The sequence below is a fragment of the Flavobacterium succinicans genome (assembly GCF_001662485.1).
GTDB classification, from domain to species: domain Bacteria; phylum Bacteroidota; class Bacteroidia; order Flavobacteriales; family Flavobacteriaceae; genus Flavobacterium; species Flavobacterium succinicans_A.
Map to the genome: position 1 here is coordinate 346,029 of NZ_JMTM01000035.1, position 45,190 is coordinate 391,218.

General features: G+C 35.5%; 43 protein-coding genes (1 of these 43 running past the window's edge). 20 read left to right on the top strand and 23 right to left on the bottom strand.

All coding sequences use genetic code 11. From position 1 onward, the window contains the following. Positions 1 to 131, bottom strand: the 5' portion of a protein-coding gene (locus tag FLB_RS07015) for a hypothetical protein (RefSeq protein WP_317039021.1). 751 nt of this gene lie to the left of the window's left edge; only the first 131 of its 882 coding nucleotides appear in the window; it begins with the start codon at positions 129 to 131; its stop codon lies off the left edge, out of view. 497 nt (positions 132 to 628) lie between these two features. On the opposite strand from FLB_RS07015, the gene FLB_RS07020 reads away from it, so the two are divergent. Beyond that, the gene (locus FLB_RS07020) at positions 629 to 916 is read left to right on the top strand and encodes a hypothetical protein (RefSeq protein WP_064715233.1); all 288 of its coding nucleotides are present in this window, start codon (positions 629 to 631) and stop codon (positions 914 to 916) included. Between the two features lie 52 nt (positions 917 to 968). Beyond that, the gene (locus tag FLB_RS07025) at positions 969 to 1,448 is read left to right on the top strand and encodes a hypothetical protein (RefSeq protein WP_064715234.1); all 480 of its coding nucleotides are present in this window, start codon (positions 969 to 971) and stop codon (positions 1,446 to 1,448) included. Positions 1,449 to 1,522: 74 nt separating this feature from the next. Here the strand turns inward: FLB_RS07025 and FLB_RS07030 are convergent, their stop codons facing one another. Beyond that, positions 1,523 to 1,948, bottom strand: a complete 426-nt coding sequence (locus FLB_RS07030; protein ID WP_064715235.1) for a DUF1573 domain-containing protein — start codon at positions 1,946 to 1,948, stop codon at positions 1,523 to 1,525. Positions 1,949 to 2,114: 166 nt separating this feature from the next. On the opposite strand from FLB_RS07030, the gene FLB_RS07035 reads away from it, so the two are divergent. Genes FLB_RS07035 through FLB_RS07050 form a run of 4 tightly spaced genes read left to right on the top strand, consistent with a single transcriptional unit; the run spans position 2,115 to position 5,911 of the window. Further along, entirely contained in the window at positions 2,115 to 3,380 is a 1,266-nt protein-coding gene (locus FLB_RS07035) for a sensor histidine kinase (RefSeq protein ID WP_064715236.1), read from the top strand. Continuing rightward, positions 3,373 to 4,059, top strand: coding sequence for a response regulator transcription factor (locus FLB_RS07040; RefSeq protein ID WP_064715237.1), 687 nt, complete (start codon positions 3,373 to 3,375; stop codon positions 4,057 to 4,059). The genes FLB_RS07035 and FLB_RS07040 overlap by 8 nt, the downstream gene beginning before the upstream one ends. Before the next feature lie 57 nt (positions 4,060 to 4,116). After that, positions 4,117 to 4,854, top strand: a complete 738-nt coding sequence (locus tag FLB_RS07045) for a hypothetical protein (protein ID WP_064715238.1) — start codon at positions 4,117 to 4,119, stop codon at positions 4,852 to 4,854. A gap of 4 nt (positions 4,855 to 4,858) precedes the next feature. Continuing rightward, positions 4,859 to 5,911 carry a PCMD domain-containing protein gene (locus FLB_RS07050; protein WP_064715239.1) on the top strand — a complete coding sequence of 351 codons (1,053 nt, stop codon included), beginning with the start codon at positions 4,859 to 4,861 and terminating at the stop codon, positions 5,909 to 5,911. A gap of 83 nt (positions 5,912 to 5,994) precedes the next feature. On the opposite strand, the gene FLB_RS07055 is transcribed toward FLB_RS07050, so the two are convergent. The 8 genes from FLB_RS07055 to FLB_RS07090 all read right to left on the bottom strand — a co-directional run bounded on the left by FLB_RS07055 (position 5,995) and on the right by FLB_RS07090 (position 15,858). Continuing rightward, entirely contained in the window at positions 5,995 to 7,536 is a 1,542-nt protein-coding gene (locus FLB_RS07055) for an acyl-CoA carboxylase subunit beta (RefSeq protein ID WP_064715240.1), read from the bottom strand. Between the two features lie 37 nt (positions 7,537 to 7,573). Further along, positions 7,574 to 9,013, bottom strand: coding sequence for an acetyl/propionyl/methylcrotonyl-CoA carboxylase subunit alpha (locus FLB_RS07060; RefSeq protein ID WP_064715241.1), 1,440 nt, complete (start codon positions 9,011 to 9,013; stop codon positions 7,574 to 7,576). A gap of 7 nt (positions 9,014 to 9,020) precedes the next feature. Next, on the bottom strand, positions 9,021 to 9,506 hold the full coding sequence (locus tag FLB_RS07065) for an acetyl-CoA carboxylase biotin carboxyl carrier protein subunit (RefSeq protein ID WP_064715298.1): 486 nt from the start codon (positions 9,504 to 9,506) through the stop codon (positions 9,021 to 9,023). Between the two features lie 158 nt (positions 9,507 to 9,664). Beyond that, complete coding sequence (locus FLB_RS07070) at positions 9,665 to 11,884, bottom strand: B12-binding domain-containing radical SAM protein (RefSeq protein WP_064715299.1); 2,220 nt, start codon at positions 11,882 to 11,884, stop codon at positions 9,665 to 9,667. Positions 11,885 to 12,000: 116 nt separating this feature from the next. Then, positions 12,001 to 13,377, bottom strand: coding sequence for an alpha/beta hydrolase family protein (locus tag FLB_RS07075; RefSeq protein ID WP_064715242.1), 1,377 nt, complete (start codon positions 13,375 to 13,377; stop codon positions 12,001 to 12,003). A gap of 213 nt (positions 13,378 to 13,590) precedes the next feature. Then, entirely contained in the window at positions 13,591 to 14,232 is a 642-nt protein-coding gene (locus tag FLB_RS07080; protein WP_064715243.1) for an SdpI family protein, read from the bottom strand. Positions 14,233 to 14,240: 8 nt separating this feature from the next. Beyond that, positions 14,241 to 14,495 carry an autorepressor SdpR family transcription factor gene (locus FLB_RS07085; protein ID WP_064715244.1) on the bottom strand — a complete coding sequence of 85 codons (255 nt, stop codon included), beginning with the start codon at positions 14,493 to 14,495 and terminating at the stop codon, positions 14,241 to 14,243. Positions 14,496 to 14,574: 79 nt separating this feature from the next. Beyond that, positions 14,575 to 15,858 (bottom strand): MFS transporter, encoded by a 1,284-nt coding sequence (locus FLB_RS07090; RefSeq protein ID WP_064715245.1) that lies wholly within the window; start codon positions 15,856 to 15,858, stop codon positions 14,575 to 14,577. A 118-nt stretch (positions 15,859 to 15,976) separates the two neighbouring features. Between FLB_RS07090 and bshC the strand changes: the two genes are divergently transcribed. The 3 genes from bshC (at position 15,977) to FLB_RS07105 (ending at position 19,381) form a co-directional block, all read left to right on the top strand. Further along, positions 15,977 to 17,566 (top strand): bacillithiol biosynthesis cysteine-adding enzyme BshC, encoded by a 1,590-nt coding sequence (gene bshC, locus FLB_RS07095; RefSeq protein WP_064715246.1) that lies wholly within the window; start codon positions 15,977 to 15,979, stop codon positions 17,564 to 17,566. A 19-nt stretch (positions 17,567 to 17,585) separates the two neighbouring features. Continuing rightward, complete coding sequence (locus FLB_RS07100) at positions 17,586 to 18,854, top strand: acyltransferase family protein (protein ID WP_064715247.1); 1,269 nt, start codon at positions 17,586 to 17,588, stop codon at positions 18,852 to 18,854. 107 nt (positions 18,855 to 18,961) lie between these two features. Further along, positions 18,962 to 19,381, top strand: a complete 420-nt coding sequence (locus FLB_RS07105) for a nucleoside-diphosphate kinase (protein WP_064715300.1) — start codon at positions 18,962 to 18,964, stop codon at positions 19,379 to 19,381. 93 nt (positions 19,382 to 19,474) lie between these two features. Here the strand turns inward: FLB_RS07105 and FLB_RS07110 are convergent, their stop codons facing one another. The 3 genes from FLB_RS07110 to FLB_RS07120 are packed head-to-tail and all read right to left on the bottom strand — an operon-like array spanning position 19,475 to position 20,698. Continuing rightward, positions 19,475 to 19,954, bottom strand: coding sequence for a hypothetical protein (locus FLB_RS07110; protein WP_157490568.1), 480 nt, complete (start codon positions 19,952 to 19,954; stop codon positions 19,475 to 19,477). Between the two features lie 26 nt (positions 19,955 to 19,980). Continuing rightward, positions 19,981 to 20,277 carry a DUF721 domain-containing protein gene (locus FLB_RS07115; RefSeq protein ID WP_064715249.1) on the bottom strand — a complete coding sequence of 99 codons (297 nt, stop codon included), beginning with the start codon at positions 20,275 to 20,277 and terminating at the stop codon, positions 19,981 to 19,983. Continuing rightward, positions 20,258 to 20,698, bottom strand: coding sequence for a lipocalin family protein (locus tag FLB_RS07120; protein WP_064715250.1), 441 nt, complete (start codon positions 20,696 to 20,698; stop codon positions 20,258 to 20,260). The genes FLB_RS07115 and FLB_RS07120 overlap by 20 nt, the downstream gene beginning before the upstream one ends. 236 nt (positions 20,699 to 20,934) lie before the next feature. Between FLB_RS07120 and FLB_RS07125 the strand changes: the two genes are divergently transcribed. Next, positions 20,935 to 22,008: a serine hydrolase domain-containing protein gene (locus FLB_RS07125; RefSeq protein ID WP_064715251.1), complete on the top strand. Its 1,074-nt coding sequence runs from the start codon at positions 20,935 to 20,937 to the stop codon at positions 22,006 to 22,008. Positions 22,009 to 22,177: 169 nt separating this feature from the next. Here FLB_RS07125 and ftsY read toward each other — a convergent pair whose 3' ends face one another. From ftsY to FLB_RS07175, 10 genes are all read right to left on the bottom strand, one after another. Further along, positions 22,178 to 23,131: a signal recognition particle-docking protein FtsY gene (ftsY, locus tag FLB_RS07130; RefSeq protein WP_064715252.1), complete on the bottom strand. Its 954-nt coding sequence runs from the start codon at positions 23,129 to 23,131 to the stop codon at positions 22,178 to 22,180. Positions 23,132 to 23,252: 121 nt separating this feature from the next. Next, positions 23,253 to 23,405, bottom strand: coding sequence for a DUF4295 domain-containing protein (locus FLB_RS14135; protein ID WP_066310049.1), 153 nt, complete (start codon positions 23,403 to 23,405; stop codon positions 23,253 to 23,255). 46 nt (positions 23,406 to 23,451) lie between these two features. Further along, a complete protein-coding gene (rpmG, locus tag FLB_RS07140) occupies positions 23,452 to 23,634 on the bottom strand; it encodes a 50S ribosomal protein L33 (RefSeq protein WP_017495179.1) in 183 nt (60 codons plus the stop codon). A gap of 28 nt (positions 23,635 to 23,662) precedes the next feature. Next, complete coding sequence (gene rpmB / locus FLB_RS07145; RefSeq protein WP_024980263.1) at positions 23,663 to 23,899, bottom strand: 50S ribosomal protein L28; 237 nt, start codon at positions 23,897 to 23,899, stop codon at positions 23,663 to 23,665. A 71-nt stretch (positions 23,900 to 23,970) separates the two neighbouring features. Then, complete coding sequence (locus FLB_RS07150) at positions 23,971 to 25,224, bottom strand: CinA family nicotinamide mononucleotide deamidase-related protein (protein ID WP_064715254.1); 1,254 nt, start codon at positions 25,222 to 25,224, stop codon at positions 23,971 to 23,973. A 43-nt stretch (positions 25,225 to 25,267) separates the two neighbouring features. Next, positions 25,268 to 25,612, bottom strand: a complete 345-nt coding sequence (locus FLB_RS07155; RefSeq protein WP_064715255.1) for an Hpt domain-containing protein — start codon at positions 25,610 to 25,612, stop codon at positions 25,268 to 25,270. After that, positions 25,612 to 26,223, bottom strand: a complete 612-nt coding sequence (locus FLB_RS07160) for a fumarylacetoacetate hydrolase family protein (RefSeq protein ID WP_064715256.1) — start codon at positions 26,221 to 26,223, stop codon at positions 25,612 to 25,614. Before FLB_RS07160 ends, FLB_RS07155 begins: the two co-directional genes overlap by 1 nt. A 76-nt stretch (positions 26,224 to 26,299) precedes the next feature. Next, positions 26,300 to 27,070 carry a 3'-5' exonuclease gene (locus FLB_RS07165; protein ID WP_064715257.1) on the bottom strand — a complete coding sequence of 257 codons (771 nt, stop codon included), beginning with the start codon at positions 27,068 to 27,070 and terminating at the stop codon, positions 26,300 to 26,302. A gap of 167 nt (positions 27,071 to 27,237) precedes the next feature. Next, positions 27,238 to 28,548, bottom strand: coding sequence for a dihydrolipoamide acetyltransferase family protein (locus FLB_RS07170; protein ID WP_064715258.1), 1,311 nt, complete (start codon positions 28,546 to 28,548; stop codon positions 27,238 to 27,240). A 65-nt stretch (positions 28,549 to 28,613) separates the two neighbouring features. Further along, a complete protein-coding gene (locus FLB_RS07175; protein WP_064715259.1) occupies positions 28,614 to 29,795 on the bottom strand; it encodes a glycosyltransferase family 2 protein in 1,182 nt (393 codons plus the stop codon). A 114-nt stretch (positions 29,796 to 29,909) separates the two neighbouring features. Here FLB_RS07175 and FLB_RS07180 point away from each other — a divergent pair, with 114 nt between their 5' ends. The 10 genes from FLB_RS07180 to FLB_RS07225 all read left to right on the top strand — a co-directional run bounded on the left by FLB_RS07180 (position 29,910) and on the right by FLB_RS07225 (position 45,049). Next, positions 29,910 to 30,836, top strand: coding sequence for a T9SS C-terminal target domain-containing protein (locus tag FLB_RS07180; protein WP_157490569.1), 927 nt, complete (start codon positions 29,910 to 29,912; stop codon positions 30,834 to 30,836). Positions 30,837 to 31,177: 341 nt separating this feature from the next. Continuing rightward, entirely contained in the window at positions 31,178 to 33,034 is a 1,857-nt protein-coding gene (locus FLB_RS07185; RefSeq protein ID WP_064715260.1) for an ABC-F family ATP-binding cassette domain-containing protein, read from the top strand. A gap of 79 nt (positions 33,035 to 33,113) precedes the next feature. Beyond that, positions 33,114 to 33,572: an FKBP-type peptidyl-prolyl cis-trans isomerase gene (locus tag FLB_RS07190; protein WP_064715261.1), complete on the top strand. Its 459-nt coding sequence runs from the start codon at positions 33,114 to 33,116 to the stop codon at positions 33,570 to 33,572. Between the two features lie 161 nt (positions 33,573 to 33,733). Then, the gene (locus FLB_RS07195) at positions 33,734 to 34,513 is read left to right on the top strand and encodes an O-methyltransferase (protein WP_064715262.1); all 780 of its coding nucleotides are present in this window, start codon (positions 33,734 to 33,736) and stop codon (positions 34,511 to 34,513) included. Positions 34,514 to 34,628: 115 nt separating this feature from the next. Next, positions 34,629 to 35,315 carry an ABC transporter ATP-binding protein gene (locus tag FLB_RS07200; protein WP_064715263.1) on the top strand — a complete coding sequence of 229 codons (687 nt, stop codon included), beginning with the start codon at positions 34,629 to 34,631 and terminating at the stop codon, positions 35,313 to 35,315. Positions 35,316 to 35,339: 24 nt separating this feature from the next. After that, positions 35,340 to 38,267 carry a M16 family metallopeptidase gene (locus tag FLB_RS07205; protein WP_064715264.1) on the top strand — a complete coding sequence of 976 codons (2,928 nt, stop codon included), beginning with the start codon at positions 35,340 to 35,342 and terminating at the stop codon, positions 38,265 to 38,267. A gap of 99 nt (positions 38,268 to 38,366) precedes the next feature. Next, positions 38,367 to 38,936, top strand: a complete 570-nt coding sequence (locus FLB_RS07210; RefSeq protein ID WP_064715265.1) for a cob(I)yrinic acid a,c-diamide adenosyltransferase — start codon at positions 38,367 to 38,369, stop codon at positions 38,934 to 38,936. Positions 38,937 to 39,042: 106 nt separating this feature from the next. After that, positions 39,043 to 39,264, top strand: coding sequence for a DUF2795 domain-containing protein (locus FLB_RS07215; protein ID WP_007138072.1), 222 nt, complete (start codon positions 39,043 to 39,045; stop codon positions 39,262 to 39,264). 85 nt (positions 39,265 to 39,349) lie between these two features. Next, positions 39,350 to 42,694 (top strand): preprotein translocase subunit SecA, encoded by a 3,345-nt coding sequence (gene secA / locus FLB_RS07220; RefSeq protein WP_064715266.1) that lies wholly within the window; start codon positions 39,350 to 39,352, stop codon positions 42,692 to 42,694. Between the two features lie 174 nt (positions 42,695 to 42,868). Beyond that, entirely contained in the window at positions 42,869 to 45,049 is a 2,181-nt protein-coding gene (locus FLB_RS07225) for an AHH domain-containing protein (RefSeq protein ID WP_064715267.1), read from the top strand. Positions 45,050 to 45,190: the final 141 nt, after the last annotated feature.

Below are 45,190 nucleotides of genomic sequence, written 5' to 3' on the forward strand. Positions count from 1 at the left end.
GGCATGTAGACCATTCCTGAAATTTCCTTTATTTTTTTAGGCAATTCGAATTGTAAAGTCAAAACACTGCTGTCTTTTTGACAAGCTAAACATACAATTCCTATTAAAACAATAATTCCCTTTTTCATCATTGAAAGTCTTTAAATAAGGGGGCAAGATAAGAAAGAATACAAAAAAGATTGGTGTTTTTTTTAAGTATTCGTTGGATCTTGATACTTTCTCATTATTAATACGTAAGCACTTATTTAAATAATTTAATTTGCTAAAAATCTAATCCAAAAGGGTATTTCACTATTATTTTGAGGAGAAATAATTCATTTTTCATTCAGGAAATACCCCTCGTTCGAAGGCACAAGATTTTTTATGTCGAAAAAAAAGTTAAAAAAAACCTAAAACAAAAGACGTAATACCAAAAAATTAAAAACTATATTTAACATTCTTGAACAGACCCCAAAGCAAAATGAGTAAAAAAGAAGTTCCCGATAAAGAATTAAGTACTACCCCCTTCGTGATCTACCTAGTCAGCAAAAAAGTAATTAAAAAACAATCAATAGCCATAAAACACACATTAACTGTTATTTAACCAAAGAAAATTGTGTGCTTTTCTCATTTTTGATAACTTTACACTGTGAAAAAATCAAAAAACATAGTATTTTTATTCTTTTTATTTTCATATTCTTTATTATGGACCTTAGACTGCTATTTAGAAGTAAATTCATCTAAAAAAATAGAATGGACCGTAAAAACTGAAAATCAAAAGGAATTAGACTCCGAATTTTATTGGGTGTGCAAAACTGAGCCTTGGTCAAAAACCAAAAAAGAATACTTCGTGAACCGAAGACCAAAAGTAATTATGGATACTTTTTATACTACAGCTATTTACTTGCAAAAATATTGTCCGCCTCCTGAATGCTAGTTTTTTTTTCGGCATACTTTTAAATTATAACAACAAGAAAAAAATTAGTCCTATGAAAACCTTTATTACTTTATTATTTTTAGCAATTTCAACCCCATTTTTCGCTCAATCGCATGTTTTAGTAAAACATAATGGTGAAAAAATGAATGTGAATTACATCAAAACCAACAACAATTTACTGTATTTCAACACAGGAAAAGATCAGGTAGAGCAATCGATAAGCACTTTTGCTGTAGCGGAATTGATCAACACTATTACCAATGATAGAGCAAAAATTTCAGATAAAATTGTAGTAAGCGGTGAGCATGATTACAACAAAGTAATTCTTATTACACCAGATGCAACAACAGGCTTATCTACTATTGCCAACAACTCCAAATTCATTAACCGAGTAAAAGGTCAAACGCCAGGAGCCGTTCAGCAACAAAATATTATGGCTTTGAAAAGAAAAGCTGCTAAAGAAGGTATTCCTTTCGTTTCTATTGCACCAATCAATAGAGCGGAGTCAACCGCTAAGATGTATACTTATTAGGTAACGTATTTTAGTAAATAAAAGAAGCCGTTTCAAGGAATGAAACGGCTTCTTCACTTTCTAAAACCAATAAATTAGCTTTTAGCAGTTGCTGCAACTACATTTCCTTTAATAGTTAAAACTTTTGGAGTAGCTTCTGCATTAGAGGTTACCGTTACTGTTTTGGTGAAAGCCCCCACTGCTGCTGCATTGTAAGTAGCTGTAACCGTTCCTGATTTTCCTGAAGCGATTGGAGTTTTAGTATAATTGGTAGCTGTACAACCACAAGAACCTTGAACATTAGTCAAAATCACTGGTGTTTTTCCTGTGTTTTTAAATTCAAAAACAATAGGTTTTGGCGTACCTTGAGGGATAGAACCCACATCAATAGTTTCTGATTTCCAAACCAAAACACTAGCATAATTTGCTACTTTGGTTACTACTGTTTTAACTGGAGTAATAGTAGAGAAAGACATTAATCCAAAAGCTACTGCCAATAAAGAGATTTTTAACATTTTCATAATTCCTATTTTTAATTGTTTATTATTTCATTTTTTTTTACAAAACAAATATAATGACTCTTTTTGGCATTGCTGTTAAACGAATTCAAATGATTGTTAACGACTTGTTAATACCTTAAAAACAACTTATTTTTACTTAATATTACATCCTAAAAAACATCATTTCTTGAAAATAAACCGCCTTAATAGCATCATTATCATAGGATTAATTGCCATTATTGGTATTTTATTGGCACAACTCCTATGGACCAAAGAAGCTTTTCGAATTGAAGAAAAAAAATTCAGTCAAAAAGCTCATATTGCGTTATATGAAGTGGCTAAAAATTTATACAAAGGCAACAATCAGGAAATTCCTGTGCAAAATCCAGTGCAAAAAATCTCTAATGATTATTACATTGTCAATGTGGAGAATGATTTTGATGCCTCAATTTTGGAATTTTACCTCAAATCGGTGTTCAAAAAATTGGGCATAACAACAGATTTCGAATATGCCATTTATAATTGTCAGAGTGACGAAATGGTGTATGGCAATTATGTTTCGATAGACGAAAAAAACACTTCTAAACATTCCATTCATTTTCCCAAACACAAAAACTTGGTCTATTATTTTGCCATTCGATTTCCCAACGAAACGAGCTTTTTATTCAGTTCCCTTAAGTTTTGGTTTGTGCTTTCATTGGCTTTGGTATTGATTCTTTTGATTTATGTGTACTCGATTTATACGCTTTTGCAACAAAAAAAATATTCCGATTTGCAACGTGATTTCATCAACAATATGACGCATGAATTCAAAACGCCACTTTCGTCCATATTAATTGCTTCGAATTATTTGAGTAAACAAAAACCAATTACTGCTGACAAAAAGTTGGAAAAATATGCTCACATCATTGTCGAGCAAAGCAACAAATTGAACCAGCACATTGAGAAAATTTTAACGGTTGCCAAATCAGATGCGACGCCGTTACAACTCCAAAAAACTACATTTGAATTCCTTCCGATCATCAAAGAAATCATTGAAAACTGTCAACTCAAACATCCTTTGGTGGTGTTTCATTTAGACAATCAAAGCACCAAAACCAAGTTATTCGGCGATGCTTTTCATTTTTCAAACCTTGTTTATAATTTAATTGACAATGCGATAAAGTATTGCGAAAAAACACCCGAAATTACCCTTTGTTTTAGCGATACCAAACAGCATTTACAAATCGAATGTATTGATAACGGAATTGGCATTGAACCTAAAAAAATTCCTTTTATTTTTGATAAATTCTACCGAATTCCATCCAAAAAAAGCAATGAAATCAATGGTTTTGGACTAGGATTATATTATGTAAAAAAGATTTGCGATTTGCATCATTGGAAAATTAATGCCCACAATAACGAGACTTTTGGAACCACCATAACTTTAGTATTGCCGATAAAAAATGAATAAGCCAAAAATTTTATATGTCGAAGATGATGCCACTTTGGCTTTTTTGACCAAAGACAATTTAGAACAAAATCAGTACGATGTTTATCATTGCGAAGATGGCGAAATAGCGCTAGAACGCTTTCATGAAATAGCCTTTGACCTCTGCATTCTCGACATTATGCTGCCCAAAAAAGATGGTTTTGAATTGGCCGAAGCCATACGAAAAGTCGACACTCATATTCCCATCATTTTCCTTTCGGCCAAAACACTCAAAGAAGATCGCATCAAAGGGTTGCGTTTGGGTGCGGATGACTATTTGGTAAAACCCTTTAGCATTGAAGAATTATTGCTCAAGATTGAAATTTTCTTAAAGCGCTCTCAAAAAAAGGAAAAACTCGAGACTGCTCAGTATCAAATTGGAAAATACACCTTCGACACCAAAAACTATTTGCTTTGGAACGCCTCAGAAAAAATAAAACTAACCCAAAGAGAATCCGAGTTATTGAAACTATTTCTCGACAATAAAAATGTAGTCCTGAAACGAGAACAAATCCTAACCGCACTTTGGGGCAATGACGATTATTTCATGGGTCGTAGTTTGGACGTATTCATTTCTCGATTGCGCAAAATTTTGGTTCATGAGCCAGGAATTTCCATTGAAAACCTTCACGGCATTGGGTTTCGTTTTTTTGAAGAATAATTTATTTTATTAACTGAATTATTCAGAAATTTGATACTCAAACATAAATAAAAACCAATGATTTCAATTTGCAAAAGATATTTCTTGTTGGTACTTACCATTGGCCTCTTGATTTTTTCAAAAACAGTCTATGCACAAACGAATAATTCTATTGAAATTTCACCATTTACCAAGCTTCAAAAAGGACTAGCATTTGTTGGTTTAACTGGCGGTGCCAATACTAGAAGCAGTCAAAACGAAAATTTTCTTATTACAAATGTCATTGATAAACAAAAAGATGGTTTCAACATTCAAGCTAATGGTGGATATTTTTTGAGTAAATCATTTGCCATTGGAACCGCTTTGCGCTATGACTGGGCCAAACTCAATCAGATTTTAGAAGATAGCGATGGAATCCAAACCTTTGTCAAAGAAGCGAAAAGCAGTCTTGGAGGGAACGTTTTTATAAAAAATTATATTCCCATTACAGCCAACGGTAGGTTTAATCTATTTAACATTGTTAGCTTAGGAATGAATAAAGAAAACAAAGTCACTGAAAAGACGAGCAATGATATTTTAACTCGTTATTATTCTGTTACCAACAATTACAACCTGGGAATCAACCCTGGCATTCAAGTATTTATCATCAAAGGTTTTGCAACTGAAGTAGGAGTAAATTTAGCCGGACTTTCTCATACATACAAAAGAACCACCATAAACGAAGTAGAACATACCGTAATCAAAAGCAATGATTTAGATTTAAAACTAAACATTTTATCGTTAAACATTAGCTTTTTCTATTTTTTCAAATCCTAGCAATATGAGAACAAAACTTTTATTCTTAACCCTTATTTCTGTCGTTTTGTCCAACTGTGTCTCAGAAGATTATTTTGGAAATTCAGATCAAAAAAAAATATTGAGTTTTATTTTGACAAACCAAGTAGGCAATACTATTATAGAAGAATCTACGGGAACTATCAGTATAAATGTTGCCGCTACTGCAAATATCAAGCAACTAAAACCTAAAGAAATTGTGCTCTCTACCTTTGCTGCAATTAGTCCATCGAGCGAGGAACTATTAGATTTTACCAATCCCGTAAAATACACTGTTACAGCTGAAGATGGGTCAACAAAAATCTATACCGTAACCGTAAAACAAGAAGGAAGTGAACCACAACTAGAAAATAGTTCTTTTGATGATTGGTATATGACTCCCAAAAACTACTACGAACCCGGAAAAGACGCCAACTCTATTTGGTCAAGTGGAAATGCTGGAGCTACTACTCTAGGGAACGCAAATGTTACTCCTTTTACCATCAACGGAACGAATATCGCAGCTAAATTGGTGACCCAAGATATGGGAAGTTTAGCAGGATTCGTCAGTCAACGAATGGCGGCAGGCTCTATGTTTACCGGTAAATTTGAATTAGATGTATCAAATCCAATTAATTCTGCAAAATTTGGAATCCCCTTTGCCGCTAGACCTAAAAATTTCTCTGTAGAATATGCCTACAGTCCAGGTACTCCCTATTTGGATAGAAAAGGACAAACTTTAACCACCAAAGATGCCTGCGATATCTATGTTTTATTAGAAAATAGAAACGGTACTGAAGTAAAAAGAGTAGCTACAGCTTGGTTTCGTTCCGAGGAAAAAGTAATTAATGCCTTTAAAACCATCACCATTCCATTGACTTACGGCGAATTAAATAGCTCTTTTCCAGCCTATCAAAAACCTAAAAACGGTTTGTATGCAAATGCAAATGAAGCGGTTACTCATATTTCGGTAGTTTTTTCTTCAAGTTTTAATGGCGATCAGCTAGAAGGAGGCACAAATAGCACCTTATTGGTCAACAATTTCAAATTGATCTATTAGTAAAAAATCCAAAGCTTGCGAAAAGTAGCTTTGGATTTTTTTTATAAATAAACGCTCACAATTGTAATCGCTCAAACAAACTATTACAACGGAATATTGCCGTGTTTTCTGTCTGGTCTATGGACAGTTTTTCCTTCAAGCATACTAAAGGCTTTCAACAACTTTCGACGGGTATCTTCTGGAAGAATAACCTCATCTATAAATCCGCGTTGTGCTGCGGTATACGGATTGGCGAATAATTCAGCATATTCAGCTTCTTTTTCTAATAGTTTTGCTTCGTGGTCTTCGGCTTCGCTAATTTCTTTTTTGAAGATAATTTCAGAGGCTCCTTTGGCTCCCATTACCGCAATTTCTGCCGTAGGCCAAGCAAAATTCATATCGGCACCAATGTGTTTGGAGTTCATTACATCATAAGCACCACCATAAGCTTTTCTAGTAATCACCGTCACTCTTGGCACGGTCGCCTCGCTAAAAGCATATAATAATTTGGCACCGTGCACAATGATTCCGTTCCATTCTTGATCGGTTCCTGGCAAGAAACCGGGAACATCTTCCAACACCAACAACGGAATATTGAAACTGTCGCAAAAACGAACAAATCTCGCAGCTTTGATGGAACTTTTTACATCCAAACACCCTGCTAAAAACATTGGATTGTTGGCTACAATTCCGATACTTCTTCCTCCCAAACGGGCAAAACCAACAATAATATTTTCGGCATACTCTTTATGAATTTCATAAAAAGAATCGGCATCAATAATTCCTCTAATCACCTCGTGCATATCATAGGGTTTGTTGGCACTGTCTGGAATAATCGTAGCCAATTCCATTCGTACTTCATCACCCAAAACATAAGGTACTTTTGGAGTCGTTTCTTTATTATTTTGTGGCAAATAGCTCAAAAGATTTTTGATACTGTTCAACAAAGCCACTCCGTTGGGAGCTGTTAAATGTGCCACTCCCGACTTAGAAGCGTGTGTTACGGCTCCACCTAAAGCTTCTGAAGTTACTTCTTCGTTGGTTACCGTTTTCACTACATTGGGTCCCGTAACAAACATATAACTGTTGTTTTCTACCATCATCGTAAAATCGGTCATCGCAGGGGAATACACCGCACCACCCGCACAAGGTCCCATAATTGCCGAAATCTGAGGTATCACCCCAGAAGATTGTACATTGCGATAAAAGATATCAGCGTAACCTCCCAAAGAACGAACACCTTCTTGAATTCGGGCGCCTCCTGAGTCGTTTAATCCAATCATTGGCGCACCCACTTTGAGTGCCATATCCATTACTTTGCAAATTTTCTCGGCGTGCGTTTCGGACAATGAACCACCAAAAACGGTAAAATCTTGGGCAAAAACATAGACCAATCTGCCATTAATAGTTCCGTAACCTGTAACTACCCCATCTCCATAAATCAGGTCCTTCTCCATACCAAAATCGGTAGTTCTGTGGGTAACCAACATCCCAATTTCTTCAAAAGAACCTTCGTCCAACAAATACATCACTCGCTCTCTTGCGGTTAGTTTCTTACTGGCGTGATGTTTATCAATTCGGGCTTGACCACCGCCCAATTGGGCTAGTGCTATTTTTTCGTTTAATACTTTTATTTTAGATTCCATACTTTTCTGTTGTTATTAAAATGTACCAAGCACCTATTTAATTAGGCAAACGAAGCACTTTTTGGTCCTGTAAATACTGTTGCAACGCCAATTTTGCTGCAATCAATGCTTCTTTTTGGGTTTGCTCTTTTAAAATTTCAGGGTTGTAATATTTTTTCACAAAATTGGTGTCAAAATCTCCCGAACGAAACGCCTCGTGCTGCATTACAAAAGCACCAAAAGGTAATGTGGTTTGCACGCCTTCCACTTTATAATCAGCAATAGCTTGTTCCATACGCTGAATAGCCTCTTCACGTGTAGCTCCGTAAGTAATTAATTTAGCCAACATCGGGTCATAATAAATAGGTACATCCATTCCTTGAGCATATCCGTTATCCACTCGGACACCTTCGCCTTCTGGCAATTGGTACACTTCTAAATTACCTACACTCGGTAAAAAACCATTCAAAGTATCTTCGGCATACACCCGTAATTCTACAGCGTGACCGTGAATTTTCAAATCTTCTTGTTGCAATGTAAGCGCTTCGCCTCTCGCCACACGAATTTGCATTTCGACCAAATCGACTCCAGCAATAATTTCAGTAACAGGATGCTCCACTTGCAAACGCGTATTCATTTCTAAGAAATAAAAGTTAAGTTGTTCATCCACCAAAAACTCCACGGTTCCTGCTCCCAAGTAATCACAAGATTTGGCTACCAATACCGCGGCTTCTCCCATTTTTTTGCGAATTTCGGGAGTGATAACCGCAGAGGGTGCTTCCTCCACTACTTTTTGATGACGACGTTGAATACTACATTCTCTTTCAAACAAGTACAATACATTGCCGTGACTATCCGCCATCACTTGAATTTCGATATGTCTTGACGACGCCACATATTTTTCAATAAAAACCGCTCCATCACCAAAAGCAGCCACTGCCTCGCTAATAGCACGGTTCATTTGTGCTTCAAAATCGGCTTCATTATCCACCACACGCATCCCTTTTCCGCCACCTCCAGCAGAAGCTTTGATTAAAATAGGAAAACCAATTGCTTTTGCAGTACGCTTAGCCTCTTCAATATCGGTAATCGCGTGGTCCACTCCAGGAACCATTGGAATATCGTATTGTAGAACGGCTTCTTTGGCGGCCAATTTACTACCCATTATATGAATGGCTTTGGATTTTGGGCCAATGAATATGATGTTGTTTTTTTCGGCTTCTTCTGCAAACTCAGCATTTTCACTCAAGAAACCATACCCTGGATGAATCGCATCTGCTTGTACCGCTTTGGCCACTTCTATAATTTTATTTCCTAACAAATAGGATTGATTGGATGGTGCTTCACCTATACAAACCGCTTCGTCTGCAAAGGCAACGTGAGGTGCATTTCGGTCTACAGTAGAATACACCGCCACTGTTTTGATTCCCATTTTTCGAGCAGTTTTCATCACACGAATGGCGATTTCTCCTCTATTGGCTACTAGTATTTTTTTCATTTTTTTTCTATTCAAATTCTACCAACAATTGTCCTTTATCTACTGCATCACCAACAGCTACAGCAATCGATTTGATTACTCCATTTCGTGGCGACTGAAAACTGTTTTCCATTTTCATCGCTCCCAAAATGAGTAAATTATCGTTTTCTTGAACGGTTTGTCCCACGCTGACATTGATTTCTAAAATCAAACCAGGCATAGGTGCTTTGATGGCATTGACTTTCTGAACGGTACCTATATCAAACCCCATATCCTTAATCAAAAGATCCAAAGCGTCTGCAATGGCAACAGTATACACCGAGTTATTCACTTCAATAATGTATTCCTTCTTATGAAAATCAGCAGCTACAATCTGAGCTTGATACCGCTTGTTTTTACTTAAAATATGAAATTGATTGTCAGTTGTCGCAACCGCATCCAGCGCATTGGCTGAGGCTGCGTCGCATTCGAAATGAAAAGTATCATTTACTTTTAGTTGATAACTACTACTCATGTTTACGTTTTTAGTACTGGTAAATGTAATCAAAGAAAACGTTTTCGTAAACAAGCCATCTAAGATTTATACAAAAAATAATAAGTAGTAAACCGTTTTAAAGAAATCACAGTATTTCATTTTCTTACGATAGATTTCGAAAGAAAACTGTAAAGAAATTATAAAATCAACAATCCAAAGGACTGCATCGTTTGCATTGGTTTTGAGTACCAAAACAACTCAAAATCGGACAGATGTTTTTCAAAATCAGTTTTAAGTTCTTGATAGGAATACACTTTGGATTGAGAAACCACAATTTTATCTAAAATGTCAACCAACCATTCACCTTCTGCTTTATTAGTTTGAATAGTAAAACTTTCTTTCTTATCATGAAAGGTCAATTTAGCAAGTTCCCAAGAATTGCCTTTTTTGGATTTAGTAAAATATTCTACAGTCGGTTTTCCTCCCAACCAAACTACTTTAGCTGTTGGTTTGGTGGTGAAATTTTCTTCTTCTTTAAGTGCATTAAAAATAAAATCAGGGTGAATTTTGGTTTTTGGAATTTTGAAATCGAACCATTCTTGCAGCTCAAAGTCGAAACAAATACCGTGCATAAAATTGAACAAGGATTTCTTCAGTCCGAAACTAAATTTTTCGTGGTCAATACCTGTTTTGTCAGTATAATTAATGTCATTGATGGCAAAAATATCCTTCCCCGACCCCTCCGAAGGAGGGGAGATTGGAACAACACCAAATTTCTCTGGGTACAATCCCACTGGGCTATGGGCCGTCATAGCAAACTGGTGCCAAAATCCGGATTGCAACACTCCCGCTTCAAACAATTGACGCACCATTTCGAGACTGTCTATCGTTTCTTGAACCGTTTGGGTTGGGTAACCGTACATCAAATACGCATGTACCATAATACCTGATTCCGTAAAATTGCGAGTCACTTTGGCTACTTGCTCAACCGTTACTCCTTTATCAATTAGTCGTAACAAACGATCAGAAGCTACTTCCAATCCACCCGAAACCGCTATACAACCCGAAGCTTTTAACAATCGACATAAATCGGCCGAAAAACTTTTCTCAAAACGGATATTCGTCCACCAAGTAACCGATAATTTTCGGCGTAAAATTTCGAGCGCTAAAGCTCGCATTAAAGCTGGTGGTGCTGCTTCGTCAACAAAATGAAAGCCATTCTGACCCGTTTGTGTCATCATTTCTTCCATTCGGTCGCACAACAAATTGGCAGCTATGGGTTCGTAGATTTTGATGTAATCTAAAGAGATGTCACAAAAAGTACATTTGCCCCAATAACAGCCGTGCGCCATCGTTAACTTGTTCCAACGACCATCGCTCCACATTCGATGCATCGGATTCACCACTTCGATTACTGAAATGTATTGATCCAACAGCAAATCCGTATAATCTGGAGTACCAACTTGAGATTGTTTGTAATCAGGTCTTGAAGCATTGTTTTTATAAACGACTTTTCCTTCTTCTAGAATAAAAGTTCGTTTGAATTCTTTGGTATTTGGATTTTGAATATTAGAAATTAGTAATTCAACCGGAAGTTCCCCGTCATCTATAGTAATAAAATCGAAAAACTCAAACACTCGAGCGTCCGAAAGCGAACGCAACTCGGTATTGGGAAAACCACCGCCCATCGCAATTTTGATATTCGGATAGTGCTTTTTCACCCATTGTGCCGAACGAAAAGCGCTGTACAAATTCCCAGGAAAAGGCACAGAAATCAGCATTAATTCTGGTTGAATTCTGGCTATTTTTTCTTCTAAAATAGACAATAAAATACCATCAATGTAAGTAGGTTCTTTTTGCAAAGCATCGTACAATTCGTCAAACGAATTGGCGCTTCGCCCCAAACGCTCGGCATAGCGACTAAAACCAAAATTTTCATCGACACATTCGACTATAAAATCCGAAATATCTTCAAGGTACAAAGTTGCCAAATGTTTGGCTTTATCTTGTGTTCCCATCGTACCAAAAGCCCAATCCAATTCCTCCAATTGCGCAAAACGAGACGCTTCAGGCAAATAATCTTCTTGACAAATTTGCAAAGCCAACGTTGGGTTTTTGCCTTGCAAAAAAGCAATTACAGGATCTATGGTTTTGATATATTCGTCTTGAAGGATAATTATACGTTTCGAATTATCCGAAATAATTTGCTCAGAAACTTTAAACTTTAAACCTTGAACTTTAAACAAATTTTCAAGTCCTTCTTTCGAAAACAATTTCAAAATCACCTCAATCCCCAAATCCGCTTGTTCTGAAGGTACTTCAAGGGTATTCAAAAAACCTTTGATATAGGCGGTCGCTGGATACGGGGTATTCAGTTGCGTAAACGGTGGCGTGATGAGAAAGATTTTTGGTTTCAAAGCGGTATTGTTTTGATGCAAAAGTAAGGGATATTTAATAACTTTAGAATTCTAATAAAAGTAATAAACACAAAAAGCCCAATAAATTGGACTTCTTACTTATACTGTAAATTCTATTACTTCACTTGAATCAAAATCCATTTGGAAATTTCTTCTAATGCAATTGGAGAGAATGTTTGTTCAATGGTTTCATATTCGTTCATTAAACCTGTTTTGCATTCTTGAAACAAATGATTCAAATTTGGTACTACTTTAGTTGTTACATTTTTATTCCCGCCTTTAGCCAATGCTTTCTTAATAGCATCGATATTTACATCGGAGGGAACTTGAAAATCTTTATCACCGTTGAGTGCTAGAACTGGGCATTCTACTTTTTGTAAGACAGTTTCAGGATCAAATTTTAGAAAAGAAACAAACCAAGGACTTGTGATTTGTGATGTTATTTCACTTATTTGTCCCTCATTCAATTTGTCTCCAAATTGAACTTTGAAATAACTATTTATTTTAGATTTAAGACTAGAATCATTTTCTGTAGAAATCAAAACCATTTCATAAGCTCCCTTGAAAATTTCTTGAGCCTTTTGAATTTCTTTTTCAGGAACTCCCATTTGGCGTTCTATCTTTTCTTTTTGCAAAAGCAATAATTTATCACCGCGAATTCCAGTTCCTGCCAACAATACAATGAAGTTAATATCCTTTGAATTCGCCGCAACAATTGGCGCAATCAAACCACCTTCGCTGTGGCCGATTAATCCGATTTTGCTTTTAAGGATTTCTTTTCTGGTTTTCAAATAATCGACTCCTGCCTTAACATCTTTAGCAAAACTCATAGTGGTTGCCGATTTAAAATCACCTGTTGATTTGGCAACTCCCCTATCATCAAATCGCAATACTGCAATTCCTTTTTTGGTTAGATAATCAGCTAACACTAGAAAGGGTTTATGTCCCAACAACTCTTCATCTCTGTTTTGAGGACCACTTCCTGTAATCAAAATTACAGCGGGAAAGTGACCTTCTTTTTGAGGCAAACTTAAGGTCCCAGCCAAAATATTTTTATCCATTTTATTTTCAAACACTACTTCCTCTGTATAATACGGAAAAGGTTTTTGTGGTTCTTGAGGTCTTATTACTGCTTTTTTTTCAATGCTATCTCTTGACATATTCAACGCTAAAGATTGACCTGCTTGCGAAAAATTACCCACAATTATATGCTCCTTATTTAATTTTCCTTCATAACTAATAGCAGCTGCTGGTATTTGCAACTTCAAAACAGCATTTTCAAAACTGGTTGTCGTTACTGGAATACCTTTTGCACCTTGATCGGGACTGTCCATTGTGGAACTATAACCGTTTTCGGTTTTAGTGATATTAAAAACTACTCTTAACTGTCCTCCGGGAATTTTTAAAACTCCATTCCATTGACCGGTAATTTCTTGTCCGAACATTGTAAAAGAAGCTAGAATTACAATAATAAAAAATACGGTTTTCTTCATTTTAGTTGACTTTATTTTAAAATTAATATTAAATAGTTAAAAAATGGAACTCAATTATTTTTGCTTTTTCTTCTTTTGAATAATGTCATAAAGGCAACATTTTCCTCTTTAGCCTCGATTGAAATGGAAAGCGGGACGATGCTTGCAAAAAAAACTAATCGTTCTGCTCCAAACAATTAATGGAACTTAAGCAAGAAATACTTACTCTTTTTACTATATTTCCTTAAACTTAATATAGGAATATACTATTGGGACAACGGTAATAATTCCTGTAACTGTTAAGATAAGATACGCTATAAAATCTTCTGGAATAAAAAAACAAAAAATAGTAATCACTGCTCCACCTATTACCCATAATTTTCCTGCCATTTGATGGGTTAGCTTCCAAACTTCTTCGCTCTCTAACGTCCAAGGAGTTCTAATCCCCACAAAATAATTCTGTTTAATGACTTTAAAATAATTTCCTAAAGCCATAAACAGAAAACCAATTAAAGAAACAATGATGACAGGACTAGACATAGATTGATTTTTTGCACTGAACAAAATAAATAAAGCTAGTACTGATGTGAAGAAAACTAATATTAATCTAAGGCTTTTGTATTTATTCCCCATAGTATCGATCTTGTTTTTGGGGTCAATTTTAGGAACCAACAACATAATTCCATAAGTTAAAACGGGCAATGCAAAAAGAAGTCCTATTAAAGAATACCTACTGCCCCAATCATCAATTTCTCCGTTTAAATTCCAATGAATGGGTACTTTTTCTGGCAAGGAATTCCATATAAAAGCCAAATAAATAAAGGGAATTAACACTATAAGTATTGAAAACCATTCTTTTTGTAACGTATTTTTCATGATTGAGTTTATTTTTTAAAGGTTAAAATCCATTGTAGAACATCATCCATTATGGTGGTGTTGATTGAATAAATTACAAACTGACCCGATTTTTGAGAAGTAATTAAATCGGCTTGCTTCAATAAATCTAGATGATGCGAGATACTGGGTTTACTGATATTAAAATGATCCGCAATTTCTCCAGCAGTTCTGTCCTTTTCTTTCAAAAGATCCAGAATTTCGCGCCTAGTGGCATCATTAAGGGCTTTAAAAATAACGTTCATCAATTTATGATTATATATTTAGACAAATATCTAAATATTATTTTAAAAGTATACCAAAAACTTACATTATTTTTTAAAATTAAAACTGATGACTCTTTCTAGAAATCATAAAAAGAGAACCTAAACTCAACAAAGCAGCCCCCGTCAAATAATACCCCACATACGAAATGTCGTAATCCGTAGCCAACCAAATGGCAATCATAGGAGCAAAAGCGGCACCAAATATTCCAGCTAAATTAAAGGTTAAGGAAGCTCCTGAATAGCGGACTTGTGTTGGAAACAACTCAGACAAAAAGGTACCTAAAGGACCATAGGTAAATCCCATTAATGCCATTCCGATACAAACGAAAACAGTTACTAGTACAGCACTTCCCGAACTAAGAAAAAATTGGAAGAAAAAACCAAAAACAGCTATGGCAACAGTAGCCAAAACCAGCATTTTTCTACGACCAATAGCATCTGCAACCACTGCTGAAACAGGAATAAACAGCGCAAAAAAGAGCACGGAAAACAACTGAATTAACAAACCCTCTCTTTTGGTAAAACCCAAATCAGAGGTTGCCCAACTTAACGTAAATACCGTCATTAAATAAAAAACCAAAAAAGTAGTCACTGCCGCCAAAGTTCCAAAAATCAATTGATTCTTGTAAGAGGTAAGCAAGGTAAGAAACGGAATTTTTACTTCTGCTTCTACTTTTTTAGCCTGCTCAAAAGAAGGTGTTTCAGAAATTTTAGTTCGAATATAAAAACCAACCACTACCAAAAGCGAACTGGCTATAAAGGGAATTCGCCAACCATAATCCATAAAATCTTCGTTGGTCATACTATCCGTTAAAAGCAAAAAAGTCCCTCCTGAAAGCAACAATCCTATCGGAGCACCTAACTGTGGGAACATGCCATACCAAGCTCTTTTATTGGGTGGCGCATTCTCGATGGCTAGTAAAACAGCGCCACCCCATTCCCCTCCAAGACCAACGCCTTGTCCAAAACGACACAACATCAACAACAAAGGTGCAGCAATACCAATACTAGCATAACTCGGCAGAAAACCAATGGCAACAGTAGAAATTCCCATCGTCAGTAATGCGGCTACCAAGGTAAATTTACGACCTATTTTATCTCCAAAATGACCAAAAAAAGCCGAACCCAGGGGACGCGATAAAAAAGCAATGGAAAACGTAGCTAGTGACTGCAACGTAGCCATAGTAGCATCGGTACTCGGAAAAAAAAGCTGTGGAAAAACCAATACCGCAGCATTGGCATAAATATAAAAATCAAAAAACTCAATGGTCGTTCCTATCAAACTGCCGAAAAGGACATGTTGCAATGAATTTTTTCCTTTAGAAGGAGTATCTGTGGTCATTTGTGGTGGTTTTAGTTAGTGGTTTAGAATTACAATAATAAGTTAAAATGTAACTCATTCAAAAAGTCATGTCTATTTTTTCTCATTTTTTGGTAATTTAGCCCTAAATCTTTTAATTATGCCATCCGACTGTATCAGCTTTCAAAATTCCGGGTATTTTTCCTCACTAATCAATGATTATTTAGACCAAAAACCAAACGTACAGCCTTTGTATCATCGATTCCCAACTCTTGAAAATTTTGGTCCTCAAATAGATGAAAAGAAAGCCAACTTCGAAGACAATAAAAGAGTCGTTTTAGTTGCTGCTTTAGAAGCACAACATGCCAAAATCAATGCTTCATCGGCAACTTTAAACAACATTAAACTTTTAAATCATTCCAATACGTATACCATTACAACAGGTCATCAACTGAATTTATTCAGCGGACCTTTGTATTTTCTATATAAAATCATTTCGACCATCAATCTGACTAAGGAATTACAACAACAATATCCTGAACAAAATTTTGTCCCTGTCTATTGGATGGCTACCGAAGACCATGATTTTGAAGAAATCAATTACTTTACTTTTAAAGGAAAAAAATTCTGTTGGAACAGAGAAAGTACTGGACCAGTAGGGCGCTTATCTACAGAAGGTCTCGAAGATTTTTTATCGATTTTTGCACTAGAGTTAGGGAACAGTACCAATGCCGAAACGTTAAAAAAACTATTTCAAGAAGCCTATTTGAAGCATACCAATCTGGCTGACGCGACTAGATATTTGGCCAATACTCTTTTTGGTCATTTTGGATTAGTTATTTTGGATGCTGATGACGCCCATTTAAAAAGACAATTTATTCCATTCATAAAAGAAGAATTACTCAAACAAACTGCTTTTTCAAAAGTGAATGAAACTATTGAGCAATTTGGTAACTATACCGTTCAAGTCAATCCTCGTGAAATCAATTTGTTTTTTATAGAAGACAACTTGAGAGAGCGTATTATTTTTGAAGACGGATTGTACAAAATAAACAATACAAAAATTCAGTTTTCAGAACAAGAACTACTCGCTGAACTGGAACTTCATCCCGAAAAATTCAGTCCCAATGTAGTGATGCGTCCTTTATATCAAGAAATTATTCTCCCTAATCTAGCCTATATTGGTGGTGGTGGAGAAATAGCCTATTGGCTAGAATTGAAATCATTTTTTGATGCGGTAAAGGTGACTTTCCCCATACTTATTGTGCGTAACTCCGTAGTTTTGGCTACTGAAAAACAGCTGAAAAAAGCAGATGCCTTAGCCTTGACTTGGAACGATTTATTCCAAAAACAAGTGCAATTAATCAACAACAAAACCAAACAATTGTCGGAATTTGCCATCGATTTGAGCAATTTGAAACAGCAATTACAACAACAGTTTAAAACCTTAAATGAACTGACTTCCAAAACCGACCGTTCTTTTGAAGGTGCCGTAAAAGCGCAAGAAGTAAAACAAACCAAAGGGCTAGAACAACTTGAAAAACGATTGCTAAAAGCACAAAAACGAAAATTAGCTGATAGTTTGAGCCGAATCACAGCGCTTCAAAATGAACTTTTTCCCAACCAAAGTTTGCAAGAACGTCAAGCTAATTTTTCAGAATTCTATTTAGAAAATGGAGAGCAACTTATTCCTAAATTAATCAAAGAAATAAAAGCTTTATCCACAAATTTTACTATTATTACCTTTTAAAACTTATTATTATTTTTTTATGAGCAAGGACCGACTGATTTCATTGGATGTATTTCGAGGATTAACTATTTTATTAATGACCGTTGTCAATAATCCTGGAAGTTGGTCCACGATTTATGCTCCCTTACGGCACGCTGAATGGCACGGCTGTACCCCAACCGATTTGGTATTTCCATTTTTTGTTTTCATTATGGGAACCGCCATTGCTTTTGCCATGCCAACTAAAACCTACGACAGCTCAACCTTCAACAAAATCTTTGTTCGTTCGTTGCGTATGATAAACCTAGGCTTGTTCTTTAACTTTTTCGGTAAAATTCAGTTTTTAGACCTTGAAGGAACGCCATTACTGATCATTCGCCTACTTATAACTGCCATTGTTGGTTATGCTTTAATGGGGAATTTCAATCAAAAAACCAAAACCTATTTGGCCATTGGCTGTTTTATCCTTTTTATGTTCCTTGCTTATAGCGGGATTCCAGCTTATGAAAACGTGCGGCTTCCTGGCGTTTTGCAGCGTATCGGAATTATATATTTCATCGCTTCGCTTTTGTATTTAAAAACCACTCCCAAAATCCAACTCATCGTTAGCAGTGTTTTATTACTGGGCTATTGGGCGCTAATGACATTAGTTCCTGCGCCAGGCTTTGCAGTTACCAATCTCGAAAAAGAAACCAATTTAGCTACTTGGGTGGACCAAATGTTGTTATCAGGACATGTTTGGGAAGCTACCAAAACTTGGGACCCTGAAGGAATTTTAAGTACTATCCCTGCTATAGTAACGGGTTTATTAGGCCTTCAAATTGGACAATTACTCAATATGGATATCTCCAAAAAAGAAAAAGCACAAAAAATGCTTAGCATTGGAGCAGTATTGCTGTTCTCGGGTTGGCTTTGGAATTTTGTTTTCCCAATCAATAAAGCCTTGTGGACCAGTTCCTATGTACTTTATACCGCTGGATTAGCTACGCTTATCTTGACGATTTTATATTATTGCATTGATCTACTTAACTTCAAAAAAGGAATCACGTTATTTTTAGTTTGGGGAGTAAATCCTATGATTGTTTTCTTTTTGTCACAAATCATTCCTCAAGCTTTGGTAATGATTTCGGTTCAAAATCCAAAAGATACCACTCCAATCGACTTTTGGACCTACAGTTATGAATTTGGAGTTTTGCCTTATTTCGAAAATCCTATGAATGCTTCACTGGCCTTTGCTTTGCTTTATGTAGGTTTTTGGAGTCTTTTATTGTGGTATTTCTATCAAAAGAAACTGTTTTTTAAAGTATAATCACACTATTTTATCGCATAATCAAAAAATTGACTCAAAAATGACAATTTCACAAATTGTATTTGCAAAAAAAGTCTACTTTTGCACCAAATTTAAAAACACAAAAAATGGCTACAAATAGAACTTTTACAATGATTAAGCCTGATGCTGTAGAAAACGGACACATCGGAAACATCTTAGCAATGATTACAAATGCAGGTTTCAAAATTGTTTCTTTGAAATTAACGCAATTAACTGTTGCTGACGCACAAGCATTTTATGCAGTACACTCAGCTAGACCTTTCTTTGGAGAATTAGTAGAATTCATGACTCGTGGCCCTATTGTTGCTGCCATTTTAGAAAAAGAAAATGCAGTGGAAGATTTCAGAACTTTAATTGGAGCCACTAATCCAGCTGAAGCTGCAGAAGGAACTATCCGTAAAGCTTACGCAACTTCTATTGGAGAAAATGCAGTTCACGGTTCTGATAGCGATGAAAATGCTGCTATCGAAGGTGCTTTCCACTTTGCTGGAAGAGAGCAATTCTAATTAGTAATCAGTGATCCGTTTTTAGTGGGCAGTAAAATGCACTAAAAATAGTTATCTCATAAAAAAATCCCGCTTCAATAGAAACGGGATTTTTTATTTAAAAATATTACTCCATTCTTCTTTAATATTATAGTCTTTAACCCCAAAATTGATTAATCTTTCAATAAGTATTTGTTTTAATTCACCATAATTAGAATGATAGAATTCAGAAATACAGACAACTCTTTTTCCTTTTCGAAGAATAAAAAGGTTTTCAGAAACACCAAGTTTTCCAGACTCAAACAATGTTATAAACCCATCCAGACCATTAAAGCCATATGTTTCTGATTTGCCAATCCCAAAATAACGATTAACGACTATACTTTCTTCATCAATTCGTATTCGATGTGCTCTAGTTCTACATACTGTAAACCAAAAAACCACAATAAACAACAAAAATAAAACAGGAAGAGTCATAGTTGCTACTGGAGAAGTAAAACTAAAATAAACAACTAAAACCGGTAAAACCGTTAAATAAGTTGCTAGGAAAATTGGCAGAAATTTAAACTTTGATTTTATACTTTTACTTATCACTTTAAAGACTTTAAATTACAGCAATTCTACCTCAACACCACGTCCCTAACCACATCCCGACGCAATTCCTCATTAATCATCGCAATTATTTTCGATTTACCGTGGCTCAATTCTTCCCGTAAAACAGAAGAAGACAATTCAACATACAAAATTGATCCTTTCAAAATCACATTTTTGGTATAATGATTCACACCGTTTCCCATCAAATTTTTCCAAGCCTCACGTACATCAATCTGGTTAAGACCCGTTTGCAATTTATTAACCTCAATAATATGCTTCAAAACATCTCCTACCGTATTCTGATCATTTAGTCGTTTTGCCATTGTCAATAATTTTTATTGGACCTGTTTTTTTATAGTGATACTCTTTTTGCTCTGCATTTCTCAAGACCAATTCCTTTGCGTCAATCTTTACCAATTCCTCTGACCACTGCGCGAAATCAGTCTTGAAATCAAGAAAAATTTGATCATTTTTTTGTCGAACACGAATCGTTTCTACCAAATCATTCGCTTGAAACGTACCATCCAATTGCGGCATTACTTTCTTTCTAAATCCGGTATCGCCTTTTATTTCAAAATAATCAAAACTATCATTGCTCGGGTATTCTTTATCTTCACCTTCTTCAAAAACCACTTTCTCAATCTCCCAATACCCATTCAACAAAGTCACCGATTCCTTCTCAACTTTAGGCTGACACCCTAAAAAAACCAAACAAAGGGTTACTACTACAACTACTTTTTTCATAGAATATATTTAATTTTTATATGGAGCCATTTCCTGCTGTCCACTATATCTTGTCGTCCCGAACCCCGGGACCACAAGGATGCCGTTCCCATCAGGGCTAGCGTTTACGTGCAAAACCAGACGGGATTCCAAGACCACAAAGTACGAAGAAAACAAATTAGGAAACAAAAAATAGAAGGGTTTCGTTAAACTATTTTTCACTATTTTAGTCCAATCCCAAGGCCAAAATAAAAATCATGAAAAAATACTTAACCTCCTTAGTTGTCTTGCTAACTTTCGTCAATTGTAGTACAGAAAAAGCCGATACACCCACCACCAATCCAACTACGAATATGTATTTCCCACCTGTAACGGGAACGGTTTGGGAAACCAAAACCATCGAGGGTTTAGGTTGGAAACCCACAGCTGTACAGCCTTTATTAGATTATTTAACTCAAAAAAAAACCAAAGGTTTTATTATCTTAGTCGACGGAAAAATAGTGCTCGAAAAGTATTTTAATGGCCATAACGCCAATACACCTTGGTATTGGGCAAGTGCGGGAAAAACACTCACTACTGCAATTACAGGCATTGCGCAACAAGAAGGCATAGTAAACATTAATGCTAAAGTGTCTGATTACTTAGGAATAGGATGGACGAGTCTTCCCATCGCCAAAGAAAACCTAATCACTAACAAACACCTCCTTACCATGACTTCGGGCATAGAAGACCTTGCCAATGGCGACGCCGTCGATCCTGCAAGCTTGCAATACAAAGCCGATGCTGGCACGAGATGGGCTTATCATAACGTATATGTAAAACTCCAAGATGTTATAGCAAAAGCCACAAAGCAAACTTGGTCAGGATACTTCAACGCCAAACTCAGAGATAAAATTGGAATGGAAGGATCATGGATTCAGATGGACAACAATAGTGTGTATTGGAGCACCACCCGAAGCATGGCACGCTTTGGTTTATTAATGCTAAACAAAGGAAAATGGGAAAATAACACCATCCTAAACGAAGCATTTGTATCCGAAGCCACTAGCACATCTCAAAATCTTAATCTTTCTTATGGGTACTTATGGTGGCTCAACGGTAAAGAAAGTTACCGCCTACCGCAAACTCAATTAGTATTCAAGGGGAGTTTAGTGCCTAGCGGCCCAATAGATATGTATATGGCTTTGGGGAAAAACGATCAAAAAATCTATGTAATTCCGAGTAAAAACATGGTAGTAGTACGAATGGGAGAAGCTGCAGACAACGCCAACTTAGCATTATCTGACTTTGACGAAGTCCTTTGGAGTAAAATAAAAGCCTTGTATTTATAATTACTTGCTACTAATCTTTTTATAAAGACCTATTAAAAAAAGAACTACACCAGTTCCAAGAAAGAAACCATATGCAAAATCCATTTTGCCGCGAACTAAATTGGCTAAAACAAAACAAATCAAGCTAACAAAATAAAGATATAGCGGACTTATATTTTTCATTGACGATTTATTTAAAAAAAGAATCTACAAATTCATACTTATTAAAGACTTGTAAATCTTCAATTCCCTCGCCAACTCCAATATACTTAACAGGAATCTGGAATTGATCTGAAATACCAATAACAACACCACCTTTAGCAGTTCCGTCTAATTTCGTAACCGCAAGAGAAGTAACTTCGGTAGCGGCTGTAAATTGTTTGGCTTGCTCAAAAGCATTTTGACCCGTAGAACCATCTAGTACCAAAAGTACATCATGAGGCGCATCAGTAACCACTTTTTGCATGACACGCTTCACTTTTGATAACTCATTCATCAAATTAATTTTATTATGCAAACGTCCAGCTGTATCTATAATTACAACATCCGCATTTTGAGCCACTGCCGATTGCAAGGTATCAAAAGCCACAGAAGCTGGGTCACTTCCCATTTCCTGACGCACTATAGGCACCCCAACACGATCTGCCCATATTTGCAATTGATCAATAGCGGCTGCACGAAAGGTATCGGCAGCTCCAAGCACAACATTGTATCCTGATTTTTTAAATTGGTAGGCCAATTTACCAATAGTAGTCGTTTTCCCCACACCATTTACCCCTACCACCATCAATACATAAGGTTTAGTATTCACTGGAATAACAAACTCTGTCGCTTCACCATTATTAGTCTCAGATAACAAACCTGCAATTTCTTCTTGAAGAATTCCATTTAACTCATCAACACCCAAATATTTATCTGTTGCAACACGATTTTCAATACGTGTAATAATTTTTAATGTAGTAGCGACCCCAACATCTGAAGCTACTAATATTTCCTCCAAATTATCTAAAACATCATCATCTACCTTTGACTTTCCAGCCACAGCTTTGGTCAATTTAGTAAAAAAGTTAACTTTTGTTTTCTCAAGACCTTTATCTAAAGTCTGTTTCTTTTCGGAAGAAAATATACGTTTAAAAAAACTCATTTTTTGTTAGGTTAAGTATGTCATCAAAGGAAAAATTCCTTACATTATTTGAAAGGGTAAATATAAAAAATAAAAAAGCTACTTCCGAAAGAAAGTAGCTTTTATATAAAATGTATGTAAATTATTTCTTTTTCAAGAATTCATCAACTGCTTCAGGAGCCATAATAGATTCAACGAATGTATATGCACCAGTTTTTGGAGATTTTACCATTTTAATGGCTTTTGATAATCTTTTAGAAGCGGTTTGTAACGATGCTACGGTTTTCTTTGCCATGATTCAAATGTTATTTGAAATTTTTATAAATAAAAATCTCTAATTATTATTTAATTTCTTTGTGAACAGTTACACGTTTCAAGATTGGATTAAATTTTTTAATCTCTAATCTATCTGGAGTATTTTTTTTGTTCTTTGTTGTTATGTATCTTGAAGTTCCTGCAACACCTGAAGTTTTGTGCTCAGTACATTCTAAAATTACTTGGATTCTATTACCTTTCTTTGCCATCTTGCTATATATTTATTTAGGAAAAAGATTATTTTATAAATCCTTCTGATTGCGCTTTTTTCAATACAGCAGCAATTCCATTTTTATTAATTGTTTTTATCGTAGATGCTGCTACTCTAAGAGTAATCCATCTATCTTCTTCTGGAAGATAAAAACGCTTTTTAACTAAGTTTACGGAAAACTTTCTCTTAGTTTTATTCATAGCGTGAGAAACGTTATTTCCTACCATCGCTCTTTTACCTGTAAGGTCACAAACTCTTGACATTATGCTTATCTTTTATCGTTATTCAAAATCAGGGTGCAAAGAAAAGAAAAATAAACGGATGAAACAAAAAATTATAACACATTTTTTAAAATTTCTTTTTGCAACATTTCCAAACTCTTACCAACGGCTCTATCTATTACTTTTTCTCGCGGTTGACCGAAATTAAACTCTTCCACTATCACGCCATCAGGGGTTGCCAAAGCAATAAATACGATACCAACAGCTGCATCTGAATCACCTTTTGACGGTCCCGCATTGCCTGTTGTAGCGATAGCATAATCCGTTTCAAAGATTTTTTGACAATTTATTGCCATTTCTTTTGCCACTTCTGCACTAACAACACTATGTGCTTCTATAGTCGATAATGAGACTTCTAACAACTTCGTTTTCATCTCGGTAGCATAAACTACTACACTCCCTTTGTAATAATTAGAAGCTCCTGAAACACCAGAGATTACTTGCGCTATTTTACCTCCCGTACAACTTTCAGCCGTAGCTATTGTCTTATTTTTTTGAGTTAGTAATCGACCTATTACAACTTCTAAAGTCTCCTCTTCATCTAATCCAACAACAATATCTCCAATAAGCAAACATAAAGAAGTCAATCGACGCTCCAATTCTGTTTCCAAAAATTGCCTGTCCGTACCTTTTGCAGTCAACCTCAAACGCACTCTACCTGGAGCAGGCAAATAAGCCAACTTAATATAACTCGGCAAATCATTTTCCCAATCTTCAATACGTTCGGCTACTACACTTTCACCTTGACCATAAGTAAGAACGGTTTTATGAATAATAAAAGGACGCTTGTATTCTTTAACTATCTTTGGAACCACTTGATGATCTATTAGATATTTCATTTCATAAGGCACTCCTGGCAAAGAAACAAAAACCGTTTGCCCTTTTTGAATCCACATTCCAGGAGCCGTTCCAACTTCATTAGGCAAAACAACGCATTTTGAGGGAACCAAAGCCTGATCTTTATTCATTTGAGAGGCTTCCCGCTGCAACGCTTTTTCAATTAAAGCAATCACATGAGCCTCTACCTCAACATTGCGTATGAGTGTATCCTCAAAATAATCACAGATAGTTTTTTTGGTAATATCATCTTTGGTAGGGCCCAAACCGCCTGTAATAACAACAACATCAACAGTATCTTGCATTAAAGCAAAAGTGTCTAAAATAGCTTGTTTATCATCGCTTATAGACAACATTTCCTTGACCTCAATTCCTATTCTATCCAAGGCTTTGGCAATATAACCTGAATTGGTATCGATAATTTGACCAATAAGAATTTCGTCACCGATAGTAATTATGGCTGCTTTCATTTTAAAAAAATTGAAATGGATGAATGATTTTAAAAAAAGTCAACTACAAGTCAAAATCTTTTTTGATTTCTTTTACCGCGTCCTTCACACGCTGCTTGATACTTTTAAAAGTCTCGATAATATCTTTTTTTCTTCCTTCTTTTTTAGTCCAAGCTTCTACCTGAAGAATCTCTTCAAAAGCCACATTTAAACCAATTAAATCCAAGGTGGGCTTGATTTTGTGCGCATATGCATACGTTTTTTTATGATCTTTTTCGTTGATTCCTTCTTTGATTTTTTTCAAATCCTGAGGGACTTCGGTAACAAATAAGATCAAAATTTGCTGAACAAATTCTGGATCATTATCGGAAAGTGCATACACTTTGGAGAGGTTGTATTTTAAAGCCATTATTTTACTTGTATTCTAAATAATTGTTGTCCTTCTAAAAATCCTTCTAAAACATCATTGGGTTGCACAGCAGCAACTCCAGCCGGTGTTCCAGTAAAAATGATATCCCCTATTTTCAACGTAAAAAACTGCGAAACATAAGCAATCAACTCATCGACAGCCCATAACATATGACTAGAACAGCCTTTTTGAACCGTTTGCCCGTTATTAGTTAACTCAAATGTAAGATTTTCAAGTGAACTAAACTGCGTTTTAGGTAAAAATTCTCCAATCACTGCCGAACCATCAAAAGCCTTTGATTTTTCCCAAGGCAGCCCTTTTTGTTTTAGTTTTTCCTGTAAATCTCTTGCCGTAAAATCGATTCCAACACTAATTTCGTCATAATATTTATGTGCAAACTTAGGTTCGATGTATTTTCCAACTTTACTAATTTTCACAATCAACTCAATTTCGTGATGAATATCCTCCGAAAATTCTGGAATCACAAACGGATGTTGCTTTAACAAAATAGCCGAATCAGGCTTCATAAAAACCACTGGCTCTGTGGGACGTTCGTTTTTTAGCTCTTCAATATGGTTGGCATAATTCCTGCCTATGCAAATTATTTTCATAACTTAAGTGAACAGTAAATAGTAAAAAGTAATTAGCAAACACATACTATTCACTAATTACTTTTCACTAATCACTTTATTTAGTATTTAACTTTCTTAATTTAATAGCAGTAAGCACTTTTTTGGTATACAAAGGAAAATCAGCATTTTGAATCCAGCTAAAATAACCAGGCTCCGACTCTAACACCTTTTCAACCTTAACACCTTTATGCTTCCCAAAAGTAAAAATCTCTTCGTTGTCTTTGTCAAACGCAATCATACCAGCAAAATCGGCTATTTTTTTACGAGTCGTAAACTCAGACAACACTTTCATGTCATTTTCCAACTCAGGATAGCAATCCAGTTGTGCTTTTAAAATTTCGTAAGTGGCCATTGTATCTGCTTCGGCTGAATGCGCATTTTCAAGGGAATTTCCAGTGTAAAATTTCAAAGCCGCTGCTAAGGTTCTTTCTTCCATTTTATGAAAAATAGTCTGCACATCTACAGAAACTCTATTCTTCATATCAAAATCAACTCCAACTCTTAACAGTTCCTCAGCCAATAAAGGAATATCAAAACGATCCGAATTGAATCCAGCCAAATCAGCATCTTTCATCATATTGTAAACTTGAGAGGCCAATTCTTTAAAGGTTGGCTCATTGGCTACTTTTTCATTAGTAATCCCATGCACCGCAGTTGTCTCGGCAGGAATTGGAATCGTTGGATTAACCAACCATGTTTTACTTTCTTTGTTTCCGTTGGGGAAAACTTTAAAAATTGAGATCTCTACAATGCGATCTTTCCCAATATCAACACCTGTTGTTTCAAGATCGAAAAAACAAATGGGTCTATTTAATTTCAGTTCCATTTTATCCTATTAATTACAATTGCAAATATACTTTTTTAAGCAGGACTAAAAAGACTTACCACTAATAAAACATCACAAACAGAATGAAATCCAAATCTTTACAAAAAGAAAAATAAAAAAAACCGACATAAAATACATTATGTCGGTTTTTGATTGTTAGTTTTTTATTAAAAATCCCTATTCGGATCAAATGCTTCTAAATACTCTGCTACTCGTTTCACAAAACTTCCTCCCAATGCTCCATCTACTACACGATGATCGTACGAATGAGACAAGAACATTTTTTGACGAATTCCAATAAAATCACCCTCTGGAGTTTCGATTACCGCTGGCACTTTTCTAATGGCTCCCAAAGCTAAAATACCTACTTGTGGCTGATTGATAATTGGTGTTCCGAAAACAGAACCAAAAGTCCCCACATTAGTAACTGTGTAAGTTCCTCCTTGCGTATCGTCTGGCTTTAATTTACCTGCTTTTGCACGATTTCCTAAATCATTTACTGCTTTCGCCATTCCTACCAAATTCAATTGATCGGCATTTTTGATAACAGGAACAATTAAATTTCCGTTTGGCAGAGCGGCTGCCATACCCAAATTGATATTTTTCTTTTTGATAATAAAATCACCATCAACCGAAATATTCATCCCTGGAAAATCTTTCAAAGCCTTTGCAACAGCTTCCATAAATATAGGTGTAAAAGTCAATTTCTCACCTTCTCTCTTTTCGAAAGCGGTTTTTACTCGATCTCTCCATTTTACAATATTTGTTACATCAACCTCAATAAATGACTGTACGTGAGCCGATGTCTGAACAGAAGCCACCATATAACCCGAAATCAGCTTACGCATTCTGTCCATTTCTACAATTTCGTCTCCACCATTAACAGAAACAGGAGTTGCTTTTGCCACTACCGGAGTAGCCACTGGAGCTATCGTATCCACCATTAATGATGGAGCTGCGGTAACTTTAGGTTGATTTCCTCTGTTTTTAATATATTCTAAAATATCTGCTTTGGTAATTCTTCCTTCTTTTCCTGTGCCAGAAATTGTCTGAAGTTCTGCAATAGAAATACCTTCTTCTTTTGCGATATTTTTTACCAAAGGAGACAAAAACTTATCCGATTCCGTAAAATCTACTGGAGCAAGCACCGTTTCTTTGGCTACTTCTATAGCTTTTTCGATGGCTACCACTTCTTCTGGAATTGCATTAGCAACAACAGATTCTGTAACTGCACCACCTTCGGTTTCAATAATAGCGATGGTTTGACCCACCTGAACCAAATCATTAATTTGAAACAATTGTTCTACTAATACCCCCGAAACTTCACTAGGCACTTCACTATCCACTTTGTCTGTAGCAATTTCTAATACTGCCTCATCCGCTTCAATTGTTTCCCCTACTTGTTTCAACCAATTGGTAATGGTTGCTTCTGCAACACTTTCTCCCATTTTTGGAAGTTTTAATTCAAATCTTGCCATATCAGTAACCTAAACGGTGTTTTTTATTTTCTGTTTGCGAAATTAACAAATAAATCGAATGTAAATTACATTTTATATAAATTATTCGGAATTTTCAAAACCGTACCTCTTTCGTTATTATTATCACTTCCTATTAAAAAATTAGAACTTTTAGGAAGAATCTTAAAAGCAAATCCTCTATTCTTTAGTGATTCCAAAAAAGAGATGCATTCTCGAAAAGAAATATAATTATTATCCAGAAGTATTTCGACTCCCTTTTCCTTTATAAAAGAAGACGAATTTACCATTTTTTCTCCTTTAAAAGCACGAAAAGCCACTTTTTTTCCCAAAGCTAACTGCAATTCCTGCGCAACTTTTTCATCATCAGAAAAAAGACAATACGCACTGAATTCTTTTTTATGTTTTGGTTTTCCTTGAAACATTTTCAAAATGGAAAACAAAAAAATCCCCAACTCCATAAAAATTTCAAAGAAAAAGGAAACTCTAAAATGCTTTTGATAAAAAAAACGCATGGCTTCTTGAAAGCGTTTCATATAAGTACCATCTTTTATCGTGCTTTCTCCTTTATAATGAAGTACAGTAGTATTGTGAAAATAAAAATTATCTTTTCCTTTTTGCAACACTTGATACGACAAGTCAACATCATCAGAATACATAAAGCAATTCTCATCAAAACCACCCACTTCTAGGTATAATTCTCGGGGGAGAAACATAAAAGCTCCCACTAGAATATCTACTTTGCCCGTTTGATCTGGATGTACATGTTGTGCATAATATTTTGTAAAAATGGAAACACTTGGAAACCAGCGATACAAACCCATAATTTTTGTAAAAGCCACCCAAGGTGTAGGAACACCGCGCTTACTTTCGGGTAAAAAGTTCCCTGAGCCATCAATTAATTTTACTCCAACAATTCCAAGATTTTTTTGTGCTTCGGCGAAAGCCAATACCTTTAAAAAAGTATCTTCGGCCACGACTGTATCTGGATTCAAAATACAAAGATATTCTCCCTTGGCGGCGGCAACTCCAATGTTATTGCCAATTGAAAAACCTAGATTTTCGCTATTTTGAATGAGTTTGACTTCTGGAAAGCGAGTTTGCATCATGGTGCAACTATCATCAGAAGAAGCATTATCGACAACAATAATTTCGCCTTCAATGTTTTCTAGCGCTTTTTGAACGCTAAGTACACATTGTTCCAAGAAATAGCGAACGTTGTAGTTGAGAATGATAACAGATAATTGCATGATGCAAATATAATGAGATAATACTCTCTCAAAAGCACAAGTGATTATTCTTACTATTAAAAAATTATTACAAATGTATTTCCTTATTTTTACCATTCATTAGAATGAATGTCCATGAAATTCTTGTTGTACTTACTTTGTTGTTTTTCGATAGTTTACCCTCAACCCTATAAGAGTAATGATGCTATTGCAATAAAAAACAAAAAATGTGAATTTCCCAAAACCAAAATAAAACCTTTGCTTTCTTCTCCACTATCGGATTCTTTAAAAGAAACTTCGGGTTTAGTGTTTTTTGAGGGTTTGTTTTGGACACACAATGACGACCATGACACGACGCTTTACGGTTTGGACGATTCAGGAAAAATTAAAAGAAAAATAAAACTAAACGGAGTAATCAATCATGATTGGGAAGAAATCACACAAGATAGTTCCTACCTATATATAGGAGATTTTGGCAACAATTATTCGGGGAATCGAAAAGATTTGAGCATTTTAAAAATTGAAAAAAGATCCTTTTTGCAAAAACAACCTCATATTGAAACGATCACTTTTTCGTATAGCAATCAAAGCAATTTTAGTCCGCAAAAACCCAACAAAACAGAATTTGATTGCGAAGCTTTTGTAGTAACAAAAGACAGCCTTTATTTGTTTACTAAAGAATGGAAAACGGCTACTACAAGCCTTTATGCTTTGCCCAACAAAACAGGCCATCAAGTGGCACAACTACAAGCTTCTTGGGATTGCAAAGGCTTGATTACAGGCGCAACTTATTTGGAGACTGAGAAAAAAATTATGCTTTGTGGATACACCAAAAGAGGAAGTCCGTTTTTATATCTTTTGCATGACTTTGAGGGAAATCACTTTTTATCGGGTTGCAAAAAAAGGATTAATCTAAAAATGCGATTTCATCAAATTGAAGGAATTGCTACGATTGATGGCAACACCTTTTATTTGACCAATGAAGCTTTGGTTAGAAAACCTTTTTTGAAGATTCGGCAACAATGGCATGTGGTGGAACTGAAAGACAATAATGGAAAATAACACTAATAACAACTGCAATTTAGCACTACACTTTTTAAGTCACATCGAGCAGTTTATACTGAGCGAAGTCGAAGTACAGTCGAGAGGTACTAATGGTTCTCGACTGCGCTCGAACTGACAAATCGAACTAATTTATAAAAACCAATGTTACTCCTTAACCCCGATGGGAACGGCATCCTCCTGACTGGTGAACGAACCAGACAGGAGATATAGTGGACAGCGGGACCCAATGTTTGCTGAAAATGCCTTTTGCATCTGTTCCTAAAAAACAACCCTTACACTTTGAGAAATAATTCGCAAATGGCTATAGAATAGTTTACTTTTGCAAAAAAACAAGCACTGTGAATTACTTATCTGTCGAAAATATCTCTAAGTCTTTTGGAGAACGCACTCTTTTTGAAAACCTTTCGTTTGGGATTAATAAAGACCAAAAAATTGCCTTTATTGCCAAAAATGGGTCTGGAAAAACCTGCATCATGAAAATCATCAATGGCGAGGACGAACCCGATACAGGACAAGTGGTGATTCGTAAAGACATTAAAATGGCGTTTTTGTCGCAAGATCATAATTTGCAAGACGAATTGACGATTGAGGAAAGTATTTTCGCTTCGGATAATGAAATTTTGAAAGTGATTGAACGCTACGAAAAAGCATTGGAAAATCCCGAAGACGAAGAAGCCTACCAAAAAGCGTTTGACCAAATGGATCAATACAATGCTTGGGATTTTGAAACGCAGTTTAAGCAAATTTTGTTCAAACTAAAGCTAGAAGACTTCAAACTGAAGGTTAAAAATTTGTCAGGTGGACAAAAGAAAAGACTTTCTTTGGCTATCATTTTGATCAATCGTCCTGACTTGTTGATTTTGGATGAGCCTACCAACCACTTGGATTTAGAAATGATTGAATGGCTGGAAAGTTATTTTGCTAAAGAAAATATTACCTTGTTTATGGTGACGCACGACCGTTTCTTTTTGGAGCGCGTGTGTAACGAAATCATAGAATTAGACAACGGAAAATTATACCAATACAAAGGCAACTATTCTTATTATTTAGAGAAAAAAGAAGAGCGTATTGCCTCTGAAAACGCTAGTGTGGACAAAGCCCAAAACTTGTTTGTAAAAGAATTGGAATGGATGCGCAGGCAACCTAAAGCTCGTACAACCAAGTCGAAATCGCGTCAAGACGATTTTTACATCATTAAGGAAAAAGCCCAAAGCAGACGACGAGAAAACAAAGTCGAGCTCGAAATCAACATGGAACGCATGGGCAGCAAAATCATTGAATTGCACAAAATCTCTAAGAAATTTAAGGATCATGTGATTTTGGATAATTTTAGTTTTGATTTTCAAAGAGGGGAACGCATCGGGATTATTGGAAAAAACGGGACGGGAAAATCTACTTTTTTGAATGTACTAACCGGAACTTTACCTTTGGATAGCGGAAAAGTAATCGTGGGCGACACCATAAAAATTGGCTATTACACCCAATCTGGAATCAACCCAAAACCCAATCAAAGGGTTATAGATATTATTAAGGAATACGGAGAATACATTCCGCTAAGCAAAGGGAGAATTATTTCGGCTTCGCAATTGTTAGAACGCTTTCTATTTGATGCCAAAAAACAATATGATTTTGTAGAAAAATTGAGCGGTGGCGAATTGAAACGTTTGTATTTGTGTACCGTTTTGATTCAGAATCCTAATTTTTTAATTCTGGATGAACCTACCAACGATTTGGATATTGTGACCTTGAATGTTTTGGAAAGTTTTCTTTTGGATTACCCTGGTTGTTTGATGGTGGTATCGCACGATCGTTATTTTATGGATAAGATTGTCGATAATTTATTTGTGTTTAGAGGACAAGGCGAAATTGAAAACTTCCCTGGTAATTATTCGGATTTTAGAGCCTATGAGGACAGCGCTGATGTGGCACAAAAAGAAGAAAATAAAGCCGATAAAAAAGATTGGAAACAAAACAATCCAACTGGGAATCTAACGTTTAACGAGCAAAAAGAATTTCAAAAAATAGAACGTGAAATCAAAGATTTAGAACTAGAAAAAGCAAAAATAGAACAGCTTTTTGCCGATGGCCTAGTCGTTGAAATCGAAAAGAAAGCCAAAGAATTAGAAAACATTATCAAAAAAATTGAGACCAAAGAAGAGCGTTGGTTTGAACTTTCGGCCAAATTAGAAGGGTAATTTTTTTAAAGTTTTCTTAAAGATTCTTACTTAAAATAATGAATGCTTATTTTAGCCATTATTAAAAATTACAGTAAAAATGAAAAAATTAGTATCAGCATTTATGCTTTTAACCTTATTTGTATCTTGCAGTTTAGACAAAAATGAAGTGGTTGACTATACCGCACAAAACGAACAAGAAATCAAAGATTATCTCACTAAAAACAATTTAACAGCCAAAAGAACAAATTCGGGTTTATATTATATCATCAATGAAGAAGGCACCGGAGAACATCCTACAGCCACTTCAAATGTAACGGTGATTTACAAAGGGTATTTTACTAATGGAACTGTGTTTGATCAAAGTAAACCCGAAGGATTTACTGTTGGACTTAATCAAGTAATCAAAGGATGGACAGAAGGAATTCCATATTTTAAAAAGGGAGGTAGCGGCGTTCTTTTGGTTCCGGCGCATCTTGGTTACGGAAGTTTTAATTATGGCCCAATTCCGGGAGGCTCGGTTTTATTATTCGACATAAAATTGGTTTCGATAAACTAATTTTGAAACTAAAAAAACATAGTAAAGTCACAACTAGAATTATTTTGTTGTGACTTTTTTTTGTGCTTTGATGTAAAATCTTCTTTTTTGTGTTTTTCTTTGCAGCAATAGTTGAATGGATCTTTTCAAAACCTTCAGCTATTAAAATCTTTTGACACTATATGCTTTTTCAAATAAAATCTTATTTACATTTCCTTTGGAATTCCAAGAATGAACACGGTGTACATTCGCCTTTTGTTTTTTCTTTAGTCACAAAATGTTTTTATGACAAAAAAAACAAACCCGAATATACCTTAATAAAAGACTACCGAAAAGCACTATTAGAAAACAAAAACACTATCGATGTTACTGATTTTGGTGCAGGATCAAGAGTTTTCAAATCCAACAAAAGACAGATTTCAAGAATTGCACAAACGGCAGGAATTTCATCAAAACGAGCCGAATTATTATTCCGAATTACGCGCTATTTTCAGCCAAAATCAATTTTAGAAATCGGTACTTCCTTGGGATTGGCGACTTCTGCTCTAGCTTTAGGCAATCCAAAGGCCAAGCTAACGACTCTAGAGGGCTGTCCCGAAACTTCAAAAATAGCCAAAGAGCAATTTCAACAATTCAACTTTAACGCAATTGAATCAATTACTAGTCAATTCGAATCATTCTTGAATACTGATAATCTCTATTTAAAAAACTATGACCTCATTTACTTTGACGGCAATCATTCAAAAGAAGCAACTTTGGCTTACTTTGAACAATTATTACCAACCATAAACAATGAAACCGTTTGGATTTTTGATGATATTCATTGGTCAAATGATATGGAAGAGGCTTGGGAACAAATAAAAAAACACCCAAAAGTTCGAGTAACTATCGACACCTTTCAGTGGGGATTAGTTTTTTTTAGAGAAGAGCAAGCCAAAGAACATTTTACAATTCGCTTATAAAAACATTAAAATTACGATAAAGTTGTAACGGAAATCAAATTCAGTCAACTAATGAAAATCTATTTCGTATTTTTAAAACGAATTTAAAACAACATTAATCTTTATTCAATAGTCGATGGCAGAATCACTAATTAAAATAACCAATATTAAGCGAAATTTTTCATTGGGTAACGAAACCGTTTATGTACTAAAAGGAATTGATTTAGAAATAAAAAAAGGGGAATATGTTGCATTAATGGGGCCTTCGGGATCAGGAAAATCAACATTGATGAATCTTTTAGGTTGTTTAGACACACCTACTTCTGGCAATTACATTCTTAACGGGAAAGATGTTAGTAAAATGAAAGATGATGAATTGGCCGAAATTAGAAACAAAGAAATTGGCTTCGTTTTTCAAACTTTTAACCTTTTGCCAAGAACAACCGCACTAGATAATGTCGCTTTACCAATGATTTATGCTGGCTACTCTAAATCAGAACGTGTAGCAAGAGCCACTGAGGTACTTCAACAAGTAAATCTAGCCGATAGAATGGACCACCAACCTAACCAACTTTCGGGAGGTCAGCGTCAGCGTGTTGCTATTGCAAGAGCCCTTGTCAACAAACCTTCTATTATCCTAGCTGATGAGCCTACTGGAAACTTAGATAGTAAGACCTCCGTAGAAATCATGAAACTATTCGGTGACATTCACGCACAAGGAAATACCGTTATCTTGGTGACGCACGAGGAAGATATTGCTGCTTATGCGCACCGCGTAATTCGTTTACGAGATGGATTGATCGAAACAGATACTACAAAATAATTTACTTTAACCAAGACTATAAATATGTTTAAAAAACCAATTTTATCTTTATTATTTTTATGCTCAGTTGCGACTACAATTGCGCAGGAACAAATCGAATGGAAAGAAGCTTCAAGCAATGGCTATACTTACAAGTATGTCACTAACGATGCTACAAAAGCCCGTTTCTATACTTTAAAAAACGGCTTAACTGTAATCTTAAGTCCTACTAAAAAAGACCCTCGTATTCAGGCTTACATCGCCATCAAAGCTGGAAGCAAAACCGATCCCTCTACCAATACCGGATTAGCACATTACTTAGAGCACATGCTTTTTAAAGGAACCGATAAATACGGAACCTTGGATTGGGCTAAAGAAAAAGTAGAATTAGATAAAATTGACGCTCTGTATGAGCAATTCAACCAATCAAAAGACAGCATCGAAAGAAAAGAAATCTATAAGAAAATCGATCAAACTTCAGGAGTTGCCAGTAAATATGCTATTGCCAATGAGTACGACAAAATGATGTCTGCTATGGGCGCACAAGGAACGAATGCCTTTACTTCTTTTGAGCAAACGGTATATACTGATGATGTTCCAAGTAGTTCTTTGGACAAATATTTGGCCGTACAAGCGGAACGTTTTAGAAATCCAATTCTAAGAATTTTTCATACCGAGCTAGAAGCGGTTTATGAAGAAAAAAACAGAACACTAGACAATGATGGTCGTAAAGTTTCGGAAGCTTTATTTTCCAACTTATTCAAAAAACACAATTATGGTTTACAAACCACTATTGGAACAGTTGAGCATTTAAAAAATCCATCCTTAATAGAAATCAGAAAGTATTTTAACAAATACTACGTACCTAACAATATGGGTGTTATCTTGTCTGGTGATTTCAATCCAGATGAGGTAATTGCAAAAATAGACAAGGCTTTTGGGTATATGCAACCAAAAGCAATTGAAAAATACACTTTTGAACCAGAAGCTCCTATAACAGCGCCAATAGCGATTGAAGTTGTTGGCCCAGATGCGGAAAGTTTTGCCATCGGTTACCGTCTTCCTGGTAACAAAGATAAAGATGCTTTATTAGCGAATTTAGTTGGACAAGTACTTACTAATGGCAAAGCCGGTTTATTGGATTTAAATTTAGTTAAGAAACAAAAAATGCTTCGCGCGAGTGCCTTTACCTATAGCTTAATTGATTATAGTGTTCTTTATTTATCTGCAGCACCTACTACTGGCCAAACCTTGGAAGAAGCAAAAGCATTAGTCTTAGCTGAGATTGAAAATTTAAAGAAAGGAAACTTTGACGACGATTTAATTCCATCAATCATAAATAATATTAAAAAAAATAAAATCTACGAAACAGAAAAATACGGCGATCGTGCAAGTAATTTAATGAGCAACTTTACTTCAGAATTAGACTGGAAAAATCAAGTGGCTTACGTAAACGATTTATCTAAAATAAAAAAAGAAGACATCGTAGCTTTTGCTAATAAATATCTTGGAGATAATTATGTAGTGGTTTACAAAAGAAAAGGAGAAAACAAAAACAAGGTCAAAATTGAAAAACCACAAATTACTCCTGTTGAAACCAATGCGGACAAACAATCTGACTTCTTAAAACAAGTGAACGCTATTCCAAGCATTGCTTCAACACCCGTATTTTTGGATTACAACAAAGACATTCAGAAATCTAAAATTGAAAAAGCAGAAGTACTTTATGTTCAAAACAAAGACAACTCTATTTTTAGATTAAAATACCGCTACAAAATTGGTACACTAAACGACTTAAAACAAGGATTAGCTAGTCAATACATCCAATTTTTAGGCACGGATACAATGTCAGCCGAACAAATTTCAAAAGCATTTTATAAAATAGCTTGTAGCTTTAACATCAACACTAGCGAAGAATATACTACCGTAAGCATTGAAGGTTTACAAGAAAATTTTGAAAAAGCGGTTCAATTGTACGAAGAAGTTATTGAAAAGGCTAAGGCAGATGAAAATGCTTTAAAAGCTTTAAAAGCTAGAATTGCAAAATCCAGAAAAGATTTCAAATCAAATAAAAATGCTATTTTACAAGGACTAACAAGCTACGCTACTTATGGACCTGTAAACAAATTCAATAACATTCTAACTACCGGTGAATTAGAGTCATTAACAACAGAAGACTTAATGAGTCGTTTGAAAAACTTAAATAATTACGAACAAACCATTATTTATTATGGACCAGCACCATTAACTACTTTTGTAAATCAATTAAAAGCCCTACACAAAGTTCCAGCAACTTTTACTGCAACACCAGCAGCCAAAGTTTTCAAGCCATCGGTACAAACTCAAAACCAAGTGTTTTTTACCAATTATGATATGGTACAAGCTGAAACGCGTTGGGTAAGAAATACGGAAACCTATGATGCCAATAAAAATGCAATTATTAATGTATTCAATAACTATTTCGGTGGCGGTATGGGATCAGTGGTTTTTCAAACTATTAGAGAAAGTAAAGCCTTAGCTTATAGCACCTATGGATATTATGTAGAGCCTCAAAAGAAAGAAGACAACTATCTTGTTTTAAATTATGTCGGAAGTCAAGCGGACAAATTCAAAGAGGCTACAACAGCGATGAATGAACTTTTGAACAACTTACCTGAATTAAGCGAAAATTTAAATTTAGCCAAAGGTCAAGTTAAAAAAGACATTCAAACCGAAAGAATTACGCAAGACAATATTATCTTTAATTACCTAGCAGCAAAACAACTAGGATTAAAAGAGGATATCAGAAAAAAGACATTCTCAACTGTAGATCAAATTTCTATGAATGACCTAAAAACTTTTCACAATAACTTCATAGCCAATAAACCTTACAGTTATGCCATTGTGGCTTCTGAAAATAAGATTGATATGAATGAAATGAAAAAACTAGGAGAAATAAAGAGAGTATCTTTGGAAGAAATTTTCGGATTCTAATTTTTTTTATCATCCAAAAAAAAGACTGCTTTGGCGGTCTTTTTTTATATTTACAGCGGTCAAAACCATTGAAGACAATTAAATCAAGAACTTACCTTAATGAAAGTATATACTAAAACTGGTGACTCAGGAACTACATCCCTATTTGGAGGAACTCGAGTGCCAAAAGATCATGCACGCATTGAAAGTTATGGCACTGTAGACGAACTGAATTCCTACATCGGCTTGATTCGCGACCAAGAAATGGACAACCATTACAAAAACACACTCATAGAAGTGCAGGATCGCTTATTTACTATTGGAGCCATTCTTGCCACTCCACCAGAAAAAGAGGTACTAAAAAACGGTGAATTGCGTCTGAAAAACTTAGGCATTACTGATCAAGATATTGAATTCCTTGAAATAGAAATTGACACAATGGAAGCTTTATTGCCTCCAATGACGCATTTTGTACTTCCAGGCGGACATACCACAGTGTCATATTGTCATATTGCTCGTTGTGTATGTCGACGTGCAGAGCGATTAGCCGTACATTTAAGCCACAATGAACCGGTTGCTCCCATTGCCATTCAGTACTTAAACCGACTTTCTGACTATCTTTTTGTATTGGCACGAAAGTTGACTTTAGACCTTAACGCTGAGGAAGTAAAATGGATTCCTAGAAAGTAATTTTTTTCCTAAAAAAAACGTTCTTAACTTTACGCAAAAATAAATTACATTTTACTTGTTTTATTCCGTAAAAAATTTATTTTTGCACAAATTAAATCGACAAAATATGTATTGGACATTAGAATTAGCATCTTATTTAAGTGATGCACCATGGCCTGCTAACAAAGACGAACTTATTGACTACGCTATTAGAGCTGGTGCTCCATTAGAAGTAGTAGAAAACCTTCAATCTATTGAAGATGAAGGCGAGATATATGAATCAATGGAAGAAATTTGGCCAGACTATCCTACGGACGAAGATTACCTTTGGAACGAGGATGAGTATTAAAAGTAACCCAAGAAAAAGTCTCAAAAAAGAGGCTTTTTTTTTGTTATAAATAACACAAAATATAAAACAGAAATACAACTAAATCATGAGTTTCATAAACAGCATATTAAAAGTATTTGTAGGCGATAAGTCTCAAAAAGACGTTAAAGCTTTACAACCTTATTTAAATAAAATCAAAAGTTTTGAAAGTACTTTACAGGGACTTTCACACGACGAATTGAGAGCCAAAACTGCTTTCTTCAAAGAAAAAATTAAAGAAGCAAGAGCCGAAAAAGACGCCAAAATTGCTTCTTTGAAAGAAGAAGTAGAAACCATCTCAGATATCGACAAAAGAGAAGATATCTATATCGCTATTGATGCTTTAGAAAAAGAAGCTTATGATATTTCTGAAAAAACTTTAATGGATATTCTTCCTGAAGCCTTTGCAGTCGTTAAAGAAACAGCAAGAAGATTCAAAGAAAACACAACAATTAGCGTTACTGCTACTCCAAAAGACAGAGAATTATCAGCTACTAAAAGCTATATCAACATTGTTGGCGATACGGCTAATTGGGCTAATTCATGGAATGCCGCTGGTAAAGAAATCACTTGGGACATGATTCACTATGACGTACAGTTGATTGGTGGAATGGTGTTGCATCAAGGAAAAATTTCTGAGATGCAAACAGGTGAAGGAAAAACGTTAGTAGCTACCCTTCCATTATACTTAAATGCACTTACTGGAAACGGAGTACACTTAGTAACCGTAAATGATTACTTGGCCAAACGTGATAGCACTTGGAAAGCACCTTTATTCGAATTTCATGGTTTGACTGTTGATTGTATCGACAACCACCAACCGAATTCCGAAGGCAGAAAAAAAGCCTACGATGCAGACATTACATACGGAACCAACAACGAATTTGGTTTTGATTACCTAAGAGATAATATGGCGCATTCGCCAGAAGATTTAGTGCAACGCAAACACAATTACGCCATAGTCGATGAGGTCGATTCTGTTTTGATTGATGACGCTAGAACTCCATTGATTATTTCTGGTCCAGTTCCTCAAGGAGACCGTCATGAATTCATGGAATTGAAACCAAAAATCGAAAACTTAGTTAGTTTACAACGTCAATTGGCGAATGGCTTTTTGGCAGAAGCTAAAAAGCTAATCAAAGAAGGAAACACCAAAGATGGTGGTTTCAATTTATTGAGAGCTTACAGAAGTTTACCAAAAAACAAAGCATTGATTAAATTTTTGAGTGAAGAAGGTATCAAACAATTGCTTCAAAAAACCGAAAACCAATACATGCAAGACAACAATCGTGAAATGCATGTTGTAGATGAAGCTTTATACTTTGTTATAGAAGAAAAAAACAATCAAGTAGAATTGACAGATAATGGAATTAAATTCCTTTCTGGTGATACAGATGCAGACTTTTTCGTTCTTCCAGACATTGGAACTGAAATTGCTGCTATCGAAAAGCAAAATTTAGACAAAGATGCTGAAGCGGAAGCTAAAGAAAGATTGTTCCAAGATTTTGGAGTAAAAAGCGAGCGTATTCATACGTTAACGCAATTATTAAAAGCCTATACTCTTTTTGAAAAAGACGTTGAGTATGTAATCATGGACAATAAAATCCTTATTGTTGATGAGCAAACAGGACGTATCATGGACGGACGTCGTTATTCTGACGGATTACACCAAGCCATTGAAGCCAAAGAAAATGTAAAAATTGAAGCAGCCACTCAAACTTTTGCAACTGTTACTTTGCAAAACTACTTTAGAATGTACAACAAACTAGGTGGTATGACAGGAACTGCAGTAACAGAAGCTGGCGAGTTATGGCAAATCTACAAACTAGACGTAGTTGAAATTCCTACCAATAGAGGAATGGCTAGAATTGACAAAGACGATTTGATTTACAAAACAACTCGTGAAAAATTCAATGCCGTAATCGAAGATGTTACCGAATTATCTAAAGCAGGAAGACCAGTATTAATTGGAACAACATCAGTAGAGATTTCAGAATTATTGAGTAGAATGCTTAAAATGCGTGGTGTAACGCACAACGTATTGAATGCGAAAATGCACAAACAAGAGGCTCAAATTGTTGAGGAAGCAGGTAAACCAGGTGTGGTAACTATCGCTACCAACATGGCGGGTCGTGGAACGGATATCAAACTGACACCAGAAGTAAAAGCAGCTGGTGGATTGGCCATTATCGGTACAGAACGTCACGATTCTCGTCGTGTGGACCGTCAGTTACGTGGTCGTGCAGGTCGTCAAGGAGACCCAGGAAGTTCTCAATTCTATGTTTCTTTAGAGGATAATTTAATGCGTTTGTTTGGTTCTGAAAGAGTAGCCAAAGTAATGGATAGAATGGGCTTACAAGAAGGTGAAGTGATTCAACATTCTATGATGACCAAATCTATTGAACGTGCACAGAAAAAAGTAGAAGAAAACAACTTTGGAGTTCGTAAACGTTTATTAGAATATGATGATGTTATGAATGCACAACGTGAAGTAGTGTACAAACGTCGTCGTCACGCTTTACATGGAGAGCGTCTAAAACTAGACATCGCCAATATGTTGTATGATACTTGCGAATTGATTGTTACCAACAATAAATTAAGCAACGATTTCAAAAATTTCGAATTTGAATTGATTCGTTATTTCTCAATTACATCACCAGTTAGCGAAAGTGATTTTGCCAAACTGAATGAAATGGAATTAACTGGAAAAGTATACAAAGCTACTTTGGATTTTTACACCGAAAAAACAGCAAGAAGTGCTAGAGAAGCTTTCCCTATTATCAAAAGTGTATATGAGGACCCAAACAACCAATTCGAGCGTATTGTAGTTCCTTTCTCAGATGGCATCAAATCATTGAATGTGGTTACCGATTTGAAAAAAGCTTACGATACTGAAGGAGCGCAATTAGTCGCTGATTTTGAGAAAAACATCACTTTAGCGATTGTAGACGAAGCTTGGAAAAAACATTTACGTAAAATGGACGAATTGAAACAATCAGTTCAATTGGCAGTTCACGAACAAAAAGACCCATTGCTTATTTACAAATTAGAAGCCTTCAACTTATTCCGTTCTATGTTAGATAATGTGAACAAAGAAGTAATTTCATTCTTGTTCAAAGGTGACTTACCAGCACAAGAAAATCAAAGAATTCAAGAAGCTAAAGAAGTAGCTCGTCCAAAAGACGATTACCAATTGAATAAAGACGAAATCGAGAACAGCGAAAGTATCAATCGCGAGGCAGGACAAACACAAGCCCGTCAAGTGACTGAAACTATTGTTCGCGACCAGCCTAAAATTAATCGTAATGACAATGTAACTATTCAAGAAATAGCTACTGGCAAAACAGAAACGATGAAATACAAAAAAGCTGAAAGCTTATTGGCAGCTGGAACTTGGGTTTTAGTAAGCTAAATCCAATTTTATATAACAAAACAAAGGCTACCCAAAAGGTAGCCTTTGTTGTTTACAATCTCTTATATTATTGGTTTTTAGTACATTTTTAAAAAAATCACTAAAAGTGGGTATTTTTTTGATTCTTTTACTTCCCTACATTTACTATCTATCCATCTTAACCTAAAATAAATTATGGAAAAAAGTATTAAAAAGTATCGCTATCACTATCTATTGAAAGCCAAATTGTTCGTTCTTACCCTATTTTTGTCATTAAGTAGCTGCGAATACGACACTGATCTGCATATAAGTCAAGCTAATACAACTAATCCGTTGCCTTTTGAAACTAAGGCTATGGCACTAAAAGATGTTCCAGAGGTCGATAACTATATTAAATCAATCATTGGTGATATTTCGCAAAAAGGAAAGACTAATAAATCAAATACAATTACACTCGATGCCACATTTGAAGTGGAAAAAATAGTAGAAACAATTGACACCCTCAACAATAAAAACTACAACCTTCGCTTTACTTTCAAAGACACTCCAGAACATATTACTTACAATCTTATAGTCAATTTTTTGCCTAATGGCGAAAAACATGCCTTTGTGGAGAAACATACTTGTAATCCTGAGTATTATTTAGCATACAGGAACAGTAAATATGATATCAAAAATTTCAAGGGTAAAGTTGAACTGTTTTATTACACCTCCTTTTTTGGTCAACCAAAAACAGATAGTAACGCTAAAACAAGTAAAGATCCTTGCCTACCTCAATATTATCCGAACGGAGACCCAATACCGTCAGTAAGTTCATTTGTAGATGGGAGTAATCCCGATAGTTCCTCTGGTGGCTCTTCACCCTCGGGAGGATTTAGTTCCTCATATGGGAGTGCTGCCTGGTCAGCTACTAGTGGGTATGGTTTATCTGTACAGGTTATAGGTGACTCATCAAGCAACTCCACTGGATCAGGTACTGGAACGGGAACAGGTACAGGTACGGGTGTTGGGACAGCAATAGGGGGTTTTATAACGACTACTGGCACAGCTATAGGCGATGCTTTAAACCAAGTTTGGCTATGGATCAGAAGTTTTGTTTGTAACTCTTGCAGTCCTACTCAAAAAACAACTGCAGACCCATGCCCTACTATCGTCCCTGCGGGCTTTGCTACATTTATTTCGGAGCCTGAGCGACTTGCAATTATAAGGTCACAACTACCATTAACCTTAGAACAATGGCAGTTTTTGCATGGTCAAGAAAGATTTATGCAATCCATCATTAGTTATCTTTCAAAAATACAATCTGACAATACGGAAGCTAAAAACTTTTTATCTTGGACTATCAGTTATCGTATGAAGAACCCTTCGGATATCTTATCCAATACCGTAATAAATCTATTAGATACTAATAAAGCTAGTCTTGAAAATATTAAAGAATTACTTGACCTAGCTAATTTTGAAGATAGTTATGCTGAAGATCATAAAAGCTTGGAAGCAAAAGCTGCATTAAATATAGTTTTACGATTGCTCCAAACAGACAATATTTTTAACATTGACACCCCTGCCGTTGACACCTTACTACAAAATGAATTAGTAAAAATCAACCCTGGATTTGGGACAGCTGGTTTTATGATCAGATACAATACATTGGTGTTACAGGAAATGGCCATTATTATAACTAGTGAGTATCCTCCAGGTCATGTTTTTACTGCTTGGGACTATACAAAAATATATTTTAAAGCAAGTTCTGAAGCCTTACATCTCGCTATGGATATTATGGGGATGGCACCAGGAATTGGCCCCATTTTTGACGTTACCCATGCCGCTTGGTATGCTTTTAGTGGTGATTATAAAAATAGCGCGCTAAGTATAACCGCTGTGGTACCCTTTGCTGGCGATTGGACCACTGTGGCAAGAATCGCTAAAAAAGTGTATAAAATAAACAATGGTGCTAATAGAGTTATCTTAAAAACCTATAAATTAGCCAATGGAACTATTAAATTTAGCAATCGTAGTCAATTAAGAAAAGTATTAGGTATAACAAGCTTAGCCATACATGCACATCACATTATTCCTTATGGATTAGCAAATCATAAATTAGTACAACTTGCAGCCAAGTACAGCGCAAAAGGCAAAAGCGCATGGCACATTAATGACATCCCAAATGGTATAGATATGATCGCTGACTTCCATTTGAATGGTCACAAAAAATATTCAGAAAAAATTTTCGCAAGATTGGAGAAATTACTTGAGAGATCACAGGGAAATATAGAAATAGCCTATGATCTCTTAACAGAATACACTACTACGATTAAAAAGACAATTGAAACAAACCGTAACCTTTCATTAGGTGAAATAGCCGATCTAATTCCTTAAAAATAACGAAAATGAAATATTATAGACTTAGACATTCTCTCGAAAAAAAAGAATTAGGACATTATACCCAGATACAAAAAACCACATGGGACGGCAGACCCTATGATGATGGTGCCTTTGGCACTCAAGGATTGTTTAATC

Excerpts from the sequence above, each read along its gene's own strand:
- FLB_RS07025 (WP_064715234.1), top strand. The coding sequence starts at position 969 with ATGAAAACCTTTATTACTTTATTATTTTTAGCAATTTCAACCCCATTT.
- FLB_RS07030 (WP_064715235.1), bottom strand. The coding sequence starts at position 1,948 with ATGAAAATGTTAAAAATCTCTTTATTGGCAGTAGCTTTTGGATTAATG.
- FLB_RS07040 (WP_064715237.1), top strand. The coding sequence starts at position 3,373 with ATGAATAAGCCAAAAATTTTATATGTCGAAGATGATGCCACTTTGGCT.
- FLB_RS07045 (WP_064715238.1), top strand. The coding sequence starts at position 4,117 with ATGATTTCAATTTGCAAAAGATATTTCTTGTTGGTACTTACCATTGGC.
- FLB_RS07050 (WP_064715239.1), top strand. The coding sequence starts at position 4,859 with ATGAGAACAAAACTTTTATTCTTAACCCTTATTTCTGTCGTTTTGTCC.
- FLB_RS07055 (WP_064715240.1), bottom strand. The coding sequence starts at position 7,536 with ATGGAATCTAAAATAAAAGTATTAAACGAAAAAATAGCACTAGCCCAA.
- FLB_RS07060 (WP_064715241.1), bottom strand. The coding sequence starts at position 9,013 with ATGAAAAAAATACTAGTAGCCAATAGAGGAGAAATCGCCATTCGTGTG.
- FLB_RS07065 (WP_064715298.1), bottom strand. The coding sequence starts at position 9,506 with ATGAGTAGTAGTTATCAACTAAAAGTAAATGATACTTTTCATTTCGAA.
- FLB_RS07075 (WP_064715242.1), bottom strand. The coding sequence starts at position 13,377 with ATGAAGAAAACCGTATTTTTTATTATTGTAATTCTAGCTTCTTTTACA.
- FLB_RS07080 (WP_064715243.1), bottom strand. The coding sequence starts at position 14,232 with ATGAAAAATACGTTACAAAAAGAATGGTTTTCAATACTTATAGTGTTA.
- FLB_RS07085 (WP_064715244.1), bottom strand. The coding sequence starts at position 14,495 with ATGAACGTTATTTTTAAAGCCCTTAATGATGCCACTAGGCGCGAAATT.
- FLB_RS07090 (WP_064715245.1), bottom strand. The coding sequence starts at position 15,858 with ATGACCACAGATACTCCTTCTAAAGGAAAAAATTCATTGCAACATGTC.
- bshC (WP_064715246.1), top strand. The coding sequence starts at position 15,977 with ATGCCATCCGACTGTATCAGCTTTCAAAATTCCGGGTATTTTTCCTCA.
- FLB_RS07100 (WP_064715247.1), top strand. The coding sequence starts at position 17,586 with ATGAGCAAGGACCGACTGATTTCATTGGATGTATTTCGAGGATTAACT.
- FLB_RS07105 (WP_064715300.1), top strand. The coding sequence starts at position 18,962 with ATGGCTACAAATAGAACTTTTACAATGATTAAGCCTGATGCTGTAGAA.
- FLB_RS07115 (WP_064715249.1), bottom strand. The coding sequence starts at position 20,277 with ATGGCAAAACGACTAAATGATCAGAATACGGTAGGAGATGTTTTGAAG.
- FLB_RS07120 (WP_064715250.1), bottom strand. The coding sequence starts at position 20,698 with ATGAAAAAAGTAGTTGTAGTAGTAACCCTTTGTTTGGTTTTTTTAGGG.
- FLB_RS07125 (WP_064715251.1), top strand. The coding sequence starts at position 20,935 with ATGAAAAAATACTTAACCTCCTTAGTTGTCTTGCTAACTTTCGTCAAT.
- ftsY (WP_064715252.1), bottom strand. The coding sequence starts at position 23,131 with ATGAGTTTTTTTAAACGTATATTTTCTTCCGAAAAGAAACAGACTTTA.
- FLB_RS14135 (WP_066310049.1), bottom strand. The coding sequence starts at position 23,405 with ATGGCAAAGAAAACCGTAGCATCGTTACAAACCGCTTCTAAAAGATTA.
- rpmG (WP_017495179.1), bottom strand. The coding sequence starts at position 23,634 with ATGGCAAAGAAAGGTAATAGAATCCAAGTAATTTTAGAATGTACTGAG.
- rpmB (WP_024980263.1), bottom strand. The coding sequence starts at position 23,899 with ATGTCAAGAGTTTGTGACCTTACAGGTAAAAGAGCGATGGTAGGAAAT.
- FLB_RS07150 (WP_064715254.1), bottom strand. The coding sequence starts at position 25,224 with ATGAAAGCAGCCATAATTACTATCGGTGACGAAATTCTTATTGGTCAA.
- FLB_RS07155 (WP_064715255.1), bottom strand. The coding sequence starts at position 25,612 with ATGGCTTTAAAATACAACCTCTCCAAAGTGTATGCACTTTCCGATAAT.
- FLB_RS07160 (WP_064715256.1), bottom strand. The coding sequence starts at position 26,223 with ATGAAAATAATTTGCATAGGCAGGAATTATGCCAACCATATTGAAGAG.
- FLB_RS07165 (WP_064715257.1), bottom strand. The coding sequence starts at position 27,070 with ATGGAACTGAAATTAAATAGACCCATTTGTTTTTTCGATCTTGAAACA.
- FLB_RS07170 (WP_064715258.1), bottom strand. The coding sequence starts at position 28,548 with ATGGCAAGATTTGAATTAAAACTTCCAAAAATGGGAGAAAGTGTTGCA.
- FLB_RS07175 (WP_064715259.1), bottom strand. The coding sequence starts at position 29,795 with ATGCAATTATCTGTTATCATTCTCAACTACAACGTTCGCTATTTCTTG.
- FLB_RS07180 (WP_157490569.1), top strand. The coding sequence starts at position 29,910 with ATGAAATTCTTGTTGTACTTACTTTGTTGTTTTTCGATAGTTTACCCT.
- FLB_RS07190 (WP_064715261.1), top strand. The coding sequence starts at position 33,114 with ATGAAAAAATTAGTATCAGCATTTATGCTTTTAACCTTATTTGTATCT.
- FLB_RS07195 (WP_064715262.1), top strand. The coding sequence starts at position 33,734 with ATGCTTTTTCAAATAAAATCTTATTTACATTTCCTTTGGAATTCCAAG.
- FLB_RS07200 (WP_064715263.1), top strand. The coding sequence starts at position 34,629 with ATGGCAGAATCACTAATTAAAATAACCAATATTAAGCGAAATTTTTCA.
- FLB_RS07205 (WP_064715264.1), top strand. The coding sequence starts at position 35,340 with ATGTTTAAAAAACCAATTTTATCTTTATTATTTTTATGCTCAGTTGCG.
- FLB_RS07210 (WP_064715265.1), top strand. The coding sequence starts at position 38,367 with ATGAAAGTATATACTAAAACTGGTGACTCAGGAACTACATCCCTATTT.
- FLB_RS07215 (WP_007138072.1), top strand. The coding sequence starts at position 39,043 with ATGTATTGGACATTAGAATTAGCATCTTATTTAAGTGATGCACCATGG.
- secA (WP_064715266.1), top strand. The coding sequence starts at position 39,350 with ATGAGTTTCATAAACAGCATATTAAAAGTATTTGTAGGCGATAAGTCT.
- FLB_RS07225 (WP_064715267.1), top strand. The coding sequence starts at position 42,869 with ATGGAAAAAAGTATTAAAAAGTATCGCTATCACTATCTATTGAAAGCC.